The 57,671-nt window shown below is 39.7% G+C and carries 51 protein-coding genes (2 of these 51 cut by a window edge); 24 read left to right on the top strand and 27 right to left on the bottom strand.

Features of this window, described 5'->3' with window-relative positions:
- Together F952_RS09080 and surE are read right to left on the bottom strand one after the other, a co-directional pair.
- Positions 1 to 824, bottom strand: partial view of a peptidoglycan DD-metalloendopeptidase family protein gene (locus F952_RS09080; protein ID WP_004926038.1) — the 5' portion only. 10 nt of this gene lie to the left of the window's left edge; the window shows 824 of its 834 coding nt (coding positions 1–824); it begins with the start codon at positions 822 to 824; its stop codon lies beyond the left edge, outside the window.
- A 130-nt stretch (positions 825 to 954) separates the two neighbouring features.
- Positions 955 to 1,722: a 5'/3'-nucleotidase SurE gene (gene surE, locus F952_RS09085; protein WP_004926046.1), complete on the bottom strand. Its 768-nt coding sequence runs from the start codon at positions 1,720 to 1,722 to the stop codon at positions 955 to 957.
- Positions 1,723 to 1,975: 253 nt separating this feature from the next.
- Between surE and F952_RS09090 the strand changes: the two genes are divergently transcribed.
- The 9 genes from F952_RS09090 (at position 1,976) to F952_RS09130 (ending at position 9,351) form a co-directional block, all read left to right on the top strand.
- A complete protein-coding gene (locus F952_RS09090; protein WP_026056922.1) occupies positions 1,976 to 2,380 on the top strand; it encodes an MCR_0457 family protein in 405 nt (134 codons plus the stop codon).
- A gap of 117 nt (positions 2,381 to 2,497) precedes the next feature.
- Positions 2,498 to 3,646 carry a D-alanyl-D-alanine carboxypeptidase PBP5/6 gene (gene dacC / locus F952_RS09095; RefSeq protein WP_004926050.1) on the top strand — a complete coding sequence of 383 codons (1,149 nt, stop codon included), beginning with the start codon at positions 2,498 to 2,500 and terminating at the stop codon, positions 3,644 to 3,646.
- A gap of 91 nt (positions 3,647 to 3,737) precedes the next feature.
- Positions 3,738 to 4,277 (top strand): gamma carbonic anhydrase family protein, encoded by a 540-nt coding sequence (locus F952_RS09100; RefSeq protein WP_004926052.1) that lies wholly within the window; start codon positions 3,738 to 3,740, stop codon positions 4,275 to 4,277.
- Between the two features lie 119 nt (positions 4,278 to 4,396).
- Positions 4,397 to 4,747 carry a VOC family protein gene (locus F952_RS09105; protein ID WP_004926054.1) on the top strand — a complete coding sequence of 117 codons (351 nt, stop codon included), beginning with the start codon at positions 4,397 to 4,399 and terminating at the stop codon, positions 4,745 to 4,747.
- A gap of 73 nt (positions 4,748 to 4,820) precedes the next feature.
- Positions 4,821 to 5,309: an NUDIX hydrolase gene (locus F952_RS09110; RefSeq protein WP_004926076.1), complete on the top strand. Its 489-nt coding sequence runs from the start codon at positions 4,821 to 4,823 to the stop codon at positions 5,307 to 5,309.
- Positions 5,310 to 5,313: 4 nt separating this feature from the next.
- Positions 5,314 to 6,447 carry a tRNA 2-thiouridine(34) synthase MnmA gene (gene mnmA, locus F952_RS09115; RefSeq protein ID WP_004926078.1) on the top strand — a complete coding sequence of 378 codons (1,134 nt, stop codon included), beginning with the start codon at positions 5,314 to 5,316 and terminating at the stop codon, positions 6,445 to 6,447.
- A gap of 13 nt (positions 6,448 to 6,460) precedes the next feature.
- A complete protein-coding gene (gene hflD, locus F952_RS09120; RefSeq protein ID WP_004926080.1) occupies positions 6,461 to 7,192 on the top strand; it encodes a high frequency lysogenization protein HflD in 732 nt (243 codons plus the stop codon).
- Positions 7,193 to 7,247: 55 nt separating this feature from the next.
- Positions 7,248 to 8,636, top strand: coding sequence for an adenylosuccinate lyase (purB, locus tag F952_RS09125; protein WP_004926083.1), 1,389 nt, complete (start codon positions 7,248 to 7,250; stop codon positions 8,634 to 8,636).
- 82 nt (positions 8,637 to 8,718) lie between these two features.
- Entirely contained in the window at positions 8,719 to 9,351 is a 633-nt protein-coding gene (locus F952_RS09130) for a DUF2238 domain-containing protein (protein WP_004926085.1), read from the top strand.
- Positions 9,352 to 9,381: 30 nt separating this feature from the next.
- Here the strand turns inward: F952_RS09130 and sohB are convergent, their stop codons facing one another.
- From sohB to F952_RS09165, 7 genes are all read right to left on the bottom strand, one after another.
- Complete coding sequence (sohB, locus tag F952_RS09135) at positions 9,382 to 10,344, bottom strand: protease SohB (protein WP_004926086.1); 963 nt, start codon at positions 10,342 to 10,344, stop codon at positions 9,382 to 9,384.
- Positions 10,345 to 10,494: 150 nt separating this feature from the next.
- Complete coding sequence (gene pstB / locus F952_RS09140; RefSeq protein ID WP_011182238.1) at positions 10,495 to 11,406, bottom strand: phosphate ABC transporter ATP-binding protein PstB; 912 nt, start codon at positions 11,404 to 11,406, stop codon at positions 10,495 to 10,497.
- An 11-nt stretch (positions 11,407 to 11,417) separates the two neighbouring features.
- A complete protein-coding gene (gene pstA / locus F952_RS09145; RefSeq protein WP_004926091.1) occupies positions 11,418 to 12,815 on the bottom strand; it encodes a phosphate ABC transporter permease PstA in 1,398 nt (465 codons plus the stop codon).
- Positions 12,812 to 14,191 (bottom strand): phosphate ABC transporter permease subunit PstC, encoded by a 1,380-nt coding sequence (gene pstC, locus F952_RS09150; RefSeq protein WP_004926093.1) that lies wholly within the window; start codon positions 14,189 to 14,191, stop codon positions 12,812 to 12,814. Before pstC ends, pstA begins: the two co-directional genes overlap by 4 nt.
- A gap of 103 nt (positions 14,192 to 14,294) precedes the next feature.
- Entirely contained in the window at positions 14,295 to 15,326 is a 1,032-nt protein-coding gene (locus tag F952_RS09155) for a substrate-binding domain-containing protein (RefSeq protein ID WP_004926095.1), read from the bottom strand.
- 289 nt (positions 15,327 to 15,615) lie between these two features.
- Positions 15,616 to 17,148 carry a pyridoxal phosphate-dependent decarboxylase family protein gene (locus F952_RS09160; protein ID WP_004926098.1) on the bottom strand — a complete coding sequence of 511 codons (1,533 nt, stop codon included), beginning with the start codon at positions 17,146 to 17,148 and terminating at the stop codon, positions 15,616 to 15,618.
- Between the two features lie 6 nt (positions 17,149 to 17,154).
- Positions 17,155 to 18,525: a diaminobutyrate--2-oxoglutarate transaminase gene (locus F952_RS09165; RefSeq protein ID WP_004926101.1), complete on the bottom strand. Its 1,371-nt coding sequence runs from the start codon at positions 18,523 to 18,525 to the stop codon at positions 17,155 to 17,157.
- Positions 18,526 to 18,999: 474 nt separating this feature from the next.
- On the opposite strand from F952_RS09165, the gene F952_RS09170 reads away from it, so the two are divergent.
- Positions 19,000 to 19,704 (top strand): SIMPL domain-containing protein, encoded by a 705-nt coding sequence (locus F952_RS09170; RefSeq protein WP_004926104.1) that lies wholly within the window; start codon positions 19,000 to 19,002, stop codon positions 19,702 to 19,704.
- 79 nt (positions 19,705 to 19,783) lie between these two features.
- Here the strand turns inward: F952_RS09170 and F952_RS09175 are convergent, their stop codons facing one another.
- Positions 19,784 to 20,878: a fatty acid desaturase family protein gene (locus F952_RS09175; protein WP_004926108.1), complete on the bottom strand. Its 1,095-nt coding sequence runs from the start codon at positions 20,876 to 20,878 to the stop codon at positions 19,784 to 19,786.
- A gap of 14 nt (positions 20,879 to 20,892) precedes the next feature.
- Positions 20,893 to 21,954 carry a ferredoxin reductase gene (locus F952_RS09180; protein ID WP_004926110.1) on the bottom strand — a complete coding sequence of 354 codons (1,062 nt, stop codon included), beginning with the start codon at positions 21,952 to 21,954 and terminating at the stop codon, positions 20,893 to 20,895.
- Positions 21,955 to 22,094: 140 nt separating this feature from the next.
- Between F952_RS09180 and fabR the strand changes: the two genes are divergently transcribed.
- Both fabR and dps read left to right on the top strand, forming a co-directional pair.
- Positions 22,095 to 22,787 carry an HTH-type transcriptional repressor FabR gene (fabR, locus tag F952_RS09185; RefSeq protein WP_004926112.1) on the top strand — a complete coding sequence of 231 codons (693 nt, stop codon included), beginning with the start codon at positions 22,095 to 22,097 and terminating at the stop codon, positions 22,785 to 22,787.
- 147 nt (positions 22,788 to 22,934) lie between these two features.
- A complete protein-coding gene (dps, locus tag F952_RS09190; protein ID WP_004926115.1) occupies positions 22,935 to 23,444 on the top strand; it encodes a DNA starvation/stationary phase protection protein Dps in 510 nt (169 codons plus the stop codon).
- An 80-nt stretch (positions 23,445 to 23,524) separates the two neighbouring features.
- Here the strand turns inward: dps and rapA are convergent, their stop codons facing one another.
- From rapA to F952_RS09225, 7 genes are all read right to left on the bottom strand, one after another.
- The gene (gene rapA, locus F952_RS09195) at positions 23,525 to 26,362 is read right to left on the bottom strand and encodes an RNA polymerase-associated protein RapA (RefSeq protein WP_026056923.1); all 2,838 of its coding nucleotides are present in this window, start codon (positions 26,360 to 26,362) and stop codon (positions 23,525 to 23,527) included.
- Between the two features lie 141 nt (positions 26,363 to 26,503).
- Positions 26,504 to 27,148: an RluA family pseudouridine synthase gene (locus tag F952_RS09200; protein ID WP_004926121.1), complete on the bottom strand. Its 645-nt coding sequence runs from the start codon at positions 27,146 to 27,148 to the stop codon at positions 26,504 to 26,506.
- A gap of 154 nt (positions 27,149 to 27,302) precedes the next feature.
- Positions 27,303 to 27,719, bottom strand: a complete 417-nt coding sequence (locus F952_RS09205; RefSeq protein WP_004926125.1) for a GlcG/HbpS family heme-binding protein — start codon at positions 27,717 to 27,719, stop codon at positions 27,303 to 27,305.
- Positions 27,720 to 27,771: 52 nt separating this feature from the next.
- On the bottom strand, positions 27,772 to 29,070 hold the full coding sequence (gene hemL / locus F952_RS09210; protein ID WP_004926139.1) for a glutamate-1-semialdehyde 2,1-aminomutase: 1,299 nt from the start codon (positions 29,068 to 29,070) through the stop codon (positions 27,772 to 27,774).
- Between the two features lie 29 nt (positions 29,071 to 29,099).
- A complete protein-coding gene (gene thiE, locus F952_RS09215) occupies positions 29,100 to 29,735 on the bottom strand; it encodes a thiamine phosphate synthase (RefSeq protein WP_004926142.1) in 636 nt (211 codons plus the stop codon).
- 129 nt (positions 29,736 to 29,864) lie between these two features.
- The gene (locus tag F952_RS09220) at positions 29,865 to 30,614 is read right to left on the bottom strand and encodes an OmpW/AlkL family protein (protein ID WP_026056924.1); all 750 of its coding nucleotides are present in this window, start codon (positions 30,612 to 30,614) and stop codon (positions 29,865 to 29,867) included.
- 158 nt (positions 30,615 to 30,772) lie between these two features.
- Positions 30,773 to 31,159 carry an Mpo1-like protein gene (locus F952_RS09225; RefSeq protein ID WP_227499421.1) on the bottom strand — a complete coding sequence of 129 codons (387 nt, stop codon included), beginning with the start codon at positions 31,157 to 31,159 and terminating at the stop codon, positions 30,773 to 30,775.
- A gap of 218 nt (positions 31,160 to 31,377) precedes the next feature.
- On the opposite strand from F952_RS09225, the gene F952_RS09230 reads away from it, so the two are divergent.
- The gene (locus F952_RS09230) at positions 31,378 to 32,844 is read left to right on the top strand and encodes a CYTH and CHAD domain-containing protein (RefSeq protein ID WP_004926150.1); all 1,467 of its coding nucleotides are present in this window, start codon (positions 31,378 to 31,380) and stop codon (positions 32,842 to 32,844) included.
- Between the two features lie 48 nt (positions 32,845 to 32,892).
- Here the strand turns inward: F952_RS09230 and F952_RS09235 are convergent, their stop codons facing one another.
- Positions 32,893 to 33,525, bottom strand: a complete 633-nt coding sequence (locus F952_RS09235) for a hypothetical protein (RefSeq protein WP_004926151.1) — start codon at positions 33,523 to 33,525, stop codon at positions 32,893 to 32,895.
- 105 nt (positions 33,526 to 33,630) lie between these two features.
- Here F952_RS09235 and F952_RS09240 point away from each other — a divergent pair, with 105 nt between their 5' ends.
- Positions 33,631 to 34,014 carry a DUF3144 domain-containing protein gene (locus F952_RS09240; RefSeq protein ID WP_004926153.1) on the top strand — a complete coding sequence of 128 codons (384 nt, stop codon included), beginning with the start codon at positions 33,631 to 33,633 and terminating at the stop codon, positions 34,012 to 34,014.
- Between the two features lie 38 nt (positions 34,015 to 34,052).
- Here F952_RS09240 and F952_RS09245 read toward each other — a convergent pair whose 3' ends face one another.
- The 5 genes from F952_RS09245 to icd form a co-directional block, all read right to left on the bottom strand.
- A complete protein-coding gene (locus tag F952_RS09245; protein ID WP_004926155.1) occupies positions 34,053 to 36,833 on the bottom strand; it encodes a M16 family metallopeptidase in 2,781 nt (926 codons plus the stop codon).
- A gap of 110 nt (positions 36,834 to 36,943) precedes the next feature.
- Positions 36,944 to 38,173, bottom strand: a complete 1,230-nt coding sequence (locus F952_RS09250; RefSeq protein WP_004926157.1) for a voltage-gated chloride channel family protein — start codon at positions 38,171 to 38,173, stop codon at positions 36,944 to 36,946.
- A gap of 151 nt (positions 38,174 to 38,324) precedes the next feature.
- Entirely contained in the window at positions 38,325 to 39,155 is an 831-nt protein-coding gene (locus F952_RS09255) for a PhzF family phenazine biosynthesis protein (RefSeq protein ID WP_004926159.1), read from the bottom strand.
- 126 nt (positions 39,156 to 39,281) lie between these two features.
- Positions 39,282 to 40,670 (bottom strand): L-cystine transporter, encoded by a 1,389-nt coding sequence (locus F952_RS09260; protein ID WP_004926164.1) that lies wholly within the window; start codon positions 40,668 to 40,670, stop codon positions 39,282 to 39,284.
- 232 nt (positions 40,671 to 40,902) lie between these two features.
- Positions 40,903 to 42,159, bottom strand: coding sequence for an NADP-dependent isocitrate dehydrogenase (gene icd / locus F952_RS09265; protein WP_004926166.1), 1,257 nt, complete (start codon positions 42,157 to 42,159; stop codon positions 40,903 to 40,905).
- A gap of 195 nt (positions 42,160 to 42,354) precedes the next feature.
- Here icd and F952_RS09270 point away from each other — a divergent pair, with 195 nt between their 5' ends.
- Positions 42,355 to 43,149, top strand: a complete 795-nt coding sequence (locus F952_RS09270; RefSeq protein ID WP_004926168.1) for an rRNA large subunit pseudouridine synthase E — start codon at positions 42,355 to 42,357, stop codon at positions 43,147 to 43,149.
- An 84-nt stretch (positions 43,150 to 43,233) separates the two neighbouring features.
- A complete protein-coding gene (gene uraH, locus F952_RS09275) occupies positions 43,234 to 43,632 on the top strand; it encodes a hydroxyisourate hydrolase (RefSeq protein WP_004926169.1) in 399 nt (132 codons plus the stop codon).
- Positions 43,633 to 43,726: 94 nt separating this feature from the next.
- Here the strand turns inward: uraH and F952_RS09280 are convergent, their stop codons facing one another.
- Both F952_RS09280 and F952_RS09285 read right to left on the bottom strand, forming a co-directional pair.
- Positions 43,727 to 45,958, bottom strand: coding sequence for an NADP-dependent isocitrate dehydrogenase (locus F952_RS09280; protein ID WP_004926171.1), 2,232 nt, complete (start codon positions 45,956 to 45,958; stop codon positions 43,727 to 43,729).
- A gap of 242 nt (positions 45,959 to 46,200) precedes the next feature.
- The gene (locus F952_RS09285) at positions 46,201 to 47,904 is read right to left on the bottom strand and encodes a M61 family metallopeptidase (protein ID WP_004926174.1); all 1,704 of its coding nucleotides are present in this window, start codon (positions 47,902 to 47,904) and stop codon (positions 46,201 to 46,203) included.
- Positions 47,905 to 48,073: 169 nt separating this feature from the next.
- On the opposite strand from F952_RS09285, the gene F952_RS09290 reads away from it, so the two are divergent.
- From F952_RS09290 to F952_RS09325, 8 genes are all read left to right on the top strand, one after another.
- The gene (locus F952_RS09290) at positions 48,074 to 49,384 is read left to right on the top strand and encodes a D-alanyl-D-alanine carboxypeptidase PBP6B (RefSeq protein ID WP_011182234.1); all 1,311 of its coding nucleotides are present in this window, start codon (positions 48,074 to 48,076) and stop codon (positions 49,382 to 49,384) included.
- Positions 49,385 to 49,641: 257 nt separating this feature from the next.
- Positions 49,642 to 50,124: an FKBP-type peptidyl-prolyl cis-trans isomerase gene (locus tag F952_RS09295; protein WP_004926184.1), complete on the top strand. Its 483-nt coding sequence runs from the start codon at positions 49,642 to 49,644 to the stop codon at positions 50,122 to 50,124.
- Between the two features lie 247 nt (positions 50,125 to 50,371).
- A complete protein-coding gene (gene phrB / locus F952_RS09300) occupies positions 50,372 to 51,805 on the top strand; it encodes a deoxyribodipyrimidine photo-lyase (RefSeq protein WP_004926186.1) in 1,434 nt (477 codons plus the stop codon).
- 133 nt (positions 51,806 to 51,938) lie between these two features.
- Entirely contained in the window at positions 51,939 to 52,691 is a 753-nt protein-coding gene (locus F952_RS09305; RefSeq protein WP_370458623.1) for a hypothetical protein, read from the top strand.
- Positions 52,691 to 53,596 carry a hypothetical protein gene (locus F952_RS09310; RefSeq protein WP_004926192.1) on the top strand — a complete coding sequence of 302 codons (906 nt, stop codon included), beginning with the start codon at positions 52,691 to 52,693 and terminating at the stop codon, positions 53,594 to 53,596. Before F952_RS09305 ends, F952_RS09310 begins: the two co-directional genes overlap by 1 nt.
- Positions 53,583 to 54,836 (top strand): glycosyltransferase family 2 protein, encoded by a 1,254-nt coding sequence (locus F952_RS09315; RefSeq protein WP_004926194.1) that lies wholly within the window; start codon positions 53,583 to 53,585, stop codon positions 54,834 to 54,836. Before F952_RS09310 ends, F952_RS09315 begins: the two co-directional genes overlap by 14 nt.
- The gene (locus tag F952_RS09320; protein ID WP_004926196.1) at positions 54,833 to 56,686 is read left to right on the top strand and encodes a hypothetical protein; all 1,854 of its coding nucleotides are present in this window, start codon (positions 54,833 to 54,835) and stop codon (positions 56,684 to 56,686) included. Before F952_RS09315 ends, F952_RS09320 begins: the two co-directional genes overlap by 4 nt.
- Positions 56,673 to 57,557 (top strand): hypothetical protein, encoded by an 885-nt coding sequence (locus F952_RS09325; RefSeq protein ID WP_017385157.1) that lies wholly within the window; start codon positions 56,673 to 56,675, stop codon positions 57,555 to 57,557. Before F952_RS09320 ends, F952_RS09325 begins: the two co-directional genes overlap by 14 nt.
- A gap of 4 nt (positions 57,558 to 57,561) precedes the next feature.
- On the opposite strand, the gene wecB is transcribed toward F952_RS09325, so the two are convergent.
- Positions 57,562 to 57,671, bottom strand: the 3' portion of a protein-coding gene (gene wecB / locus F952_RS09330; RefSeq protein WP_004926202.1) for a non-hydrolyzing UDP-N-acetylglucosamine 2-epimerase. It continues 1,024 nt past the right edge of the window; the window shows 110 of its 1,134 coding nt (coding positions 1,025–1,134); its start codon lies off the right edge, out of view — the gene reads right to left on this strand; the stop codon is at positions 57,562 to 57,564.

Consider the following 57,671-nt stretch of genomic DNA (forward strand, 5'->3'; position numbering starts at 1 on the left):
GGGATAATATTGGCAGGATTAATCGGTTTACCATCTAAACGAACCTGGAATTCAAGCATGATACGGTCAGCACCTGATGAGCCCATTTCGGCAATTTTTTGGCCTGCAGTGACGTTATCTCCGCTCTTCACCAGCATTTTACTGTTGTGTGCATAAGCTGTGATATAGCCATCGACATGCTTAATTAAAACTAAATTGCCGTATTCTTTTAAACCATCTGCGGCATAAACCACCTGACCATTTGCAGCAGCTAAAACAGGATCACCCACATTGCCACCATAACGAATTCCTTTGACATTACTTGCCAAATTAAAATTCTGAATTACAGGGCCCGTTGATGGCTTCACCCAACGTAAGTTTGAAGCTGCTTTAGGTACAACAGGTACTGTCGTTGTAGCTGGCGGTAAATTTTGTACTGATCGTGATGGAGATGTCTGAGCAGTTGTTGTAGGTAAATTAATGGTTTGGCGTTGAATTGGTGCCGTTTGTGCCATAGGTTGAGTCGCTACAGTTCGACGATTACTGGAACCTTTTAAACGCAATGATTGGTTGACATAAATACGATACGGCGGCGCAATGTCATTGAGTTCTGCAACATTGAGATAATTTAGCCCATAACGTGCAGCAATCCCGCTTAAGGTATCTCCAGCCCGAACCGTATAATAATCAGGTGCATTTGTATAACGGACAGGTTGATTGATCTGGGGTTTTGAAGCACATCCTGTGATTGCAAGCGTACCAACAACCGCAGCAGACAACATTATTGTTTTGATGAATGTAAAGGGGAAAACAGTAAATTCCTGATGTTGTCGAAGCAATTGCATTTATCTCCCTCTCGGATCAAGAAAATCGAACAAATATTTGCACTAAGATTACCAAAAAAGAATGAATAAACGAGTTTCTCATTCTTTTTTTCACAAAGTTACAACACTTAAATGACGTACAGTTATAGCTCTAGCCTATATATGTTTGTAAGTCTTCCAAGATATCGTAATTGGTCGCGTCCATCTGAATAGGTGTAATACTCACGTAACCATTTGCAACTGCAAAAAAATCAGACTGAATATGAGATGACGTTTTTTTCGGGTCTGTCACTGCTTCACCAGCCAGACCAATCCAGTATACCTGGCGACCACGCGGATCGACATGACTGGTAATCGGCTTGGATTGAGCACGTAATCCCTGATAAGTCACTCTCTCGCCTTTTAATGCTGCAACATCTGGGATATTAATATTAAGAATATGACGTGGTGGTAAATTGGGCAGGCCTTTCTGAATAAAATCATGTACCCATTTTGCTGCTACTGCATAATCATGAGCATGCTCATAAGAACGCACATTACTTCCTGCTAGCGATACAGCAATAGCTGGCTGTTTCATCAAGCGACCTTCAAATGCGGCCCCAACCGTCCCCGAATAAAGCACATCATCTCCGAGATTAGCTCCACTATTAATCCCGCTGACCACCAGATCAAACTCAAAGTCAAACAATCCATTCATGGATAGATAGACGCAATCTGCTGGTGTTCCATTTACAGCCCAAACATCTTCCGAGATTTGGATTGGGCGCAAAGGGCGATCAAGTGTTAATGCGCTTGAATAACCACTTCTTTCACTTTCTGGTGCCACAATTACGACACGACCTAATGGTTTTAGTGCGTGTGCAAGTGCTTGTATCCCGGGTGCAAATACACCGTCATCATTCGCAATTAAAATATTCACAGCAGTTGACTCGATTCATCTAAGAGTAAAATGAGGGCCTGATTATATCTTTATCTTTGGTAGCACAATCAAGATTTATCATACATACAACAACCAATTAAAATAAAATCTCCAACCTCATTTAGAGTGACATTCGGTATTTTTCATCCATCCCTTATTGCGATAAACCAACATCAAATATACATTTTTTACTTTTATTCTATCTAGATCAGTTTAATCTATCTCAATAATTTATTGTGTATGTGATATTAGGTTGCTCATGAAAAATACCTTTTTAAAATCAATTTCTGCCGTTTTACTGGCAGCCTCTTGCTCATTTATTTCTGTTACTCATGCTGCTGAAGCTAAAGATCTTTCTGAAAATATTGAAGTCACTCCACAAGAAGGTATTACTCAAGAAGAATTAGCTGCTATTCGTGTATTACAAGAAATTTGCCCTAAATTCGTTGGTAAAGAGAAAAGTGAATTTGATGCTGGCTATGCACGCTTAGTTAAGGACTATATGCCAAATGAAAAAAATCCTGAGGATGCATTAAACAGGCTAAGCAAGCAGAAAGATTTTCAGAAATTTTTAAAACAAGCACGCGATGACGCCAAAAATGCGGGTGACGAACAAAATCGTGAAGTATGTGCTGATGTAAAGTCTTATAAGTCATAAATTAGACGTATTTACAATACTGTATGAAATAAGCCGACTTTCCCGTAGAAGTCGGCTTTGCTTTATCCTAAAATGCTAGGCTCTTCTGCTTTATTCAAGATATTGGAACCACCTAGAATGACTCTAAAAAGCGCCCTTGCTGCATTAGTTCTTTTACCAACATTTTCCTATGCAGCAACTGTCTTAACAACACCGCCAGAATTAAATAACAAATCCTATGTGTTGATGGATTATGAGACAGGGCAAATTCTCGCCTCAAAAAATGAAAATGAACATCTTGCTCCTGCCTCTATGACTAAAATGATGACCAGTTACATCATTGAGCAGAAATTGCTAAAGGGCGAGCTTACAGAAGGTGAACAGGTTCGTATGAATGAATCGGCTTGGTGCCGTGGTAGCAGTTCTGAATCATGTATGTACGTACCGTTAAATGGCACCGCGACAGTTCTTGAAATGCTACGCGGGATTATCGTGCAATCAGGTAATGATGCATCTAAAGCCATGGCAGAACATGTGGCTGGCAATGAGGGTACATTTGCGCACATGATGAACCAAGAAGCCAAACGTTTGGGTATGGTGAATACGCACTTTATGAACTCGACTGGCTTACCAGCAGAAGGTCATTACTCATCTGCCAAAGACATGGCGATTCTTGCACAGCATATTATCAAAGACAGTTCAAAATACTATCCAATTTATTCAGAAAAAGAATTTACCTTTAATGGTATTAAGCAAGGCAACCGTAACGCATTACTTTATACCGACCCAAGCGTAGATGGATTAAAAACAGGTCATACCTCTGAAGCAGGTTATTGCCTGACCACATCCAGTAAACGTGGTCCAATGCGTTTAATCTCGGTTATTTTTGGGACCACTAGTGTCAATGAACGCGCCAATCAAACCCGTACTTTACTGGCTTGGGGCTTTTCAAACTTTGAAACTGTAAATGTACAACCTGCAAATCAAGTACTTGCTAAAGCCAAAGTATGGTTTGGTAAGGAAAATGAAGTTCAGATTGGTTTAGCAGAGAACTTTAATGTCACCATGCCAAAAGGCCAAGCAGACAAAATCAAGACTCAGCTTGTAGTACAGCCAAAATTGAATGCGCCATTACAAAAGGGTCAGGTTGTTGGCAAATTGGTCGCGACGCTTGATGGTAAAGTAATTGCAGAAAAACCTTTGGTGGCTTTAAAACCAGTTGAAGAGGCAAGTTTCTTTGCGCGTATGATTGATCATATCAAACAATTCTTTAGCAACCTGTTCTAATTGATCGCTATAAAAATGAAGGCATTCCTGTTTCAAACATGAATGCCTTTTTTCTTTTATACTGCATAAAACTCAACGACATTGATAGCTCATGAAAAAAAATATACGCCCTTATCTCGAACATCAACCTAAAATTGACTCGACCTGTTACATCGATGACATGTCGGTTGTAATTGGCGATGTTCAACTGGCCGAACATGCATCGGTCTGGCCATTTGCGGTCATTCGTGGTGATGTGAATCAGATTCGTATTGGACGCAATAGCAATGTGCAAGATCACTGCATGCTACATGTCAGTCATAAAAATGATGCAAAACCTGACGGCTCACCACTCACGATTGGTGAAGATGTCACTATCGGTCATCATGTGACCTTACATGGCTGCACCATCGGAAATCGTGTTTTGGTCGGCATCAATACCGTGATTTTAGATGATGCTATCATTGAAGATGATGTCATGATTGGTGCGGGAAGCTTGGTTCCACCACGTAAACGACTTGAAAGCGGTTATTTGTATGTGGGCAGCCCAGTCCAGCAAGTTCGAGCTCTTACTGAAAAAGAAATGTCATTTTTACCATATTCGGCACGCCATTATGTCAAAGTAAAAAATCATTATTTGGCCGAAAAATGATAGCTCTTTCAATATTATGAGTGAGGATTTAACGATAAATATGAGTGAATGTTACTCAATATAAATAATGATTTTTAAAAATTTATATATTTAAATTTAATAATAGTCAGGAGTTTAATATGAATTATGATAACTTTTTTTATCCAGCAGAAGATTTAGACGAAAGTAAAAAATTTTATAATGAAGTTTTAGAACTTCCGATAAAATTTGATTTTAGCCAGAAAGGTATGATTGCATTTAACGTTGGGAATGAAGAAGCCGCAATCATAATCAAAGATAAGCAGAAATTTCCTGATATACAACCAAGCGTTTGGATTGAGGTAGAAAATGTGCAGACTACCTATGAAAAACTTCTCAAGAAAAACGTAAAATTTCGGTCTAAACCCTTTAAAATACCAACTGGATGGGTAGTTGAGCTTTATGACCCATCAGGCAATATTATTGGAATTACAGACTACAACACAGAATAAGCAATACCAGAATAACCTAGCCACCGCGCGTCAAATTTTGTAGAATACATCTTTTAAAATTATGGTGCTTTTTATGACCGCGTGGACACCTCATGTCACAGTCGCGACTGTAGTTCAACAAAATGGACGTTTTCTATTTGTAGAAGAACACAGTGAAGGCTTTGTACATACCGTGTTTAATCAACCTGCTGGTCATGTAGAAGCTGATGAAACCCTTGTGGCTGCTGCAATACGTGAAACACTCGAAGAAACTGGTCATCATGTTGAGATTGATCATTTGCTTGGAATTTACAGTTACACACCACCGATGTTTCCAGATCGCACTTACTATCGTTTCTGCTTTTTGGCTCAGGTCATATCAGTTGAAGAAAATGCCCAATTAGATTCAGGTATTGTAGATGCAGTCTGGATGACCATGGATGAGCTACAAGAATCAGCACGCGCCCGTAGCCCATTGGTTTTAAAAGCAGTTCAAGATGCCCTCTCTGGCAAAAAATATCCTTTATCGCTAATTTACGAGCACCCGTTCTCTCCCTCTATTACTTCTCAATTGGATGCCTAGTCCTATGCAACAACGTGTCATCGTCGGTATGTCTGGTGGTGTAGATTCTTCTGTTTCTGCTGCGCTCTTACTTCAACAAGGATATCAGGTTGAAGGTCTTTTCATGAAAAACTGGGAAGAAGATGATGGAACTGAATATTGTACAGCACTCGAAGACTTGGCAGATGCTCAAGCCGTTGCAGATAAGATTGGCATCAAACTACATACTGCAAATTTTGCAATGGAATATTGGGATCGGGTATTTGAGCACTTTCTTGCTGAATATGCGGCAGGTCGTACACCTAACCCAGATATTTTATGTAACAAAGAGATTAAATTTCGTGCCTTTATCGATCATGCAATGACTTTAGGTGCAGATTTTATTGCTACTGGCCACTACACACGCCGTGGTGAAAGTATGCAGAACTCTCGTGGTGAAAGTTATGCTCCCTTATTGCGTGGTGTAGATAATAATAAAGATCAAAGCTATTTTTTACACGCTGTTCATGGCCGTGAGATCAACAAGACCCTGTTTCCTGTTGGTGAAATCGAAAAACCAGAAGTACGAAAAATTGCCGAGAAGCTTGATCTGGCAACAGCGAAGAAGAAAGATTCAACCGGAATCTGTTTTATTGGTGAACGTCGCTTCAATGACTTTCTAAAACAATATTTACCAGCGCAACCAGGAAAAATTGTACTGGATAATGGTAAAGAAGTTGGTGAACATCATGGCTTGATGTACTATACATTGGGTCAGCGCGGTGGTATTGGCTTAGGCGGATTAAAAGGTGCGGCCGAAGGTGCATGGTTTGTGCTACACAAAGATCTAGAAAATAACCGTCTGGTTATTGGCCAAGGTCATGAACATCCATTGATGCAGAGCACTACTCTGTGGAGCCAGGATATCGACTGGGTTGCTGGTGAACAGGATATTCCTGCTTCAGGATTCCGATGCACAGCAAAAACACGCTATCGCCAACCAGATCAAGCGTGTACAATTTACCGTGATGAAGACCGCAATAATGGTGTACGTGTCGAATTTGATGAACCTCAACGCGCAGTAACACCAGGTCAAAGTGTTGTTTTTTATACAAATGAGATATGTTTGGGTGGTGGTGTGATTCTACATACCGATGCTCCAACACCTGATTTTATTTAAGGGATTTAAAGGCATGGTTGATACCCCTTTTCAACAGCCTCAATCGTTGAATGTTCGTCAGAACCGTGCGTTAGCGTTAGCGGGTGTGTTTCAAGCCACCCAGCTGACCCACATGACGGCAATGACAGGACAGCAAAGCATTGGGGAAACTGGGAATTTCTACTTTGAACAACTTATCAAAGCCAGCCTTAATATCAGACCTGCCTTAAATACCTCTACTCAAACCCTGGATTTCTTCAATCAGCTTGGTGATATTGCACTTGGATTAAAAACATTAGAAAGCAGTATTAACCAACCTTTTAGCACAACACCAAAGTCAAAGATTCCCAAATTGCCCAGTGCCAAACTTCCCATGTCTTATGCCATGGCACTTCTTCAACTAGAAAAAAAAGTCTATAGCAATCCAGAATATGTCGCAGTTATTGAAAAATCACAGCAAAAAATATTAAAGCAACTGTCGTTTTTTGATAACAACTATATGCACCCAAGTATTATTGCAAATCTTGCTCAAGCTTATGTAGATACTGCTGGACAGATTAATCCACGTATTCTAGTGCGTGGTAACGCGGAATCATTTAAAGATCCAAATCATACCAATCGTATCCGTGCATCGCTATTTACTGGACTACAGTTGGCGCATTTATGGCGTCAGTTGGGTGGCAGTTCATGGAATATGATTTTTAGCAAACGTAAGTTGCTACAAGATATTCAAACTCTCGCTCGCTTACAGTATCAGATGGTTTAAATCTGATGCTGCAGCGCTTTTCGTTTTACATCAATTCCCTGTTTAAGGAATCTCTATGAACGCTTTAACTGCCCTCTCTCCATTAGATGGACGTTATGCCAGCAAATGTGATGCTTTACGCCCTTTTCTTTCTGAGTTTGGTTTAATCCATGCTCGTGTGACTGTTGAAGTACGCTGGTTACAAGCGCTCTCTAACCATGCAGGGATCATTGAAGTCGCTCCTTTTTCTACAGAAACCAATGCTGCTTTAGATTCAATTGTGGCAAATTTTTCTGAAGATGATGCAAATCGTATTAAAGAAATCGAACGCACCACCAATCATGATGTAAAAGCCGTTGAGTATTTTCTTAAAGAGAAAATCGCAGGTCTGGATGAATTAAAAAATGCAGGTGAATTCATTCACTTTGCATGTACCTCTGAAGACATCAATAACTTGTCTCATGCTTTGATGCTTAAAAATGGTCGTGAAGTTCTGGTTTCAAGCATGAAACAGATTCTAAATGCAATTGCAGCCTTAGCCACTACACATGCTGAACAACCAATGTTGTCACGTACACATGGTCAAACTGCAAGCCCGACAACACTGGGCAAAGAAATGGCAAACGTCGCCTATCGTTTGGCACGTCAGATTAAACAATTTGAAAATGTCGAATTGCTTGGCAAAATCAATGGTGCTGTCGGTAACTACAATGCGCACCTTTCTGCTTATCCAGATATTGATTGGGCTGCGCATTCACAAGCATTTGTGGAATCTTTAGGTTTAACCTTTAACCCATATACCACTCAAATTGAACCACACGACTATATGGCGGAATTGTTCGATGCATTGCGTCGTTACAACACAATTCTGATCGATTTTAACCGCGATGTATGGGGTTATATTTCTTTAGGTTACTTCAAACAAAAACTGAAAGATGGTGAAGTGGGTTCTTCAACGATGCCACATAAAGTTAACCCGATTGATTTTGAAAACTCTGAAGGTAACTTAGGCATTGCAAATGCTGTATTAGGCCATTTGGGTGAAAAACTTCCAGTTTCTCGCTGGCAGCGCGATTTAACAGACTCGACTGTACTGCGTAATATGGGTGTTGGCTTTGCACAAAGCCTGATTGCTTTTGATGCTTGCCTAAAAGGAATTGGTAAACTAGAGCTCAATGCAGCTCGTCTTGCAGAAGATCTCAATCAAGCACAAGAAGTCTTGGCTGAACCAATTCAAACTGTTATGCGTCGTTACAATGTTGAAAAACCTTATGAAAAGTTAAAAGCATTAACACGTGGTCAAGCAATGACGCGCGACATGATGGTTAACTTTGTAAACGGTGATGAACTTAGTCAGGTACCTGCCGAAGAACGTGCACGCTTAGCAGAAATGACACCAGCCAGCTATACAGGTAACGCTGCAGATCAAGCAAAACAGATCAATGATTTGATCAATAAAATTTAATCTGAATCAGTTAAACTAGAGCGGAATCATTTTAAATGGTTCCGCTTTTTTATACTCATTTCATACATAACGAAGAATCTCAATGATTGAGAAAAAATTTACACTTAAACACTGGCTAGCTCTTTTGCTTATTTTTATCACAATCGTCATAGCCAGTATCCAGCCTTTAGAATACGAATCGTATCTACTGCACCAAGTGGGTACAGTGTTTATGCTGATCGTCCTGTTTATAACGTTCAAACGGATCGGTTTAGATTTTTCCAGTTTTAGCTTGTATTTGGGTTTTTTATTTATCCATATCATCGCCGCGCATTATTTATATTCCTATGTACCTTATAATGAATGGATAAAAACCTTAGGTCATTTTGATTTAAATCAATTCTTTGGCTGGCAACGCAATATGTATGATCGCTTAGTACATTTTGCATATGGTTTTTTACTCTATCCATTTTTTTATCGATGCTTTCAAGTCTGCTTTCCAGACTCTCGACCAAAAACCATTTTCTTATTGGTTCTACAGTTCGTTATGGCTTCCAGCATGGTTTATGAATTAATCGAATGGGTAATTGCCATTGGCATGTCACCAGACGCTGCTGAAAAATATAATGGTCAGCAAGGTGATCTATGGGATGCACATAAAGATATGCTTATGGCGACGATTGGCACTCTTATGTTCGGTTTGTTGCAATTACTAGGCAATAAAAAGCACTCTTAATCGAGTGCTTTAGTATTTAGATGAGAAAAATTAAATTTTAGGATCGCGCATCTGAACCAAATGACTATTTGCGTTCACCAGACTTTCAACCACTTTATTCATGACTGCTGGAATAAAGCTATCTGCAAGCTGAGCAGCTTGAAGCCCTAATCTTTCGCCAAGCGTTGGCTTTTTACGCGTTGTAATCACATACACGTCATGTTGAGGAAGCAGACTTAGCAAATATTCGTCCGACGTTTGCAACTTATCGACCAGATTCAGATCCAATGCATCCTGCCCGTACCAATGCTCACCCGTCGCAACTTTTTCTACATTTAACTGAGGGCGATACTTTTCAACAAAATGTTTAAACAATGCATGTGTTTGCTTTAACTCTTCTTCAAACTTGGCTTTACCTTCTGGTGTATTTTCACCAAACATGGTTACAGTACGTTTGTACTCTCCTGCCGTATACAATTCGAAATCAACATTATGCTCTTTAAGCAAACGATTGAAATTTGGAACTTGAGCAACCACACCAATTGAACCTAAAATTGCAAATGGGGCTGACACGATTTCATTAGCGATACAAGCCATCATGTAACCACCACTGGCAGCGACTTTATCGACTACAATGGTCAAATGAAAACCAGCATCACGTAATCGCACAAGCTGTGCAGCAGCTAGACCATAACCATGTACCATTCCGCCAGGGCTTTCAAGACGCAACACCACGCGATCTTTACCAGATTTTGCTGTGGCAAGGATTAATGTGATTTCTTCACGCAACTGGTCTACAGCAGAGGCTTGAATGTCCCCCTTAAAATCAAGCACAAAAATTTTCTGATTATTTTTTTTGCGAATCTTCGCTTCTTTTACAAGCTGTTGAGTTAATTGTAAAAATTCGAGCTTAGATGCTGTTGTTTGTGCGATCTTTTTTCGTTGTTCATTTACACGCGCATTTAAATGACTTACACGTAATTCGGCAGGAAGTTTGGGTAAATGAAATAACATAGTTTGGCTATTCTCTAATTTCGCTGTATTTAAACTAAGATGAGGTCATTTAATCCAGAATTCAATATCTATTTTGAAAATGATGTGATCATGATCTTGGTTTAATCATAAAAAAGAGCCCAAATGGGCTCTTTCTAAAAAACCGAAGTCTTAACCAAAACGTCCAGTAATATACGCTTCGGTAAGCTGATGATCAGGCTGAGTAAATACTTTTTCTGTCGAATTCACTTCAATCAAGTCACCTAAATGGAAATAGGCAGTACGATCAGAAACACGTGCAGCCTGTTGCATAGAGTGAGTCACAATTGCAATGGTATACTGTGTTGAAAGCTCAGAGATCAATTCTTCAACTTTCGCTGTCGCAATTGGATCAAGTGCCGAACATGGCTCATCCATCAAGATCACTTCTGGACTTACTGCAATAGTACGCGCAATACATAAACGTTGCTGCTGACCACCTGAAAGCCCTGTACCTGGCTGGTTTAAACGATCTTTAACTTCATCCCACAGACCTGCTTTGTGCAAACTGTTTTCTACAATTTCTTCAAGATCATATTTATCACGCGCCAAACCATGCAGTTTTGGACCATAAGCCACATTTTCAAAAATCGACTTTGGAAATGGGTTTGGCTTTTGGAATACCATACCAACTTGTGCGCGTAATAATACAACGTCCAGATTTGGATCGTAAATATCCTGATTATCCAGCAGTACTTTACCCGTAACACGGCAGCTATCAATTGTGTCATTCATACGGTTTAAAGTACGAAGGAACGTTGATTTACCGCATCCAGACGGACCAATAAAGGCAATGACTTCATTTTCATAAATCTCAAGATCAATGCCTTTAATTGCTTCACTTTCACCATAATAGACATGCACATCAGAAGTGCTCAGTTTAATGGTATTTTTCACATCTTTTTTCGGTGCAGTTTGTGTATCAAATGATACGAACGAACCTTGACGCTTGGATTGTGTTTCTGCACCAGTAAACTGCAATTGTTCTGAGGTCACTGTGTTATCCTTTTCTAAGGAGTTAGTTGTATTAATAGTATTCATCATCTGTTCCTCGATTACCAACGCACTTCAAACTTTTTACGTAACCAAATGGCAAGACTATTTAAACCGATCATCATGGCAAGTAGCACAATAATTGCAGCCGAGGTACGTGCCTCAAAAAAATTACGTAATTCATTGCCTTGCCACAAGAAAATCTGAACAGGCAATGCGGTAGATTGATCAAGCGGAGATGTAGGGATACTTGCTACGAAAGCACTCATACCAATTAGAAGCAATGGCGCAGTCTCTCCCAATGCTTGTGCAACCCCAATAATTGCACCTGTTAAAATACCTGGTAACGCTAGTGGAAGTACGTGATGAAAGACCGTTTGAACTTTAGATGCACCCAAGCCTAGAGCTGCCTGACGGATAGAAGGTGGAACAGCTTTTAATGACGCACGCGTGGTAATAATCACGGTAGGAAGCGTCATCAAACTTAAGACCAAACCACCCACCAAAGGTGCAGATAACGGCAATTGCATCCAGTTGATAAAGATTGCTGCACCTAGCAGACCAAATACAATCGATGGAACGGCTGCAAGGTTATTAATATTGACTTCAATGACATCGGTCAAAATATTTTGTTTGGCGAACTCTTCCAGATAAATTGCACTTGCCACACCAATCGGAATCGAGATAAAGATCACAATAAGCATCATAAATAACGATCCCATAAACGCGCCCGCTAAACCACTTGTGGCTGGCGAACTACGCGAATCGGGATTGGTAAATAAGTTGGTATTAAACGAATGTGTCAACATACCTTTTGCTTCAAGCTGGTCTGCTAGCTTACGTACTTCTGGGCTTAGCTGCTGTTGGTCATCAGGAAGACTACGATCAATTTTTCCAGTTAACCAGACATCTACATTAGCATCAGCCAAAAATTTGATATCTTCTCGTTTACCCACCAATGATGGATCTTTAAATACCATATCACGTAAACGATAAGCTTCAGAGCTAGTATATAAGCTACTAAGATCGTCACGCTTTGAGGCTAATGCGGGATCTTTTTTAATCATGCCATTTACGATTAATGAATCCCAGTCCACCATCCCCATTTTGGTTTGCCAGTCAACATAACGCTCTTGAAAATGTGCAGGGCTTTCACCAGCAGCTTGTGTTGGTTTTGGTCCAGCATTGATAATGGTCGGATCAAAATACACAGGAACAGTCAGGCTGGTTTGCCAGAATGCAGGTAGACCTTTAACCAAGATACTACCAAACAGTAAGGCAACAAAGAACAAGCCTAGAACAACTGCGGAAAATCCAAATATGCGGAAGGTTTTTTCTTTACGGTGACGTGATGCCAAAGATTTTTCGATCTTAATTTTACGTTTAGCACGTAATTCGGCAGCAACTTGTGGATCAAACTGATTCTGATCCATAGGTGTAGAAGTATTGGATAGACTCATTCGTATTGCTCACGATATTTACGCACGATGTAAAGTGCCACAATGTTTAGACCCAAAGTAATCACAAACAGGGTCAGACCTAAGGCAAAGGCCACCAATGCTTGTGGACTGGCAAAATCGGTATCACCTGTAAGCTGATTGACAATCGTCACCGTCACGGTAGAAACAGCTTCAAGCGGATTCACATGCAGTAATGGACTATTACCTGCAGCCAATACCACAATCATCGTTTCGCCAATCGCACGGGATGCTGCCAATAAGAAAGCTCCGATAATTCCTGGTAGTGCAGCAGGTATGACTACTTGTCGGATTGTCTCTGATTTAGTTGCACCCAAACCTAATGATCCGTCACGAAGTGCACGTGGTACTTGAGTAATGATGTCATCCGATAATGAAGAAACAAATGGAATAATCATGATACCCATAACAAAACCAGCAGTAAGTGCACTGGTCGCATTGATACTGATACCAACCATTTCACCCAACATTTTGAAAAATGGCCCAATAATCATCAGGGCAAATACACCGTAAACAATTGTTGGAATACCTGCCAAAATTTCGATGGCTGGTTTAACCCATGCACGTAAGGTAGATGAAGCATACTCAGCCAGATAAATCGCGATCATCAAGCCCACAGGAACCGAAACCAGTAAGGCAATCCCACTGACCATGAGCGTGCCCCAAAGCAATGGAAGTAAACCATAACTTCCTTCTGCACTTCCTGAGGTACTAAATCCTGGATTCCACTCTGTACCAAAAAAGAAATCAAATGGACTCACAAAGCTAAAAAATCTTAAAGCTTCACTAAACATCGACATCACAATGCCGAGCGTTGTCAAAATGGCAATACCTGAACAAAGTGCTAAAGCAATATTGATGGTCTTTTCAACTTTGTTACGTGCACGGTAATTTTGACCAATTCTTTTTTTGGCCCAAAGTAAGCCAAAAATAGCAGCACATAGCACCACAGCAAACTTGGCATAAGAACCAATCGTTTGTACTTTGGCAAGTTGTTGTGCTGCTGCAAGCTCATATGCCGCAGGCTGATCTGTTACCCCAAAACCAGAAGCAATCGCTTTAACACGATTGAGTAGCACTTCAATACTCGCCTGATCCATACTGGCCGCAACCGATGCAGGAACCTGATTGAGTACAATATGCTTTAAAATATTAGGTTCAACGATATTCCAAACAATCAAAATTAAAAAAGCAGGGATACCGCACCAAAGTGCAACCAAAGCACCATAATAACCTGGGCGTGAGTGTAATAATGCAGAATTATTTCCCTTACCTGCTAGGCTACGGCTTTTGGATAACCCGATTTGATAAGCTATTGCGATAAGAGCTAATAGCACGCCAATCAATAGCAGATTCATGTAATCTCCACCGTTTTTTCAATTCTCATTCTTTGAAAAAACTTTGTTAGACAAAAAGCTGATGGGGCACTTAAACCACCATCAGCTCTCATTTAAAAACTACTTATTTAACTGATTTACCTGCTTTAAAGTCTGCTAAGACTTTTGCACGTTCAGAATCAGACATTGAAATCAGACCTGCTTTTTCTAGCTTAGAGCCTTTACCCGATGTCTTCTTATTCAAGAAGAATTCTACGTATTGTGGCAACCCTTTGATTGACTTCACATGCTCGCCTTTTACGTAGAAGAACAAAGGACGAGATACAGGGTAACTACCATTTAGAATAGTTTTCTCAGATGGCGCAACGTTATTTACTGTAGCAACGCGAAGTTTGTCACGGTTTTGATCATAGAAACCTAAACCAAATACACCCACTGCGCTTGGTGAAGTTTTTAAACGTGCTAATGTTTCTGTGTAATCACCAGAAATTTCAATCACACGACCATCTTTACGGAAAGCAGAACATGCTTTTTTCTGTTCTTCTTTGTCCATTTTCTTGAAGTAATCGTACGCTTCACAGCCTGCTTCAACCATTTTTTCCTGAAACACTTCACGTGTACCATGGTTTGATGCAGGAATCACCAAAGTAATGGGTTCATTTGGAAGTGACTTGTCAATTTGGTTCCAACGTGTATATGGGTTTGCAACCAACTGACCGTTTGATGGTAATTTTTCAGCAAGCGCTGCAAAAACAAAAGCTGGTTTTAATTTATAAACTGGTTTTGATAAATTTGACGCAAAAACAATACCGTCATAACCAATTTTAATTTCTTGTACTTGGTTTACACCAGCCTTTTTACATGCAGCAAGCTCTGTATCTTTAACTTTACGAGAAGCATTTGCGATATCAATCGTGTTGTCGCCAACACCTTGACAGAACTGTTTTAAACCACCAGATGTACCACCAGAACCCACAACAGGTGTTTTAAACTGTGGAAATGTATTACCAAATTCTTCTGCAACAATACTTGCGTAAGGCAATACGGTTGAAGAACCAGCGATTTGGATAGTATCACGAGCTGCGTTTGCAGTCGTTGCGATTGCTGCCCCAGAAACTGCGAATGCGATAGCGAGATGACGTGGATTTAAGCGCATGCTTTTTTCTCTCAATTAGGTGCGGTGTTGTACACCACGTTTTATTCGTGTTTGTACTTTGGATATGTGCATTTTGATTTTAAAATATGACAATTCAGTGACAAATTAATGACGCTTTCATGATATTTCGTCAGTTCACTTTGATTTTTATAAAATTCTTTATTTTTCAAAATGTAACTGCAATTATCAACGTCTAGTATTCTTATTTTTTGTTCGAGAAAATGTTATTTTTCATTTTTTTGTCATAAAAAAAAGATCACCGAAGTGATCTTTTTTCAAAACATGCAATTTAATCAATCGCTGGCACGTAAGTTCCAGCAGCAATTGAATCTTTGATTCGATCACTTTCAGCCAGTACCATCGCCAATAGACCTTTGACATTTTCCAATGTCGCAACAGGGCTTAAAGTCGTCATTTTCAATGACTGTACTGCACCTACCTTAGTTACACCAATATTGGCATCACCACGTGCAAAAAGTTCATCTGCAACGTTTTGATTCAAGGTATCAATCAATTCAACGGGATAACCGTCTGGTACTACACGGAACAATACCGATGCAAATTGTGGTTCAACCAACAATTCGAGTCCTTCGGTTGCCTTAATGTAGTCAGCCACTTCACGTGTCAACTTCACACCATGATCAATCATTGAACCGTATAGCTCTTCACCCAGTGCTTCTACAGTCATCCACAACTTAAGCGCATCAAAGCGACGTGTTGTTTGTAATGATTTAGAGACCAGGTTTGGTACACCGTGTTCTTCATCATAAGCCGAGTTCAGATATTCTGCTTCATAATGCATGAAACGATAATTCGCTTCATCTTTGAGCAAGAATGCACCACAGCTAATGCTTTGGAAATAATGCTTGTGGAAATCAAGCGTGATTGAGTCAGATAGCTCAATACCATCTAGCATATCACGATAATCATTTGACAGAATCAGTGCACCACCCCACGCTGCGTCGATATGCATCCACGCGCCGTATTTTGTGGTGATTTCACGAATTTTCTTCAATGGATCAATCGCGCCTGCATCGGTTGTGCCTGCAGTCGCCACTACACACGCTACAATCTTACCTTCAGATTGCAGATGTGACATGGTTTTTTCAAGCGCATCAACATCCATCTGTGCATTTTCATTTACAGGAACAGTCACAACGGACTGGAAGCCCATGCCCATCATTGCCATGTTCTTTTGCACAGAAAAATGTGCATTTTCAGAACAAATGACTTTGATGTTACGCATCGCTTCGGCAGGAATACCATCACGCTGTACAGACCACGGCTGACCATTTTCATCTGTAAAATTTTTGGCAATTGCCCAGTCACGTGCAAGTAACACGCCCATCAGGTTTGATTGCGTTCCACCTGAGGTGAATACACCAGCCTGACCTACGCCGTACCCTACTTTTTGACGAAGCCAGTCGATCAACTGAACTTCCATCAATGAACCTGCAGGGCTCTGATCCCAAGAATCCATTGACTGATTGGTTGCGTTAATCAACACCTCAGCAATTTGGCTGGTGACCATCGTTGGACAATGTAAGTGAGCAAGCGAGTACGGATGATGAACTTTCAGGCTTTTATTCAGAAACAATTCAACCATACGGCCGAGCGACTGATGTAAACCCAAGCCTTCTTTAGATGGGTTAAAAGCAATTGCTGAACGCAACTCTTTAATGCTACCACCCGTATACATTTTGTCATTTTGCAACCATGCTGCGACAGCTTTCACTGCCTCATCCATTGCTGACTGATATTCAGCAATGGATGCAGCATCATTACAGAGCAAAGCTTTACGATGTTCTGCAAAATCAACCATATGTTTTTAGCCTCGAACCGCTTTGAGTGCTTCTGCAACTGATTTCTTGAAACGTTCAATCACTTGAACACATTCATCTTGAGTAATAATCAATGGGCAAAGTAAACGGATAACACTACCGTTACGACCACCTTTCTCAAGTAAAAGCTTGTTATTGAAACATGCTGTTTGAATTGCGGCAGCCAATTGTGCATCTGCAGGTAACGAGCCAATACGATCAGCAGATTGACGTTCATCGACAATCTCAACACCAATCATCAAGCCACGACCACGTACGTTTCCAATGCATGGAAATTCATTGGCCAGCTTCTTCAATTCAGCTTGTAAGAATTCACCGCGCTCTTGGGCATTTTGAGCAAGATTTTCATTTTTGATCGTGTCAAGAACAACTAAACCTGTGCCCATAGCCAACTGGTTGCCACGGAATGTACCTGTATGACCTGCTGGTTGCCATGCATCAAACTTACGCTTGATACCCAATACTGCAAGCGGTAAACCCCCACCCACAGCTTTAGACATCACCACAACGTCAGGCTCGATATCGGCGTGTTCAAATGCAAACATTTTGCCTGAACGACCAAAACCAGCCTGTACTTCATCCAAAATCAAAACGATGTTATGACGCTCAGTCACTTCACGGATTTTTTGCAACCATTTTACAGGTGCAGTCACTACACCACCTTCACCTTGAATTGCTTCAAGAATGACTGCTGCTGGTTTGGTTACACCGCTTTCAACATCTTCGATAAAGTTTTCAAAGTAGTAAGTGAGTGCATCGACACCCGCTTCACCACCCAAGCCAAGCGGACAACGGTATTCATGCGGATACGGCATGAACTGAACACCTGGCATTAAATTATTGACAGAATTTTTCGCGCTCAAGTTGCCTGTCATCGCCAGTGAACCATGGGTCATACCATGGTAACCACCAGAAAAACTGATGACTGAGCTGCGACCTGTATAGGTTTTCGCAAGTTTGATTGCTGCTTCAGTCGCATCTGCACCAGATGGACCACAGAACTGTAAGCAATATTCTTCTTTCCCGCCTGGCAGGAAAGACAGTAATGCTTCAGTAAATGCATCTTTCAAAGGAGTTGTAAGATCCAAAGTATGCAACGGCAAACCACTTGCAAGGGTGTCTTGAATACTTTGAATAACAGCAGGATGATTATGGCCTAGAGCCAAGGTCCCTGCCCCCGCTAAACAATCGAGGTATTGTGTACCTTCAACATCTGTAACCCAGCAACCTTGTGCACGAGCTATGGCAAGAGGTAACTTGCGCGGATAGCTACGAACATTTGATTCCATCTGACTTTGGCGAGTCAGGTAATATTCGTTGGTGGAATTGGTGGCAGGATTTACGGAATTAACGCTCATATCGGATTACCATCTCTGATAAGGGTTGAAAGAAATAAGTCTGGTGACTTGCGGTCCTTTGACTCGGTGCTTGTAGGATTCTAGTAAAATAGCAATTGCTTTCTTATCACTAGGAGGGCGATGATACCCTTTTTTATATAAAAATAAAGACCTTTTGGCCTTTAATTTCATCTAACTACGTTAAAAAAAACAATCAACTAGTTCCTTGTTTAAATTATCATCATACTATGTGACATCCTAAAGAAAACCTGCTTTTTTTATGATCATTTGTTTTTTATGGTATTTTTTTGCATCTTGTCTGAACTTAAAAAGCTAAAGCCATGATTTTAAATATTTTACATTAAATTTAAATTATCAAAACAATGCAAAGCATTACAAACAAACCACAAAAGCTTCTCAAAAAATATCAAAGTAATCACTAAGATAATTTTGAGTAAAACACAATTTTTACAAACAAATATTTAAGGAAAATTTATGCGATCTTTAGCACTTTCTGTTTTGGTTTTGACTGGCGCTTTAACCTCCTATGCATCTGCTGCTGAAAATGAGACACTCAACTATAATTTGATCAATATTCAGGCAGATGCGTCACGCCAAGTTTCAAATGATGAAATGCACGCTGTACTTTATATTGAAAAGAGTAATAAGCAACCTGCTGCTCTTTCAAGTCAGATTACACAACTTATGAATCAAGGTATGGCAATCGCAAAAAAATATCCGCAGGTTAAAGTTGAAACTGGCGCTCAGAGCACTTATCCAGTTTATGACAATGACACAACTAAATTTAAGGAATGGCGTGGTCGTGCTGAAATTCGTTTAGAAAGTAAAGACTTTAAAGCAACCAGTCAGCTCATTTCTGAACTCCAACAAAACTTCCAAACCGAATCGATCAATTTTACCGTCTCTGATGAACAACGTAAAAAAGTCGAAAATGAACTGATGATAGAAGCATCTAAAGGTTTTCAACAACGTGCACAAATGGTGAGTCAGGCATGGAATAAATCAGGATATAATCTGGTGAATCTCAATCTGAACACCAGCAATTACGTACCACAACCGATAATGATGCGCGCAAGTTTAGCCAAATTTTCAAATGCTGAAGCAGCGCCTGCACAGGATGTAGCTGCAGGTGAATCAAAAATTACCGTGAATGCCAACGGCTCGATTCAATTGAAATAACATTTACAAAAACCCTGAATCAACACATAAAAACACATGCCAGATAAATCTGGCATGTGTTTTTTGTACGATCAAGTACTTACTTTTTAAATGGAAAAGCGTATTTCACAATACGTCCTAATACTTGACCATACTGCTTGAACAAGCTGGCATTATTGTAGTTGAGACCGTATTTTTTACAAACTGCCTCTACCTTTGGTGCCATTTGACGGTAGCGGCGTGCGGGTACATCAGGAAATAAATGATGTTCAATCTGATGACTCAAGTGACCTGTCAGAATGTGAAATGCTTCTGAACCCGTCAAGTTAGACGAGCCACGAATCTGACGCATATACCAGTGACCACGCGTTTCATTTTGCAGTACTGTTTTCGGAAATACTTCGACATCTTTGGTGAAGTGACCACAGAAAATAATACTAAATGTCCACGCATTACGGATACCATTAGCAACCAAGTTACCCGTAAACACAGGTAAAGCAGCTGGGCCTGCAATTAACGGGAAGAAAACATAATCTTTAAACAATTGTTTTCCAATTTTTTTCTGAGTCGGTTTACACTCTTGTTTAAACTGCTTCCATGTTTTGCGTTTATAAATCAGTTTACCAATCTCAAGGTTCTGAATCGCAACGCCCCACTGAAATAGCATACAAAATGGAATACTATAGATCGGCTGTAACAAAAATCCAGGCTTCCAACGTTGCTCTGGGAATAAACGCAGTAATCCATAACCGATATCATCATCTATGCCCTTAATATTGGTATAGGTATGATGCTTGTAGTTATGCGTTTGGCGCCAGTTATCCGCTGTACCTACAGTATCCCATTCGTAGGTTTGACCATTAAACTTAGGATCATTCATCCAGTCATATTGACCATGCATGACATTGTGTCCAAGCTCCATATTTTCCATAATTTTAGAAAATCCGAGCAATCCAGTGCCTAAAATCCACGCTGGTGGAAACCAGCCAGCAAACAGGCAGGCACGTCCCAACATACTGCTGTAGCGAACAGCCGAGTAAACACGGCGGATATATTTTGCATCTTTCTCACCGATATCATCCAAGACTTCTTGCTTGATTTGATCCAGCTCTTTTGCAAATGCTTCAAGTTCAACCGCAGTTAATTCTCTATTTTTGGGATTTTTAAAATATTCAAATTTTACAGGTGCGTTCATGGGAGTTCTCACAATTAAAGATCAATAACAAGATCAGATTTAGCCGAGTTCACACAGATTTTTAAAAGATTGTTGGGTTCTGAGTTTTCACTTGCATTCAGCAGATTCCTGGTAGAACCTTGTGCTTTCTGACACGCACATTTATTACAGATCCCCATACGACAACCGTACGTTAGTTTTACATTGGCTTGCTCTAAACCTGCCAATATAGATTGACCTTTAGGAATTGCCACCGTTTTATTAGATTTACTCAAGGTGACATTAACAAAACCAGTCTCGTCTTCACTTACGGTACTTAAACTAAAGGCTTCGCTCATGAATACTTGTGCCTGAGCAAAAAGTTCTTCAGCTTTTGCCACAAAACCAGAAGGCCCACAGGCATATACTGTGCTTTGATCCAGATCATCAATAGCGGCAAGATGGGTCACGTTAAGACGTCCATCATGCTCCTGATCTTGAGTATAAAAAATTTGAAACTGGAATAAAGGAAATTGCTTTGCCAGAGCTTCGAACCATTGGGCATAGGCTGCATCTTCATGATGCTTCACCCAGTATAAAAGCTGAACTTGCGTTGTATTTAAAGCCTGTTGATGCTTAAGTGCTTCAACCAAACTGAGCATTGGCGTGATACCACTACCTGCTGCAAGCAAAACCAAACGTTGCTGATCTTGTAATTGCATTTCCCCAAAAGGTTGTCCAAGTTCAATAATATCGCCAATTTGGCTGTGATCGACCAACCAAGCACTCACCTTACCTTCAGCGACTTTTTTAACAGTTAAAATGAGTTGACCATGACGTTCTGTCAAGCTGTAACTACGCTCATAAATACGACCAGCAATTTTAACTTTAACAGGATGATGCTGACCAGCTCGACCTAAATTGACATGGCGATTGGGTTGCAGTGTTAAAGATACAGTGTCATTTGCAACTTGTTTTTTGTCTACAATTTTAGCAAGAGCTAAATGAGTCGACCAAATAGGATTAATTTTTTGTAACCAGAAATCAGTTGCATGCGGTTCGAACACTGACTTGGTCAATGAACGTAAGCGTGTTGTTCTCTTTTGAATTGCTTGCATGATGCTACTACTCTGTGCTGCTTTTTTAATTATTATACACATGTATATAAATTTGTATATACACCTGTACTTTTATTTACGTTTCAAATCGTAAGCAGCTATGGTTATAATGAGACATATCTAACAATCATTTGAAAAATATGGCGCCATCTTCTCTTTCTCAATCATTCGATCACGCTGCCCAGACTCCTGAGATTTTTGAGAAAGTGCCTAGCCGTACTGTGGGTAGAAAAGCAACCATTACCAAAGAAGAACTGTTTCAGGCAGCACTTAATCTGATTGGCCCAGAAAAAAGCATTTCTTCATTAAGTTTAAGAGAAGTTGCTCGTGAAGCTGGAATTGCTCCAAATAGTTTTTATCGCCACTTTAGAGATATCGATGAGCTTGCAATTGATTTGATTAATCGTGCAGGTTTAGTGTTACGCCATATTATTCGTGAATCTCGTCTGCAAGCTTCAAAACAAAACAGTATTATTCGAAGCTCGGTTGAAGTATTTATTCAACAACTTGATGCAGATGAAGGTAACTTAAGTTTGTTACTTAGAGAAGCTTATACAGGCTCTAAATCATATAAAGAAGCTGTAGAGCGCCAACTTAACTTTTTTCAACAAGAGCTTCAAGAAGATTTAATCCGTTTAGAACGTTTGAACCATAGTCGCTTGTCACATCCAGATTTAGTCGCGCGCGCCATTACCCAATTGGTGTTTACCATGGGTGCCAAAGTTCTGGATTTACCAATCAATCAACGTACTGCTGTTGCCGAACAAACCATGATTATGATTCGTATGATACTTGAGGGCGCTCGCCATCTGGATGAATCTAAAATTCGTTAGTCCTTCTATCACATGTTGTGACGTTGTGTATATCGAACCTATACAAAAACTTTAACAACCTAAACAGGCAACGTGTGCTTCTTAATTTACTCTATTGTTTTAGTTTAAGACCAATTCCGGTTTTCTTTATAACAACTAGAGGTTCTTATGTCGAAATCTTCATCTAAACTATTAAAAGTCTATACCCGAAATAACCTTGATCCAGCGGTAAAAGAATCTACAGTTAAAATTTTAAATCAGATTTTGGCCAATTTGATTGACCTCTCCCTTCTCACTAAGCAGGCCCACTGGAATATGCGAGGCAGTAACTTCATCGCAGTTCATGAAATGCTAGATACATTTAGAACATCATTGATTACCCATTTGGATAATGTTGCTGAGCGCGCTGTGCAGATTGGTGGAACTGCATTGGGTACAACTCAAACTGTATCGACCACCTCTCAATTAAGTGCATATCCTGTCGAGATTCACAATGTGCAGGATCATCTTAAAGAGTTAGCAGATCGTTATGGTATCGTTGCCAATCATTTGCGTGACACGATTGAAGAAATTCAAGACCCAATCTCTGAAGATATTATTCATGCCGCATTGGAAGATCTTGATCAATATTTATGGTTCCTGGAAGCCAATATTGAACAAGACAAAACCACAGCTTAAATTATTGGCTTCATTCATACATAAGAAACAAGGGAGGCATTTAGCCTCCCTTGTTTTTATATTATTTCTGTTACTTCAAATTAAGGCTTAACCACCACCATCACTTGAATAGCCGAAGGTGTTAAAGAAATATCTTCGAGTAAATCGACACCTTCTTTTTGAAGTTTAGTCAAACGATCAATTTCATCCTGACGAATACTTGGATTAAATTGTTTTAGGTAACTTAAGCGATCAATCTCATATTGCCATTTTTGACTATAGTACTTTTTCGCCTGCTCTTTTAATACAGGTAAACCTTCTTTAGCCGATTCCAATGCTTGAGAATAACGCTGCTCAATCACGTCACGACGTGCCTTAACGACCTGACGACAACTATTTCCATCCAAATGATGTAAATAAGGACGAAGAATTACTGGATCAATTTTCTCAGATAAATCTTGCCCTGTTTCGCTTAACAATACTCGGACGAGCTGTCTTGGCAAACTTGATGGTAGATTCAAAGATCTTGGGCCAACCACATCCACTTTAAACCAAACTTCAATCAAAATTGAACCTTGCTTGAGTGCATTAGATTTTAATAGCGCAACATTGGTACTTCCGAATGACTGGGTATTAATCATCTCCATGACACTTTCAATGAACGGATGTTCAAGCGTCAAATATTGTGCATCTTCACGAATTTGAGCCTGATCACGATAGAACGTTGCCGTCATGCCATCTTCATCCAAGGTTAAACCCTGAACCTGCATTTGATCGGTTGGTTTAATGATCACCGTACCATTGCTTTGCTCATCAAAATCAATATTGGTCGATGACATAAAGCGCTTCATGAACATAGGCAGCATGGTGTTATCATCGTAATCTTCAAGCGCTTGCACAATTTTTTGAGCGACAACAGGACGACATGAATTATATTCAAGCAAGCGATCACGACCTGCTTGTAATTCTGCTTCAAGTGCCTGACGCTGAACATTTACTTCTTCGAGTAAATCTTCAAATTTTTGCCCAAGATCTGCCAGTAAACAGTCTTTTAAATCGACGATGAAATTTTCTTGTAATGTTTGTGCCGTTGGTGAAATACTACTAAAAATATTAAGTGCTTCATTGTACCAGCGGAACATACGCTCCTGAGCTGTTCCTATCAAGTAAGGTACATGAATCTGAATACGATTTTCTTGACCAATACGATCCAAACGACCAATACGCTGTTCGAGTACATCAGGATTCGCTGGCAAATCAAATAGAATTAAATCACTGGCAAACTGGAAGTTTCGACCTTCGGAACCAATTTCAGAACATAACAAAATCTGTGCGCCATAGCTTTCCTCTGCAAAGTAAGCTGCTGCCTGATCTCGCTCCAGTAAACTCATGCCTTCATGGAACATGGCCGTACGAATACCTGCATGCAGACGCAGTACATTTTCCAAAGCTTCAACCACTGGACCACTACGTGCAATCAGTAATACTTTGTTATGTTTTAACTCTTTTCTCAAGATTTCCATGAGCCAAGGCACACGCGGATCGTTTTCCATCCATGATCCATCAAGCTGACCTTCTTCTGGCCACATTTGCTCACGAAGCTTGCCATCCATTGACCAGTTTTCTGGCGCAATCAGCGCTGCAGGTTGGCAATCACGGCCTGGAAAGCCCTGAATTGCTTCACGGGTATTACGGAATAAAATACGACCTGTACCATGACGGTCCAGCAACTCATGAATAGCACGATAACGTTGCTCAGGCACATCTTCAATCGAATGCCCAAGTAAAGTCTGTAATGCAGTTAAATGTTCTGCCGCCAAAGGTTCATCAGACATCAACACTTCTGCAATCTTGGCGGTTTGTAGATACTGTTCTTCTTCATCCAAGAAGCGTTCTAGACTGCTAAAACGCTGTGGATCGAGCAAACGCAGACGTGCAAAGTGACTTTCCACCCCTAACTGTTCTGGTGTCGCAGTCAAAAGCAAGACACCTGGCGTTTGCTGTGCCAGTTCCTCAACTAGATCATAGCGGTCATTACCACCTTCTTCTTCGTTCCACATCAAGTGATGGGCTTCATCAACCACCAATAAATCAAAGCCAGCTTCAAGTGCCTGCTCACGTAAATCATCGTGGTCAACCATCAAATCGACACTGGCAATGATACATTGTTCTGTCAGGAACGGATTTAAATCAGGATCATGCTCTTTGATTGAGGCGGTACGGGTCAAATCAAACAGAGAAAATTGCAGATTGAAACGGCGGCGCATTTCAATCATCCACTGATACTGTAATGAGTCTGGTACCAAAATCAGGATACGCTCAGCACGTCCTGTTTTAAGCTGTTGATGGATGATTAGACCAGCTTCAATGGTTTTACCCAAACCAACTTCATCGGCCAGTAATACACGCGGTGCAAAGCGCTGACCAACTTCATGTGCAATATAGAGCTGATGCGGGATCAACCCCACACGTGCTCCAATCAGACCACGTAAAGGACTGCGATGCATCTGAGCCTGCATTTGCAATGCTTCAATACGCAAATCGTACCACTCTTTATAATCTACTTGGCTGGCAAGTAACCGATCGAGTGGTTTTGAAAGCTGGATGTGTGCCCCAATACGAGTTTCATTGAGTGCTTTACGTTCTGTTTCACCATCTGATGAAGTACGCAATACGTTATAACGCAAAACGCCGTGACGGTCTTCAATAGACTCGACCAGCCACTTATGGCCTTCTTGGTCTTGAACTTCATCATTTACATTGAAAACAATTCGAGATAAAGGTGCATTATTCCGTGCATAAACACGCGTTTCATCACTTTTAGGAAAAAGTATGCTGATAGACCGTTCATCAACATCAATTAAAACGCCTAAACCGAGTTCAGTTTCCGTGTCTGATAACCAACGTTGACCAATAGCAAACTGCTGCAATTTTTCCACCTTTATCTCAAATGATGACCACATTTTACGCTGCTCACTAGATTCAGTGTCAGTCGTTTTGTGTAGTCTTTACGCTATATATTTTGACATAAAGCTCATTAAAAAAAATGAGCTTTTAAAAATTGTTACTCGGTTTTAACATTAAAATGGGACAGGACAATGAAAGGTTACCAACTCACCTGTTTTGGGATGATAAAAACTAAGCTGTTCTGCGTGTAAACACAAACGAGAAACCAATTGTTGATCTGCTAACGAAGCATACAATGTATCGCCAACAATAGGATGTCCGATGTATTGCATATGTACTCTGAGTTGATGCGAACGTCCAGTAATGGGCGTTAAACGCATTCGTGTAACCATTTTTCCATTGAGCTCGAACTGCTCTAGCGCCTGCCATTCCGTTTGTGCAGGTTTATGATGTGCTGGATCTGCGATATGCAATGGAGGTCGTGCTGCATCGTATACGACAGGCACATCAATTAGTCCTTCGCCATACACCTCACCCACCACCAATGCCTGATAAATTTTGTCGGTTTGACGTTCCTGAAACTGCCGCGAAATTGCACTTTGAGCCATTTTATTTAGACCAAATACCAAAATACCCGAGGTATCGCGATCTAGACGATGAATTAATAACGTTTTAGGTTCAATCTCGACAAGGCGTACAAGCAGGCTATCAAATAATGCATCACCCTTGCCTGGAACACTGAGTATACCTGCTGGTTTATGAATAACCATAAAGTCATTATCACGATGAATCAGATAATCGGTGAGAAAATTACTCAATGTTTTCTTCCAAAGGCGATATAAAAATCAGCCGGCAATGATAAAAAGCTTCGATCAGAAATACAATGCAAAAACAGCATTTTTCATCAAGTTTTAGTCGTATCTTTTAATAAAGATCAGATTCAACCATAATTCATCGTGTTCTATTTAGCATTTATGATATTTGCTGAAAAAAATCATGAATGGCTTTTTGCGCAATCTCCGCATCTTCAAATGCTTTGGCACCTGAAACGCCCATCGCTCCAATTAACTGACCTTCATACATGATTGGCTCTCCACCTTCAAGCATTCCTGTAACACTTTCAAGGGTAAGAAAACCCATTTGACCATTACGAATAATATCTTCATAAAATTTAGAGGGTCGGCGGCTCATTGCAGAACATTTGGCTTTTTCAAGACTGAGGTGTGCTGTTAATGGCGTTGCACCATCCATACGCTTCATTAACAACAAAGCGCCTGCTTCATCTACAATCGAAATACTCATATTGAAACTACGCTGCGCAGAAAGCTCAACAGCACGATTCATAAGAATTTCAGCATCTGCTAGTGTTAAATAATGTTTGGTTTTCATAAGCCTAACTCCAATAAAAAAAGCCCGAAATCGGGCTTCTTCAGATGATCTGCTATTTCATTTCTGCAAATGTTTCTTTTGCAGCTTGAATGGTCAACTCAATATCTTCATCGCTATGAGCGGATGAGATGAAACCTGCCTCAAATGCAGAAGGTGCAAGATTGACTCCACGCTCTAACATACCATGGAAAAATTTCTTAAATGCGTCTGTATCACAAGCCAGCATGGAATCAAAACTGGTGATATCTTCCTGATCTGTAAAGTAAAGACCAAACATACCACCTACTTGCTGAGTTTTAAATGCAATCCCTGCTTCATTCGCAGCAGCCTGTAAACCTGTAAGCAATTTTTGGAGTTTGGCCTCAAGCTTGCTATAGAAATCGGGTTCGCGTAAATGCTTGAACATGGTAATACCTGCACGCATCGCCAGTGGATTACCAGATAAAGTACCCGCCTGATAAACACCGCCTAAAGGTGCAATACATTCCATAATCTCGCGCTTACCACCAAATGCACCCACTGGAAGTCCTGCACCAATAATTTTACCTAAGGTGGTCAAATCTGGTTTTACTTGGTAAACAGACTGCGCTCCGCCCAATGCCACACGAAAACCTGTCATCACTTCATCAATGATAAAGACTGAACCATATTCGTCACATACATCGCGGATTGCTTGCAAGAATCCATCAATTGGTGTGACCAAATTCATGTTGCCTGCAACAGGTTCTACAATCACACCTGCAATTTCATGACCAAACTTTGCGAAACATTCTTTAAGTGCTTCAATATTATTGTAAGGCAGTGTCAATGTATGTTTGGCAAAGTCGACAGGTACACCTTTCGAAGTTGGTTCACCTTCACCCAAAGTTAAAAGCCCCGAACCTGCTTTGACTAATAGCGAATCTGAATGTCCGTGATAACACCCTTCAAACTTAACAATCTTGTCTCGTCCCGTATAACCACGTGCCAGACGAATTGCAGTCATCGTGGCTTCTGTACCAGAATTGGTCATACGCACCATCTCGATAGATGGCATGATGTCGCAAATGATGTCGGCTAGCGTGGTTTCGTGCACAGTGGGCGCACCAAAGCTCAAACCATCTACAGCAGCAGTTTGCACGGCTTGAATAATATCTGGATGAGCATGCCCCAAGATCATTGGCCCCCAGGAACCAACATAATCGACATAGCGTTTATCGTCTTCGTCCCAAAGATAAGCGCCTTGCGCCTTTTTGATAAATACCGGAGTTCCGCCTACACCATTAAATGCACGTACAGGTGAGTTCACACCCCCTGGAATATGTTTGCTGGCTTGCTCAAATAATTGCACTTGTTTTGGAGATAAACTCATGAATACTCTCGATATCTATATAACTTTAACTATACATTTACAGCAGATGAAGTCTCTGCAAATAAAGCAGCCCACGCATTGATTCGCGTAGGAATATCCTGAACTGAACGACCTAATATATCACTAATTACTGCGCAAAGGTCAGCACCACTTTCAATGACGACCTTCGAGTTTTCAACGGTTAAACCACCAATCGCACAGATGGGTGTATTAAATTTTTGTCGAGCCTGCTTAATCACTTCAATTCCTACATTCCCCGCCTCTGGTTTAGTCGCTGTTGCATAGACTGCTCCGAAAGCAATATAGGTTGCACCATCAGCAATGGCTTTCTCTGCCAACACGAGCGAATTTAAACAGGTACGACCAATGACAGCACCAGAAGTTAATCTGTTTACAGCATCACTGATTTCTCCATCAGACTGCCCAAGATGGACACCTAAATCAAATTGAGCAGCCAATACCAGATCATCGTTAATGACAAAAGGAACCTGATAGGCTTCACATAGCACCTTGATTTGTTCGACTTCAAAAGCTTGATCGGTCTTAGGCACTTTTTTACGCCGATACTGCAAAATCGCGATATGTCCAGTGGATAATGCGATTTCTAATTTGTCTAATAACAGCTCAAGTGGATCATCATTGGTAATGAGATATAGACCGCGCATTCACTCAATTCTCGACATTTCTGATAAGTACAGTATAACAAATTCGACACAACTGATTTTTATAGCAATTGTATTTTAATCATAAAAAAAACCCGAATAAATCGGGGTTTTTTTGAATCTGAGCCGAACTTAGAAGCGGTAGCCCACACCTAAATAAGTCACGATTGGATTAATTTCAATTTTGCTTGAACCTTGTACAAATGTGACATTAGCAGGATTCACAACATTGAGATTTGCATGGGTACTTAGGTGTACATAGCTCACTGAAGCCGTTGCAAACCAGTTAGGCGTAATATTGTAGTCTGCACCAATAAACGCAACTGGCGCTACCGCATCATCAATATCGACATTACTGATGGTTCCACCAAGAGGAGCAATTTTAGCATTTACTTCTGGATTAAGTTTAAAATCACGGAAACTTGCATACATAAAACCGGCACCTACATATGGACGGAACTTATTGTTTACACTTCCAAATGTATATTTACCAGTCAGCACTGGGCTATAAACTTTTACATCCCCAACTTTGCTAAAGCTATCAAGATTTAATGCGCCAGCTAACAATTGTCCCTTACCTTGAATGTCGACCTTAGGTGGAACACCCAAGATCAAACCAACTGTCACATTATCATTGACCAAATAATCTAACTTAAATTCTGCAGTATCAGCATTGTCCAATTCAAAGCCTGCAGCTGAATTGAAGGTATTAAAATAAGGAATTGATGATGTAGAATTTACACCCTGCTTGGTGCCTTGTGGCATGATATGAGCCCAACCCGCAGAAACAGCAAAGTTATTGCCATCCGAAGTCGCTGCCTGTGCGCCAAAGCTGGTTACGAGTAATGCAAGTGGTAAAAGTGCTGTTGTTAATTTTTTCATCAGAATACGTCCCATATTATTTCATCCAAAGGCCAAGGCATCCTAGCCTTTATAGATACACAGATATTAGAATAATTAAATGAAAGATCAACTGGAAAACTCAATATTTCGTAACTGAGTAGTCGCTTTATGATCCAATTTAACTTTCTTATCCTCTTTTAACTTGAAATTTTATCTAAATCACGATTTTTAAGACTGATATTACCTCTCAATACATCTGAAAACATCTTCCAATCAGAGATAAAACTATATAGTGGTTGCTTAAAGCTGGCTGGTTTATTTTTTTCAAAGATAAAATGTCCGACCCAGGCACAGGCATAACCAGAAATAAGTCCATAAACTACATATTTTGCTTTACGACGACGAATCGCTTGAGTAAAAAAATAAAGTCCGATACTGCTTCCTGCAACATGTAAGCGTCGGCTCATGATATTTCGATGTTCTGTCAAATAGAAACGATAAAACTCATGGTAGTTTTTAATAGGTGAATTAACGTTATTCTGGCTGCTATCTTGAGCTAACTTCGCTGGCGCGTTCATTCTCATCGTCCTATGATCATTTTTTATCACCTTACTCCAAAAAAATTGAGAAAAAAAGTTTTTTAATTGACGCGCTGTCCATGTTTTAGATGGTCTATTTAAAAACAAAACAATACACTACCTGCATTTTCATGCAGCAAATATCAAGACATAATTATAGGCATGGTGATATTCTTATTTACATTGACAAACTATTAGAAATAAAGAAGTTTAGGAGTATCAAGATGGTCGAAATCGAGCTTAAGTTTCAGCTTCCAGAAAGCAAAAAAAAGAGTCTATTACAGGCATTGAAGCCTAAAACAGCAGAAAAAATTCGACTTCAAGCCAAGTATTACGATACGCCAGACCGACTTCTCGCAAAGAATCATGTGGCATTAAGATTACGTCTTGAAGGCGATCATTGGGTTCAAACATTTAAAGCAGCGGGAAAGAATCACCTAGAACGTATTGAAAGTGAGATTCATCTGGGTAAATGCGAGCTTGAACCTGAACTAGATTTAAGCCTGTTTGAAAATAATAAAACTGTTAAGGATCGTTTGGAAGAAGTTCTAGGTGATCATCAAGATGAACTTAAATTTCAATTTAAAACAGATGTGGAGCGCACTTTCCGAATTTTTCAGATAGAAGATACAGCCATTGAAGTTTGTCTTGATGACGGTATCGTTTCTACCTCCGATCAATCTGAGAAAATTTGTGAAGTCGAGTTTGAACTTAAATCTGGTTCTGCCGAACAGCTCATATTATTTACTCAGGAATGGGTTAAAAAATATCAACTCTGGTTGGATGTGCGTAGTAAAGCCCAGCGTGGAAACTTACTGGCGACCCAACAAAAAACCTCACCTGCAACCAAAGCCAGCACCTTATTCCTCCATAAAAAGTCCAGTGCTGATTCTGCTTTACGCCAAATGATTGCCAATGCTTTACAACATTTACTTCCGAATGCGGCTTTTATTGCTGAAGGTGTTGCTGAGCCTGAGCATATTCATCAAGCACGCGTTGCAATTCGACGTTTAAGAAGTGCGCTGAAAATTTTTGGTTCATGGTCTTTAGAAACAGATGATCGCTGGGAAGCACAGTTGGCTGAAATTTTCCAAATACTTGGAGATTCGAGAGATATTGATGCGATTCGGGACGATGTTTTACCGCAACTTGTCGCTGATGGCGCTCCTTTTTCAGAGTTAGTGTCTAAACAAACGTCAACAGCGAAAAAACAGAGCTTATTTGTTCAACCAGAGCAAACTTGCCTGCTACTGCAACTCCTTGCGTTTACCTATCATGACCGTGAAAATATAGATCACAAGAAAACGAAACTTAAAAAGACCATATCAAGAACATTAAATCAAATGCATAAAAAACTGATCAAAAACGCAAATGATTTTGAAAAACTCAGTATTGAAGAACGTCATCGTACGCGGAAAAAAGCTAAACGTCTGCGTTATAGCGTCGAATTTATTTCGAGCTTATATGATACAGACCTGATTACTTCTTATTTAAATGAGTTACAGCATGTGCAAGAAATGCTTGGGCAATATAACGATCTGCATATTGCCGAGCAATTTTTTGAAAAAAATAGTGCCCAACATCCAGAATACTGGTTTGCAGTGGGATGGAGTAAAGCCAAACAAAGCCATCTTATTGAACAATCTGCACAGGCTTTACAGCAATTTGCGCAAGTAAAACCCTTCTGGTGATCACGATATTGGAGCTAAAAAAATAAATTGAGTATCTCGAATCATCTACTAGCAATATTTTCCAAATACTTTCCAGACTCCATTGTTCGCAATGGGGTCACTATAACTGTCATTACGCTGTTTCCTCGGTTTATCTCTAGCATCTACCAGTTTAAAATCTGGTTCGACACTCAGTATGATGCCATTCATATAAAATCGGGTGCGCGTATATTCACTTTGTCGGTGTTGAAATACGTAAGTTCTCAAATCGATGAATTCTCGATGTGCCACCAATGCAGCAGTGTCATCACTGTTTAGCCACGCTTGCATAGCAAGCACCTGATCCATCTCAAAATGCCCACATTTTTCTTGCAAGCTGGCGACTCCACGAAACGTTTTGGATTCTTTGGCTCGGGTTTTATTGATCCGAATTCGATCTACATGAAAAAAGAATAATGGCAAGTTCAGATGGCTGGGTAAATGAATGGCATCTAATATCTCATCTTCCATAAAAGGTTGGAATAAAATTTGAGCACGCTCTATAAGCGGCTGCCATTGTTGATAATAACGCTCTACCTCTGACACTAAACCATAATAGATGGGCAGCCCCTCTACCGATTCAAGCATTTGGGGTGGCCATATATGCTGGCGAAGCAAGGCAATGTCATTTTTTAGATTTTGTATTGCGATGGCATCTTGCATGCTATTCTCGATCATTTGCTTAGGCTATTTAAAGACTATGACAAAGGTTTAGTTTCTACAAGGCTTTCACGTATAATATTGCTCTCATTTGTGTTGGAAAGAACCATGTCTCAAAAGATTGATGCCACAGATATCACCGAAGAAGAAGCTTTAAATGCTGTTTTTTTTGAGCGTGCGGATGATTTTATCAAACTGGCTAATGATTTTTGTCGCCCAAAACAGGGAGAAAAACCAGATCCAGCAGAATTACGTGGTCAAGTCAGTGCAGCAATGCTGTTTGCAACTGCACGTTTTAATACGTGGGTTGCTGCCAATAATTTTAAAGATGGCAATGAAATGCGTGATGCCAAAGATCAGGTCATGTCTTATTTGATGCAACAATTCCAGATGATGCTCGAAGATAATTTTGAAGAATATTGTGAGCAATTTGAAAACTATTTACGCTTTCGTAAAAATGAAGATTTTCATACACATAAACATGATCATTAAAAAAAGCCCTACAGGGCTTTTTTTAATGATTCAAATATTTATTTGAAATCTGGATTCTTTTGGGCCTGACCGAATTGATCAGCCATGACTTCAACGAAATGATTCAAATTGATATATTTTTTGATGACCTGATCAACATCATTTTTATGGAGTACCATAAATTGTTGGTCCCGTCTAATACGATCCAGCAAAGTTTTATTGTGCTCTAACTGATGGTTCAACATATAATGAATATTGCGTTCATCTTCAAGTGAAGTCACTCTTTTCTTCATGATATCTGCTTTCGCCGCTTCCACCTCTTGCTCAGTGACTCCATTTTTCAGAAGATCTTTCAAAACTTGGTGAATCGACGCTGAAACCTGTTCGCCACGGCCTGCAGTATAATTCGCCTCAATAGTTAAAGCCCCAATGTTATCGTCTGCATCCAGATTAATATCACTGCCAAACCCATAAACCAGCGCATTTTTCTCACGTAATGCTACAGCTAGACGAGACGAGATTTGCGAACTTCCCAAGATATGCTCAAGCACCAGTAAAGCTGGAGCATCAGGATGTTCAATGCCTACAGGCAAGGTCAATAAACTTTGATAATTTCCAAAATCACGCTGTTCAGACAATGCATGAACTTTTTGTGCAGGATAAGCTGTAAAAGTAGACGATAGTCTCTGATACGGCTGCTGTGTATTCCAGCCAGCAAAATTTTGATCTAAGTACTGTTTCATCTTGGTAGGATCAAAATCACCTGTTATGGCAATACGTGCATGATTCATTGCAAAAAATTGATCATATAAGGCTTTCACCTGTTCCTGAGTCACCGTATTTAATTCATCTTTTGCAAGTACAGGTTCGAAATGATAACGCAAATCACCAGGTTGATAAGTTTCGACTAATCTGGCCATCGTGAGTGCAGCAACGGTTTCAGGTTCGGTATAAGGACGGTCCAGACTTGCCAGACTCTGTGACTTGATCAAATCAAATTGTGACTGTTCAAAAGATGGATGCTTCATCACATCAACCATATAGCTAAAAAACTCAGGAAATTTTTCTTTCTTTGCCTGAATATTAATGACAAAACCATTATCTGAAACAGTTGCTGTCGCAGCGCCTCCTGCTTCAATCGCCTTATCTGTCACTTGTTGCAAGCTGGCAGATTTTGAACCACGAAGCAATAGATAAGAGGTAATATCTAAAACTGTTCCCTTTTTGAATAGTGATTTTTCATTACCAAAATCAGTTGTTAATGTCGCATAGATCCGATCATCACGGGTTTCTGTTGGAAACAATGCATATTGCATTCCATTTTTCAGTTGACCGCGTTGTATTTTCTTTTCATTCATTTGTGCTTCTTGTTTGGCACGTTGGCTGAATTGTTGAATCTCCTGTTTATAGGTTTTGATATCTTTGACTGGTTCGACAGGGGTGACTTGCTGATCGAGTGTTTTTAATGTGCTGGATGCCGCCTGTTGTTGTAGTGCTTTTTTCTGACTTTCAGGGGTAGGTTTGATATCACCTGAAATCCGATGTTCTGCATTAAACAAGTTATGATAAAGCTGATTAATGTCTTCAGGCTTTAATTGCTTAAGCTGATCAATATCATAAAAATATTGATCCCAATTTCCATGAGTAGATACGATGTAATCGGTTAATCTTGAACCCAATGCAACAGGATCTTTCATGATCAGTTCAGCTTGTGTTTGCATCAGCTGTTTCACTCGATTCACTTCTGCCTCACTAAATGGCTGATGTGACTCAACTTTAGAAGTTAATATTGTCTCGACTTTTTGCGTATCTTGGCTAGGTGAATACATTGCACCTAAAAATACCAGATTAAAGTCCTGATCTAACCAAGTTGCTCCTTGAACACTTGTGGCAATCCCTGTCTCAACGATATCCTTATACAAACTTCCACTGGGTTGCATCGTATATAAAAGCGGTGCCAATGCTAGTGCTGGTTGAACTTTCCGATCCGCATGATTTATATACATATGAAATTTTGCCAGATCGCTGCCCTTTTCCACGGTAAAGTTACGTGGTTGAATTTTACTTGAGTCTAGCGCTGGTACTTTTACACTTGCAGGAATTTGTCTAGCCGAGATTGGACTAAAATATTCATCAACTGCTTTTAAAACCTGTTGTTTATCAAATTTTCCAGTGATCACCATCACAGCATTATTAGGCGCATACCAAGTTCGATAGAACTGCTCAAGCTCATTCATTTTAATCGACTTGAGCTCTGCCAAATCGCCTATAGGTAAACGTCCAAGATACTGATTCCCATAAGCCGCTTTAAACATCTGATCCATCAATACAGCAAATGGCTGATCTAAACGGATTTCACGCTCTCGTTTAACAATTTCAATTTCGGAAGGAACAAACTTTTCCTGAAGTACCAATTTGTCCATACGTTGTGATTCCAGATAGAGCACTTCATTTAAGGCTTGCTGCTCTGGACGTACAATATTGGTATAACGTGTCGAGTAATATTCGGTGCTGGCATTGGTCATCAGCGTATATTGATCCAGACGGCGCTGAAATGCCTCGCCTTTTACATCTTGTGTTCCTTTAAAGGCAAGATGTTCCAAAAGATGCGCCAAACCGCCCTTACCTTTAGGATCGTTGAGTGATCCAGTGAAATAAATGGTATTTACAAAGACCTTACTTTCTTTCTGATTAGGTGCAAGTACCACCCGAAAACCATTATCTAATTTATATTCTTCTATATCCTGCTGTGTTTTTATTAAGACCGCCTGTGACCAAGAAAGTGTTGTTAAACCGATTAGACACAAAGATAAGCTGAGCTGTTTAAAGCGCGTAATCATAAATTTCCCAAAAACATAAAATAATAACAATCATTTCAAATGATTCTGCATACTAGAAAATCTTATCCATTTTTTATAGTGATTTTTTGAAACGATATGATTTATAACAGCTAATCATCATGCAATTTTAAGTTTTGATTCCGATAAAGGCCGCAGTTACCCGAAAAAAGATAAGCCAGCAAACACGTAATTACTGCATATTCAGCAATTGAAACACCAAAAAGCTCAATAGCCAAAATAATTGAAGTTAGAGGGGCTTTACTAGCACCTGCAAATAGGCTGACCAAGCCTAACCCTGCCAGCAATGAAATAGGTAATGGCAACCATTGTCCCAATGCATTGCCTAGTGTAGTTCCTACAAAAAATAACGGCGTAATCTCCCCACCTTTAAAGCCAGAACCCAATGTGGTCGCAGTAAAAATCATTTTTCCGATGAAATCGGTAATGGGTAAATCATGATAAAAAGATGCGATCATGCTGTGCACCCCCAAACCATTAAATGTTTGCGCACCAACGATCAAGGTCATTAACATAATCAAAATACCACCCACCATAGGGCGAAATGGCATGAAGCGAATGTAACGATTCAGTTGTTTGCTCACGAAATGAATCGAGGCAATAAAAATCCTGGCAACAATCCCAAAAATCAAACCTGCAACCATCAGGCTAATAATGACAACACTGGTCAGCTCTGGAAAGCTTGAAACCACATAATAATGATGTGGATGTACAATATGAAAAAATTCAGGAACTTGTGAGGCAATTACTGCAGATACAAAACATGGGAAAACCGCCGAATAACGTAGTTTACCTAACGAGGTAATTTCCAGCCCATATATGGCACCTGCCAGCGGTAAACCAAATATGGCAGCAAAGCCAGAGCCAATACTCGCAATCAGAAATATCTTGCGATTATCGTGAGGAACTTTAAATACTTGAGTCAGATGATCTGTTAATGCACCCGATAACTGTACCGCAGGGGCTTCTCGCCCTGCCGATCCACCAAAAATCTGAGTCAAAATTGCACTAATAAAAATCAGTGGGCTCATACGCTTGGGAATAAATGCCTTGGGCTGATGAATCTCATCAATCAGTAAATGAGTGCCTTTCTCGATCGGCGTACCATAATAATAAAAAAGATAACCCATCATTAAGCCAATGAATGGCAAGAAATAGATCAGCCATGGATAAGCCATACGTAATTTATTGGCGAGATCAAAACAGGCAAATATAAGACTGGACGAAACACCTGAGATCAATCCGATCAGTATCGACACAACAATCCAATAGCCAGTATATTGAATAATTTCACGGTATTCTGACGATGGGAATATTTTCATATCTCTCAGTTACACAATCGGCCTGTACAGGCAAGATCTCAAGTTATTTTGTCTTATTAATTTTAACACTGAACCGCATAGTAACACTTAAGTAGAACTTAAATACATGGCCAAACTGTATGTTTAAGTTCACTTATATTTTATCTGATTTTTAAATATTCAAATAAACCTCACTCTGCATGTATAAAACAGCATAGCCTGAAATTTCAATCCGCTCATTATCGAGCATACGGCAATACAACTCTCCACCACGGCTTGATGCCTGATAAGCAATTAATTCGGTTTTATTCAGCTTTTCTGCCCACAAAGGGACAATCGCGGTGTGAATAGAACCTGTCACAGGATCTTCATTGATTCCAATTGCTGGGGCGAAATACCGTGATACACAATCATAAGACCCCAGATTAGTTGCGGTAATCGCAACGTCCAGCATCGCATCTGAGGCTGTAACGGCGGTACGCAATTGCCCTAAAGATTTTAATTTAACCAAATCTGGTTGCTCATCAAGTACATCCTGAACAGATTCGTATTCAACAATATAAGCCTGAGGGTTTAAATATACCGCTTTAATTGGTTTATGCAGTGCTTCATCTAGAATTGTAGGATATTCATCTAAACGCTGGGCACGACGCACAGGAAAATTCATCAGGATTTTTCCGTCTTGTGCCTGAGTCACAATAAATACACCCAGATTTTTTACATGAAACTGAATGGTTTTGGCAGATGTAAAATCCTTAAACAATACGAATGCACTAGCCAAGGTCGCATGTCCACAAAACGCGACTTCATTCGTTGGTGAAAACCAGCGGATTTCATAATTTTCATGATCTCGAACTTTAACAAAAGCAGTTTCTGATAGATTATTTTCGAGTGCAATCGACTGCATCAATGCATTATCCAGCCAATCCTGCACAATAATTACTGCTGCTGGATTGCCTTTAAATAAGTGCTGAGTGAAGGCATCAACCTGATACATTTTCATGAATATGATCTCTTGTTTGTTTTAGTTTATTTTCGCAATTATGAAGTAAAATAACAGATACAATATTTTTAAAAAAACCAGCACAGAAAAAAGCTCTAGAACGATCTAGAGCTTTTTGAATTAAATCTAAGAGTGATCCAGTGTGACATCATCACGGTCAAAAACTGATTTATCCGTCTGTTTTAAAATTTGACTGGTCACCATCCCGGCAGTCATTGAACCATTGACATTTAACGCGGTACGTCCCATATCAATGAGTGGCTCAATCGAAACCAGAAGCGCTACCAGTGTGACAGGTAAACCCATCGCAGGCAAAACAATCAAAGCTGCAAATGTTGCACCGCCCCCTACGCCAGCCACCCCTATGGAGCTGAGCGTAACAATACCCACCAAAGTCGCAATCCAGATAGGATCCAGGGTATTAATTCCTACAGTAGGTGCAACCATTACTGCCAACATGGCTGGATATAATCCTGCACAGCCATTTTGACCAATTGTGGCACCAAAAGAGGCTGAAAACGTAGCAATAGACTCAGGTACACCCAAACGGCGGGTTTGCGCTTCGATATTTAAAGGAATACTGGCAGCACTCGAACGACTGGTAAATGCAAAGGTGAGTACAGGCGCTACTTTTTTAAAGAACTTGATGGGTGAAACCCCAACAAAGATCAAAATAAGTGCATGTACAACAAACATAATGCCAAGCCCCAGATATGAAGCGACTAAAAAACTACCTAGATTTAGGATATCAGCGACATTTGAGCTTGCGACCACTTTAGTGATCAGTGCAAATACACCATATGGCGTCAATGTCATCACTAAACGTACCAGCTTCATCACCCACGACTGCAAAGTCTGAATCGCGGTTAAGATTCGTTGTCCTTTGGCTTGGTCATCTCGAATAAGATGAATTGCTGAAATACCCAAAAATATCGCAAAAATCACCACACTAATAATGGAGGTAGGATTTGCGCCTGTGAGTTCAGCAAAAGGATTACTCGGAATAAAAGATAAAACCATTTGTGGGACAGTAAGGTCAGTCAATTTACCGACATAATCTGACTGAATTGCATTCAGTCTGGCTGTTTCAGCAGCACCTTGTATGAGACCTTGGGCAGTCAAACCAAATAAATTGGTCATGAATACACCAACAAGTGCAGCAATTAAGGTGGTCAATAATAGTGTGCCGATACTATAAAAACTGATTTTCCCTAACGCCGATGCTTCATGCAATCTGGTCACAGCCCCTAAAATAGAGACAAACACTAAAGGCATCACCACCATCTGGAGCAGTTTTACATAACCATTACCTACGATATTAAACCAACTGATCGACTCGTTGAGAATTGGGCTGTCGCCCCCATAAACAAGATGAAGACCCAAACCAAATACCACACCCAGTATTAAACCAGCTAATACTTTTTTCGCCAGACTCCATTGTGTTTTTCTGGTTTGGGCTAGCAAAAATAGCATGGCAATAAACAGAACAATGTTTATGATTAGAGGCCAATTCATCCCTCCACTCCTAATTTTAAATTTACGATTTTTTTGAAACTTCAACTATTTGATCACAGCTAGAATAGTTCAAGCTAGTTTTTTATGAAGTTGCACGATTTAATATGATGTAGCAGCTTGGCGTCATTTAACTATAAGTGACTATTTTATTTATATAATTTTAATTCAATTACTTATATTTAAAAAATGATAAAAACCTCCCGATATGAGAGGTTTGATCATATTATGTCAGTTAATCATCCATATGCTTAATGATGGCTTGCCCAAACTCTGAACAGGTTAATAGAGTTGCGCCTGGCATTAAACGCTCAAAATCGTAAGTCACTGTTTTGGCTTCAATCGCACCAGATATACCTTTGATGATCAGATCAGCTGCTTCTGTCCATCCCATATCGCGTAGCATCATTTCTGCCGATAAAATAATAGAGCCTGGATTTACTTTATCTTGCCCAGCATATTTCGGTGCTGTTCCATGGGTTGCTTCATAAACAGCAATTGCACCACCAATATTGGCACCTGGTGCAATCCCAATTCCACCCACCTCAGCAGCAAGTGCATCTGAAATATAATCACCATTTAGATTGAGGGTTGCAATGACTGAATAATCGGCTGGACGCATTAAAATTTGCTGCAAGAAAGCGTCTGCAATGACATCTTTAATCACAATATCCTTGCCTGTTTTGGGGTTTTTAATTTGAACCCATGGCCCACCATCGATCAACTCTCCTCCAAAACGCTCGATTGCAAGCTCATAACCCCATTCTTTGAAAGCACCTTCGGTATATTTCATAATATTGCCTTTGTGTACCAAAGTAACACTTGGCTTATCATTATCGATGGCGAACTGAATCGCTTTTCGTACCAGACGCTGGGTTCCTTCTTTAGAGACCGGTTTAATTCCAATCCCACAGTGTTCGAGAAAACGGATTTTTTGAACACCCATTTCTTCTTGTAAAAACTGAATGACTTTTTTTGCCTCTGGAGAATCTGCTTTCCACTCAATGCCAGCATAAATATCTTCTGAATTTTCACGAAAAATCACCATATCGGTGAGTTCAGGGTGTTGTACAGGACTTGGTACACCTTCAAACCAGCGTACAGGTCTGACACAAACATATAAATCTAGTTCTTGACGTAAAGCCACGTTGAGTGAACGAATACCTCCACCCACTGGCGTGGTAAGCGGCCCTTTAATTGAAATGACAAATTCACGTAATGCTTCAAAAGTTTCTTCAGGCATATAGCTGCCATAGATAGTATTTGCTTTTTCACCGCAGTATACTTCCATCCATTCGATCGAACGTTTGCCGCCATAAGCTTTGACAATCGCAGCATCTACCACTGCCTTCATAGCTGGTGTAATATCCACACCAATACCGTCACCCTCAATGAAAGGAATGATCGGATGGTTTGGAACGTTAAGTGACAGGTCTGCATTGACTTTTATTCTGTCACCATCGACAGGCACCACGATCTTCTGATAACCCATTGTACAGGTACTCCCTTTTGTAACTGGCGAATAAATGTATGCCACAAAGGACATACCTTCTACTTTATTAACGCCAAACCAGTGTAATTGAAAAATCGTTGTTGGTGAGATTTTGAGCTAAAATAGCAACATTTCTCATTTAAATAAAAACATCTCTGTTTTCAAATACACTGAAAACCAAAGCAGAATTTTTTTATGAAAATCGTTGTATTCAACAAACCTTATGATGTCCTATCTCAATTTCGTGAAGATAGCGCGCATTTGACTGTTTCTAGTTTTATTGCAGATCCTGAACTTCGTATTGCAGGACGTTTAGACTTGGATTCTGAAGGCTTAATGTTTTTGACAGACCATGGTGGTCTGAATCAATACATTACCCACCCAAGTAATAAAAAATATAAGACCTATCTGGTTCAGGTCGATGGTGACATCACCGAAGATGCCTTGGAAAAATTGCGTAAAGGTGTTGAGCTTGCTGATGGCCTTACCCTACCCGCCCAGGCAACAAAAGTTGAAGAACCAGAATGGCTATGGGAGCGAAATCCACCAGTCCGCTTTCGTGCCAGCATTCCCACCTCATGGGTTGAAATTTCAATCTGTGAAGGCCGCAATCGTCAGGTTCGCCGCATGACTGCCACGGTAGGATTTCCAACATTGCGTTTAATCCGTACACAAATCGGTTCAATTAATTTGGTAAAATTAGGCTTACAACCTGGAGAGCAAAAAGAAATTGAACCTTTACTATATCCAGATTTTAAAGATGTGCCTGAAGACAAACCTTATCGCTCACGTTCATATGTAAAAAAACCAGGTGGAACTGGCGGTAAGCCAATCCATCATAAAAATAAAGATGGTGACAAGAAAGCGTCAGATAAGAAAAAATCTGGTACCAAACGTATCTGGCAAATGGATGAAGATGAAAAGCCACGTCGTAAGACCAATGGTACAACTCGTCCAAACACCAAAAGCCGTGGACGCAGAGCCCGCTAATCAATTGATAGATTACATTTTTTAAACCTATGATTTTTAATCAATTGGTTAACATAATGGTTTCTAAATTCTGGAGACCATTTAATGCTTAAAATATTACTTCCACTGGTTGGACTAGGTTTCTCCACATTTTGCCTTGCTCAGAATCCATTAAGTGTGCATGTACTTAGCCTCGAAACGGGCTTACCCTCTGCCAATGTAAACGTTACCCTAGAAGCTCAGCAAAAAGATAAATGGGTCGAGATTAATCACGGTACAACAGATGATAATGGCCGTATTGCAGCATTGTATCCCGAAGATAAACCCCTAGATAAAGGCATTTATCGGGTGACGTTTAAAACGGGTGAGTGGTTTCGGCAGAAAAACCAACGTTCATTTTTTCCAGAAGTTCCTGTGGTTTTCGTGATTGATGGATCGCTCGAACACTACCATATTCCACTATTAATTAGTCCTTATGGCTATTCAACTTATCGTGGTAATTAAATTTGAGCGCTTTTTACGTTCCCAATTACGATGCAAAATCAAATAAAAAACGATGCCTAGGCATCGTTTTTTATTCAAAATCAATCAGCTTTACTTATACAGTTTCAAGTGTTGAATTAAATGTTGCACTTGGACGCATCACTGCATTTGCTTTTGCAGGATCAATTGCATAGTAACCACCGATATCTGCCGCACTACCCTGTACTTGAGATAGCTCTGCAATAATTTTTTCTTCATTATCCGCTAAAGCTTGTGCAAGTGGTGCAAATTTGGCTTTCAACTCTGCATCTTCATCTTGCGCTGCAAGTGCTTCAGCCCAATACAATGATAGATAGAAATGGCTACCACGGTTATCCAGCTCGCCAGTACGACGTGAAGGAGACTTATCATTGTCAAGTAGCTTGCCTGTTGCCTGATCTAAGGTTTTTGCAAGTAACTTGGCACGTGCATTGTCTTCTTTGATGCCTAACTCTTCCAAAGATACAGCAAGCGCAAGGAACTCACCCAAAGAATCCCAACGCAAGTGGTTTTCTTCTACCAGTTGTTGTACGTGTTTTGGTGCTGAACCGCCTGCACCAGTTTCGTACATTCCACCACCTGCCATGAGTGGCACAATAGATAGCATCTTGGCTGAAGTACCCAATTCCATAATTGGGAACAAATCTGTGAGGTAATCACGCAAGATGTTACCTGTGACAGAAATCGTATCTAAGCCACGTACCACACGTTCAAGTGTGTAACGCATTGCACGAACCTGTGACATGATTTCAATATCAAGACCTGTTGTGTCATGCTCTTTCAAGTAAGTTTGTACTTTCTTGATCAATTCATTTTCATGTGGACGGTACGGGTCAAGCCAGAAAATGGCTGGCATACCAGAGTTACGTGCACGAGTTACAGCAAGTTTTACCCAGTCACGAATCGGTGCGTCTTTCACCTGACACATACGCCAGATATCACCTTCCTCAACATTTTGAGAAAGCAACACTTCACCTGTTTCAAGGTCAGTAATATTGGCAACACCTGCTTGTGGAATTTCAAACGTCTTATCGTGAGAACCGTATTCTTCAGCTTTTTGTGCCATCAAACCTACGTTTGGTACAGTACCCATGGTTTTCGGGTCGAAATTACCATGCCATTTACAGAAATTAATCATTTCTTGGTAAATACGAGCGAAAGTTGATTCTGGCATCACGGCTTTAGCATCATATTGCTTGCCATCAGCACCCCACATTTTACCGCCTGCACGGATCATCGCTGGCATGGATGCATCAACAATAATGTCATTTGGAGAATGGAAGTTGGTGATTCCTTTTGCAGAATCGACCATGGCAAGTGCAGGACGATGCTCTTGACAAGCATGCAAGTCTTCAATGATTTCTTCACGTAATGAAGTTGGCAAAGTTTCGATTTTCTCGTAAAGACCCGCCATACCATTGTTTACATTGATGCCTAGCTCATCAAATAATTTGGCATGTTTCTCAAAAGCTTCTTTATAGTAAATTTTGACACAGTGACCAAATACAATTGGATGTGACACTTTCATCATAGTTGCTTTCACGTGCAACGAAAATAAAATGCCTGCTTCACGGCAATCATCGAGCTGCTTTTCATAAAAATCGCAAAGCGCTTTTTTGCTCATAAACATTGAGTCAATGATTTCACCATCAAGCAAAGCTACTTTTGGTTTAAGCACGATGGTTTCACCGCTTTTTGTAACCAACTCCATTTTGACGTTACGTGCACGATCAAGTGTCATTGATTTTTCACCATGATAGAAGTCACCTTCTTCCATATGTGATACATGCGTTTGTGACCATTGCTTCCACTCGCTCATTGAATGCGGGTGTTTTTTTGCATAGTTTTTCACTGCCGCTGGGGCACGGCGATCAGAGTTACCTTCACGTAATACAGGATTTACTGCTGAGCCCAAGCATTTACCATAACGTGCTTTCAGCTCTTTTTCTTCTTCTGTTGAAGGATTTTCTGGATAATCTGGAATCGCAAAACCTTTCGATTGAAGCTCTTTGATACAAGCAGTAAGCTGTGCAACTGAAGCACTGATATTTGGTAGCTTGATAATGTTTGTATCTGGATCTTGTGTGAGACGACCAAGTTCAGCCAAATTATTCGGTACTTTCTGCTCATCGCTCAAGTACTCAGGAAATTCTGCAAGCACACGTGTCGCAACAGAAATATCACTTTTCTCAATTTCTATGCCAGCAGGCTTAGTAAAAGTCTCAATGATCGGCAGCAGTGAGTAAGTCGCTAATAGCGGCGCCTCATCGGTCAGTGTGTAAATGATTGTTGACTTTCCACCAGCCATATATTTCTCCTGCTTTGGATTGAGTTTTTTTAGGAGCGAGAATCAAGATTCACTCCTTGGAACCGATTAGCTTATTTAAAACCCAGAGAGTATCCGCCCTCATCGCATTTCAGTCAACGTAATATCCAGTGATACCAACATTTCGAAAATAAATAATGTTCGATAATCAGATTTTCAAAAAAGATACCTCACAAAAAAAAGACGCTTTACAGCGTCGTTTTCTCTTTCGGTTTAAATCAGCTTTAGACTTTTAACCAATGATCGGCTTTGGATTGATCCTGCACGACCAGTTCAACTTCTGCCAAATTTATTGTTGAACGCTCTACCTCAAATGACATCAGCTCATCTCGACGGAACGCAAGTATTGTGATTATCCCTTGCTGTTTTGCATAAGTCGCCAGTAATTTTTCTGATGCTTTTAAACCATCAATCGCAATAATAACATCTTGTGCAGACAAACCTGCTGTTGCAGCAGCACCATAACGATTCACTTGCTGAACCATTACACCTTCAGGCTTATCCTGCAATTTCATGCCAAACGGCATTTTTTTATCATGCTTTAAAGCATAGCTCAGGCCGAATTCAGGAAATAATTGATCCAGTGGTAGCTCATCTGTCGTATTAATTAAATGATTAATTTGCTCAATCCAGCTATCGCCAGTAAGCTGTTGACATAACTCAAAGATGGTTCGCTCATTGACCTGCACACCTTTCTCAGTATTTTGATACAGTAAGCGTAATAAAGCATCAAGGCTTGATCCACGTAATCTCAGGCCTAAGTCAAGGCAGAGTGCAACTAGACAGCCTTTATTATAGTAACTTGTTCCTGCATTATTTGAGTTTTCATCCTGACGATAAAACTTGATCCATGCATCAAAACTTGACTCTGCAACTGATTGAATTTGGCGTCCAGGATTTTGCAAATAACGATCAATCTGTGCTTTAAGCAATTTCAAATAAGACTCTTGCGAGATGACACCACTACGAAGCAAAATCAAGTCGTCATAATATGAGGTAAAGCCTTCAAAAATCCACAACAGCGAGGTATAGCTCTCCTGATTCAAATTATATCGCGCAAAATTTTCTGGACGAATAAACTTGACCAACCATGAATGAAAATATTCATGACTACACAATCCTAAAAAGCGTTGATAATCTTCAGATGGCTCTTCAGGTTCATTTAACTTTGGCAAATCTGTTCGTGGAATAATCAAACTTGTGCTATTGCAGTGCTCAAGCCCACCATAACTATTCCCTGTCGCCATGGTCATAAAAGTATAATTTTGGAAAGGTGCTGAACCAAATAATGCTACTTCTGTCGCACAAATTTTTTCTAAATCATTTTTTAAACGTTCGGTATTGGTTGCATGTATTCCAGAAATCACCATCTCGTGCGCGATGTTACCCGCTTCAAATGAAAAACGAGTTTGCTCAGCAAGCTCAAATGGACTGTCAATCAGTTGATCATAATTTTCAGCCTTCAGTGTAAAACGACCTTTCACCAAACTTTTTGATGGCAAACCAGTCGCAAGCTGAAAATGCTTTAACTCTTGTGGTAAAAATAATTCAACTTCACACGCTTTTTCTTCCTGACCACCTAAAGCAAGACAAACACAGGCAGGATTAATATATAGACGAGTCTGATCGACATATGCACCACGAACAGAAAGATCATAGGCATAGGCATCATATTCAACGGTAATCAGCTCATGATCGGTATTGAATAATCTCCAACGATTTTTTTGTTGTTTTTTAATTTCTAATATCCGGCCTGCTTCATCATACGCCTGAACCGACTCGATATGTTTGGAAAATTCACGAATCAGGTAGCTTCCTGGAATCCAAGTGGGTAACCAAAGTTCCTGATTCGGATCAGCAAGAAAGCGTAAAGTGACATGAACAAGGTGCTGACGATAATCGTCGAATTCGATTTGATAATGCAACATGATTCTGTATCGGAATAAGCAAGATAATTCCTAGCTTAGCATTTTTTTACAAAGTCTTGCGTAGTTGTCGTATTTGTCTGCAAAAGTCACTAGCTATAGCCGTAAAAAAGGCATAGCATGCGTGTGTTTTTGCATTTCTCGCTAGAGCATGGCGACCCAAGGTGACCACGTGAGACTCTTTTTTTCTATCTTATCTTTATTCAGTCTGCTATGTGCTTCTGTTGCGCATGCCAATCTGCTTAATATCGCGCCAGAAAGCGTCGAAGCAGAGGCATGGAGTATTGTTGATGCGCAGTCTGGACAAATTATTTCAGAACATAATAGTCACATTCAACGTGCACCCGCATCACTCACCAAAATGATGGTCGCCTACATTACATTAAAAGAATTAAAGGCCGGAAAACTGCATAAAACCGATATCCTGACCGCGACACCTGTGGTGAATATGGTGATGTGGGATGAATCGCAAATGTATTTAAAACCAGGCGAACAAATTTCAATAGACCAACTCTTGGCAGGCCTTATTGTTATGTCAGCCAATGATGCGGCGGTGACCTTAGCAGAACGTATTTCTGGTAATGTTCCAGACTTTTTGAAGCGTATGAATCAGGAAGCTCAGGCATTGGGAATGAAAGATACTTATTTTTCAAATCCTGCTGGTGTGACCATGCCCGATCATTATTCAACATCACATGATTTGGCACTGCTTGCGCAAGCTATTGTGAAACAAACTCCTGATTACCTGAGCTACTCCAAACTACCAAGCTTTTCTTATCAACAACGCTTTCATCGTGCGACCAATCTCGCACTGAAAATTGACCCGACTGCCGATGGCTTAAAAACAGGCTATACCAAAGCGGCGGGTTATAATCTGGCACTAACAGCAAAGCGCCCGACCATGAATGTCGATATACCAGACCGCCGTATGATTGTTGTAGTATTAGGTACCAAAAATGCACATAAGCGTGCAGAAGTGGCCAATAAACTCATGAACCTTGCTTATGCATACACGCGCGATGAAGAAGTCATTAAAAATAATCAAACGATTGCAGAACTCCCTGTGATTAAATCGACTTTAAAAATGTTTAAGGTCGAAACACACCAACCGACTGTTGTGACCACGTCACTTTACAATCAGCCACAAGCCATTGACCTAAACAATTTTGATAATGTTACCCAACGTTTATATTTGCCACTTGGAAATGGTCAAAAGCAGCTTCTTGAACCACTTGAAACGACAAATACACGTATTAATGTAGAATTAAACGAACAGCAATTAACTGCACCTCTAATGAAAGCGATTAATCTGGCGACAATACAAATCTACCAAAATAATCAGCTCATTCACAGTGTACAAATTGCAGATAATGTACATATTGAAGAAGCTAATTTCTTTCAACGCTTTTTTATGTGGGTCAAAGGAATCTTTAGCTTTTTTGGTCACGACCAGCAGACAGCAAAGCTTTACCCTTTACATTAATGGTATCTAAACAGACTTTTAAAGGTAGCTCATGAGCTACCTTTTTTATCATCAAAAAATTTTGTCTTTGATAGATCAATTTCATCAAATGATCATTAAAAAATTAGAAAATCGCATTGAAAACATAAAAAATGCCCTTATTTAAGAAAAAATGAGCGCTTAAATGTGAAATTTGTGAGTTTTTACGATTTTTAATCTACAAAATTCTTTTTTCACTTTATGATGTGACCTTAAATTGATTGAATGGATCAACAAACATGACTGCTATTGCAAATAACCACGTGGTTTCATTCCACTACAAATTGACAAATGCTGAAGGTGAAACTCTTGACCAGTCTCAAGGCGAACCACTTGCATATTTGCACGGTGCAGGCAACATTATTCCTGGTTTGGAAAATGCATTAACAGGTAAAGCTGTTGGTGACAAATTTACTGTCAACGTTCCTGCTGCTGAAGGTTATGGCGAATACAACCCAGACCTAGTACAGGAAGTTCCAGCACAAATGTTTCAGGGTGTTGAAAACATCCAGCCTGGCATGCAATTCCAAGCTCAAACTGATGACGGCGTTCAGATCGTTACTGTGAAAGCTGTAGAAGGTGACAACATCGTTGTTGACGCTAACTTCCCACTTGCTGGCCAAGATTTAACGTTTGAAGTTGAAATCGTTGAAATCCGTGATGCATCTCAAGAAGAGCTAGATCACGGTCATGTACACGGTGTAGGTGGTCATCACCACTAATCTGGAAGGTTTTTCCAGTCAAGGCAAAGTTTTTACTTTGCCTTGCTTGTTTTTGAAGATTTTTTCTGACCTAAAAATAAAAATCGTCCCAATTACCAACAGGCTCTATTTTTTATTTAAAAACTCAACATAATAAAAAGTACTCATCCCTTCACAAAACCCTCACTTTATACCTTCTAAAATTATTTTATTGTGATATCGCTTATTTAAAACTTTATAAATCTAAGAGTATTTAAAGGTCTTACCAATGAATCAATTGATCTGGTTTCGAAATGATCTACGTTTAAATGACCATGCTGCTTTATGGCATGCAACTCAAGCAGGCAGCACGATTGCCTTTGTTGCTTTATCGCCTTTACAATGGCAACAGCATGATGATGCAATCATTAAAATTGACTTTTATATGCGCCAGCTTACACAGCTCAAACAAGAGTTAAATACAATCAATATTCCTTTAATTGTACAGATCATTCCCTTATGGAAAGATATAGCGACTGAAATTATCTCTATCTCAGATCGTTATCATATACAAGATGTCTATGCCAATATTGAAACTGGCATCAATGAAATTGAACGTGATCATGCTGTTCAGGAAGCACTGAGTAAAATTGGAAAAAATCTGATTTTATTTCATGACAAAACATTATTTCCATTGGGCAGTATTAGAAACAAAAGTCAGGCACCTTATCAGGTGTTTACACCATTTAAAAAAACATGCTATGAACGATTGAATATAGACATCCCCAAGTGTTTCCCTTATCCACACAAACAAAAGCAACAACCAGAAATTGCAAAAAAAGAAGCGGCTATTCCTTCTCTCAAACAACTTGGATATTCCCAAATAGATCAACACATTCAGAATGAATGGCCAATTGGTGAAACTTTTGCTTTAAATTTGCTTGAAGACTTTACGCAAGACAAGATCAATCGTTATCACGAATCACGTGATTATCCTGCACAGGATGGAACTAGCCATATCTCTGCGTACTTAACCATTGGGATATTATCGATTCGTCAATGTATTCAAGCTATTTTTCAGAAGCAGCATGGTCAGTTCTTTCTTAACAATAAGGGTCAAGAGATTTGGTTAAATGAATTACTCTGGCGCGAATTTTATCAACAGCTTCTATTCGACTTCCCTAAATTGTCACGTCATCAGCCTTTTCAGGATCATACCAAGAATATTCCATGGAATGAAAACGATGAGCATTTTGAAGCATGGATACAAGGCAAAACAGGTATTCCTATCGTTGATGCAGGCATGCGTCAATTAAAAGCAACGGGTTGGATGCATAATCGGGTTCGAATGATTTGTGCAATGTTCCTCAGCAAAAATTTGCTTATCGATTGGAGAAAAGGCGAAAAATGGTTTATGCAACATTTAATCGATGGCGATCTCGCTGCAAATAACGGTGGATGGCAATGGAGCGCTTCAACAGGCACTGATGCTTCGCCTTATTTTAGAATTTTTAATCCAGTCACTCAATCACAAAAGTTTGATCCAGAAGGCGTATTTTTAAAGAAATGGATTCCTGAACTCAAACATTTAGATAGTAAACATATTCATGATCCATATGCATATCAGCATAAAACTGAATTGAATTACCCTAAGCCGATTATTGACCTAAAAGCCACTCGAAAAAATGCGATTGAAGTGTTTAAAAAAAGTAGCTCATTATAATCAACTTACTTGAGAATATTAATTGTATAAAATTTATGATTATTGAATAGAAATGTTAATTTTACATGTTTATTTAAGTATTCATTATTTTTTATGTCAGAATCAAAAATATTAATCTATAACAACAATACCGATCAAGATGACAAAAACCAATCAAAGCATCCTACTTTGGGTGATCATTGCCCATATTTTCATGGCTATTATTGCTTATGAATGGCTTCCTGCATCTTTTCGGGGGAGTTGGATTCTTCTTCTGATTTTATTAATTGCAGGCAGCTTCTTAAGTGTAGGCTGGTCACTCATTTTAGGTTTATTTGCATTCATCTGTATTTCTATTTATTTTTTACTTGATCTTGCAAATCAGACCTATATCGAACGCCAGTTATTATTATTGTTTCTTATTCCTTTGACCCCTATTTTTTTAAGTGCTATTAGATACAACCTGCTTTCACATTCTGATCATCTTCAAGAATTGGAGTCTTACCAAAGAAATACACATAATGATATTTTTCCTTTATCCAGTCTTTCTACATTTGAAAGAGAACTGTGGAAAATACAAGATAATATCGATACGCAAAATTCTTATGAAATATTTCATATCAAAATTCAGAATAAAACGCTCATTCAGGAAATGTTAGGTAAAGATATCTGGAAAAATACTCAGAATAAAATTCTTGAAGCTCTTGCTTTTGAAAATAATGAATCAACCTTCCACTTCGCAGATCAAGAACTTGAGTCTATTCAAAGTATTGTGATTCGTAATGATCAAACCAATTCACCAGAATTTATTCAAAAGTTAAAAGATATTACTACGCTACGATTAGAAATTACCCATTCCACACAGTTTTTTAAAGAGACGACACTCCCAGATCAGGAGAATGTCTAATGGCTATACTTTTAAATGTATGCGGTTTGATTCTTATGACGCAAACGGCACCTGATGTGACGTTACAGCAGTTTTATCAAAAATATTATCAGTGCCATATTGATACTAATGTACAACCCAATCAGAAACCCTGGCCGTCCTCTCAGGACATATCCATGTTCTTTCCAGAACCGAGAGAATGGTGGCCAATTTTTACTGTAGACCAACTAAACTCACCAGGCTATAAACGCATCATCAAACAAGGGATTAAGCCTGGCATTCTTTTACCTAATGAATATTTCAGATTCAAAACATACTGGAAAATCAAAAATGCTGTCTATGAAGGTGCTATCCCTGTCGCCTTATTTGAATCGGATCATCCCTATTACTTTGGCGCAAAAGCAACATTCTCTACAGCAATCGGCTTACGCCCGTTAGCAGCATTACTCAAAACTGGATGGGATCCAAATTTAAATACACTTCCTGCTGGTACTTATATTATTCAAAGCCAGAATAATGATACGCTTCCTTTACCCACCCGAGAGATACAATCTAATCAGCATTATTTTTATCATGCTCAAGAAAAATCTGAACAAGGTAACGGTTATCAGGTCATTATTAATCCATCAGCCGACATCGATTTAAATAATATTCGCTATCCTCATCTGGGTGTTTCATGGAATTTTAACCATATTTTATATACCAGCACTCCCATTGAAATTCAAACCAGCCTTTTAGGTTACCTTTTTATATTTGGCAGTATTGTCGTCATTCCTTTAGATATTATTTTAGGCAGCCATTATCCTGACTTATTGAGTACCTTCGGTAGCTCAATCTCCTGGATTTCATTACTACTCGGCGGTGTCCTGCTTCTGATACTGGTTATTTCAATTATTCGCAGGATAAGAAAAAATGGAACCAATTGATATTCTCTTTCTGTTTGGCTTTTTAGGTATCTGGATTCCGCAAACCTTCTGGGCGTGGCTCAGTTTTCAGGCATGGAAATATTCTAAAACAGCAGAAAAAGAACTCCAAAACCTTCCTGTTCCCGAGAGATGGCCATTTCTAAGTGTTCTGATTCCTGCCTACAATGAGGGTGTGGTCATTGAAGATACGCTTCATGCAATTGCTGGACAAGACTATCCTGATCATGCCTACGAAGTGCTATTAATTAATGATGGTTCTAAAGACAATACGCTTGAAATTGCTGAGCGAATGGCAAAGATCTACCCATGTATCAAAATTGTCAATGTGCCAAAAGGCATGGGAGGCAAAGGTAAATCCCGAACACTCAATAATGGATTGCCCCATGCAAAAGGTGAACTGATAGTCGTATATGATGCAGATAGTACACCAGAACCTAATTGTGTGCGGCTACTGGCACAAACGCTTCTTGCCGACGCTAAACTTGTTGCAGTGAATGGCAAAGTACGTACACGCAATTGGCAAGACAGCATACTGACCCATTTTATTGCCATTGAATTCATTTTCTTTCAGTGGATATTTCAGGGAGGACGCTGGCAACGTTTTGAATTATCCACCCTGATGGGAACCAATTATGTTATTTGGCGTGAAGCATTAGAAACACTTGGAGGTTTTGATGAAAAATCATTAGTTGATGATACAGAAATGAGTTTTCGGATTTTTCTTGGCACAAAGCGAATTAAATGGGTTCCTTATGCTATTGGCTGGCAACAAGATCCCCCCTCTTTGCAAGTCTTTGTTAAACAACGTTCACGTTGGACTCAAGGCAATTTCTATGTCACTCACAAATATCTTCCTGTCGCATTAAAAAACCCTTATCCCATCGGGATTGAAATTTTTAATAACATCATGTGCTATATCCTGTTTGTCCCTGCATTATTGTGGAGTCATATTACCTTAACGCTTGGTCTACTAGATATCGCAGGTGTAAGTGTCCCTGGCCCATTCACACTCCTGTGGCTCTTATCATTTTGCTTATATGTTGCACAAATGTGGTTTACGCTCTCTTTAGAGAAAGCCCCCAGACCGCTCTATTTCTATTCTGTGATTTCATATATCAGCTATTCACAAATATTTCTTTTTATTGTTTTTAAAGCTGCCTATGAAATGATCAAAAATAAGATACAAGGCAACTCACTGCAATGGTATAAAACAGAACGGAGTAAAGAGAAGAAAAAATGAAAATACTTAATCCCTTAAATCATTCCTTAAAAATATTAGTCATGGCAGGATGCATGTATTTGTCTCATGCATCGCATGCCGAAATCTGGCAACTTCCAGATATTAGTACTTCTTCTCAATACACAACTGAACCGCACTTCTTTTACGTAGGCAAAGGAGCACAATGGCGTAGCGCAAAGTTTACCGCAAATTATTCGACCGAATACTACACCACTCTTGTCGTCAAATATGACGATAAATTAATTTATAACACCACTTTAAACGGCTCTGGCATATTGTCATTTGATATCCCCGCAAGTCAGAGTGGTTTTCATCGTTTAGACTTCATCCTGCAACAGTATTCTCCTCCCATTAAACGCGATACCAATACCAATAACTTTTGTAATGAAGAAATAGATCAGGTTACCTACGTAACCAATTCACAAATTGAATATAGCTCTGAACGCTCAATATTTCGCATACAGGATTTACCTGACGCTTTAGTCAATCCACAACTTGTTCGTGCTCAGCCATTTATAGGACTATTAGAATACGATCAAAATAATAAATTTGAGGCTGCTATGCTTGCCCGTCTTGCAACATCAGCAAGCTCAGTGACGCCAATAGCCTGGTATGAAATGAATGTTCCTGAGCAAAAAAATCAATTACCTAACTTTATATTAAAAATTATTCACTCGGCTACTCCATTACCGAATGGTGCGACCGCACATCTGGGCACAGATAATGCGCAAGAAATTCGTACATTAACCATTCGTTACCATAGAAATGAGGAATTACTGGCGGCCATTAATGGATTGACGAATCCAGTCTATTTACGTCAGATCGCAACCTCTGATGCTTCATTTCCAGTGAATTTATCTCCTCCTCAATGGGCTCAATTAAAGCAAATCAATACGCTTGCAGACCTTGGTTTTTCTGATTTTAGGCTTGGTCAAGGAAGTAAATCATTATTTCTAGATTTTCCATCAGTATGGCAACCTACAGATATTCTTCAAGGTCAACTCGCTTTACGCGTTCAAAGCGGATTAATTGAAGGCTCAAATATTACGACGTGGATTGATGATGGTCTTGCAGGTAGTATGAAGCTTGCAGATTTGGCTTCTGACCCCGTTAATCGTCAGTTTAACTTTTTCGCCAAATCAATCTCAAACTCAAATACATTCGATTTCAGAATCGAAAGCTCAATTATTGCCAATTCTCAATGTCTTCCAACAGCGAATGGTTCAATCTGGATTGATACCCAACGATCTACCGTCAATCTTCCTCATAAACTTAAAAATGGTGTCGCTGCACTGTCTATGGCGCTTGCGACTGCGCCTAATATTGCAATTGATCATCAAGATGGCTCACTTGGTATGGCAATTATTGCTACCCAAGTGGCGAAAAAGATGCTGCTGAGCAATGGAGCAGTTCCTCTCAATATCGTTGACTACTCATCCAATAAAGATCGAGTCCTTGATATCCAAGTCAATAAGAAAATGTATGACCAGCAGCTTAGCTTACATCAGGATATTATTTATCAGCCTACGGCAGGTTATGGTTACATTGTCAGTTATGATAAGAAACGTTTTAGTATTCTTACAGATTCAACTGAAGGCGCTCAAAACTTCATAAATAGTTGGGGCAAGATCCAACACAATATTCCAAATAATGTGACAAAGCTTCTTGTCTCTGAAAATGGTAATTTATACACGCTACAAAAACTGATCGTTGGAACTCAAAAAACACCTTTAGTGCAACAATCATCATTTATTATTGTCATCTTGGCAATTTCATTATTGATGCTTATTGCCATAATATTCTGGTTCTGGCGAAACCGTAAACATGCGAAATCCAATGAAAATGATTAAAACACGTTATATTAAATATATTTTAATCGTTTTAGCACTACTCAATATTGCAGCGTGCGGGATCAAAATGAAAGTCCATGATCCCGCGCAGATAAAGGGTATTTTCTGGCAACCCGATCTTGATACGACTCCACCCAAGGGAAATTGGCATCTTTTAGGTGTCAATACCTTTGTTCCCCAGTGGTCTATTGTCGATTCAAAAAGCTGGATTTCTGAAATAGATCACACTGAACGATGGAACAAGTCGATTAGTCTTTCTCAACTCAGAAAAAAACTTTGGGCAAAAAATATTATTTTGGGAACGGCTGGTGAATACAATGAACCCAAAGCACGTCAAAATGTGATTGCTTTAGGTGCTCAAGCCGAAAAATTAATCCATCAACACTTAGATGTACAAGGCTATTACTTTCCTGTAGAAGCAGATCCAAGTTGGCAACAGGTTCATTTACTTGGCAAAGTTCTCGAGAAACTTCCAATCCCTTTCTGGGTCAGTATTTATAGCGGTGAAGCCAATCCATCCCATTATTCTTTATGGGTTAAAAGCTGGCTTCCAGAAAAAGATAAAGTTTTTTTTCAAGACGGCGTTGGAACTGGTGTTAGAACCCCCCAACAAGCACTCAATATCTATAATGATTTGGAAAAAGATTTAGGTAAAAATCGTACTGCAATCGTTCTTGAAGCATTTCGTCCAGATCACAAAGGCGGATTTCGATCCGCCTATCCATGGGAAATTATTCAACAATTAAAAGCATATGAAGGTAAAACTGTCTATATTTTTGATGGTCCTCATTATTTAAATCGCACCTCTGTTTTAATTATTTCACTCTGGTATAAAGTCTATTATGCAAATTCGCATCCAAATAAAGCCTAATTTTTCAATATGATGTGGCAATTTTATCTAAAATTCGTTGAGATGCATGCCCATCTCCAAATGGATTTTCTACATTCGACATTTTATGATAATGACTTACATCATTGAGTAAAT

This window comes from Acinetobacter baylyi DSM 14961 = CIP 107474 (genome assembly GCF_000368685.1).
In the GTDB taxonomy this organism is placed as follows: Bacteria; Pseudomonadota; Gammaproteobacteria; order Pseudomonadales; family Moraxellaceae; genus Acinetobacter; species Acinetobacter baylyi.

Bases quoted from the DNA above. Each gene is read 5' to 3' on its own strand.
- dacC (WP_004926050.1), top strand. From the start codon at position 2,498: ATGACTCTAAAAAGCGCCCTTGCTGCATTAGTTCTTTTACCAACATTT.
- F952_RS09100 (WP_004926052.1), top strand. From the start codon at position 3,738: ATGAAAAAAAATATACGCCCTTATCTCGAACATCAACCTAAAATTGAC.
- F952_RS09105 (WP_004926054.1), top strand. From the start codon at position 4,397: ATGAATTATGATAACTTTTTTTATCCAGCAGAAGATTTAGACGAAAGT.
- F952_RS09110 (WP_004926076.1), top strand. From the start codon at position 4,821: ATGACCGCGTGGACACCTCATGTCACAGTCGCGACTGTAGTTCAACAA.
- mnmA (WP_004926078.1), top strand. From the start codon at position 5,314: ATGCAACAACGTGTCATCGTCGGTATGTCTGGTGGTGTAGATTCTTCT.
- hflD (WP_004926080.1), top strand. From the start codon at position 6,461: ATGGTTGATACCCCTTTTCAACAGCCTCAATCGTTGAATGTTCGTCAG.
- purB (WP_004926083.1), top strand. From the start codon at position 7,248: ATGAACGCTTTAACTGCCCTCTCTCCATTAGATGGACGTTATGCCAGC.
- F952_RS09130 (WP_004926085.1), top strand. From the start codon at position 8,719: ATGATTGAGAAAAAATTTACACTTAAACACTGGCTAGCTCTTTTGCTT.
- sohB (WP_004926086.1), bottom strand. From the start codon at position 10,344: ATGTTATTTCATTTACCCAAACTTCCTGCCGAATTACGTGTAAGTCAT.
- pstB (WP_011182238.1), bottom strand. From the start codon at position 11,406: ATGATGAATACTATTAATACAACTAACTCCTTAGAAAAGGATAACACA.
- pstA (WP_004926091.1), bottom strand. From the start codon at position 12,815: ATGAGTCTATCCAATACTTCTACACCTATGGATCAGAATCAGTTTGAT.
- pstC (WP_004926093.1), bottom strand. From the start codon at position 14,191: ATGAATCTGCTATTGATTGGCGTGCTATTAGCTCTTATCGCAATAGCT.
- F952_RS09155 (WP_004926095.1), bottom strand. From the start codon at position 15,326: ATGCGCTTAAATCCACGTCATCTCGCTATCGCATTCGCAGTTTCTGGG.
- F952_RS09160 (WP_004926098.1), bottom strand. From the start codon at position 17,148: ATGGTTGATTTTGCAGAACATCGTAAAGCTTTGCTCTGTAATGATGCT.
- F952_RS09165 (WP_004926101.1), bottom strand. From the start codon at position 18,525: ATGAGCGTTAATTCCGTAAATCCTGCCACCAATTCCACCAACGAATAT.
- F952_RS09170 (WP_004926104.1), top strand. From the start codon at position 19,000: ATGCGATCTTTAGCACTTTCTGTTTTGGTTTTGACTGGCGCTTTAACC.
- F952_RS09175 (WP_004926108.1), bottom strand. From the start codon at position 20,878: ATGAACGCACCTGTAAAATTTGAATATTTTAAAAATCCCAAAAATAGA.
- F952_RS09180 (WP_004926110.1), bottom strand. From the start codon at position 21,954: ATGCAAGCAATTCAAAAGAGAACAACACGCTTACGTTCATTGACCAAG.
- fabR (WP_004926112.1), top strand. From the start codon at position 22,095: ATGGCGCCATCTTCTCTTTCTCAATCATTCGATCACGCTGCCCAGACT.
- dps (WP_004926115.1), top strand. From the start codon at position 22,935: ATGTCGAAATCTTCATCTAAACTATTAAAAGTCTATACCCGAAATAAC.
- F952_RS09205 (WP_004926125.1), bottom strand. From the start codon at position 27,719: ATGAAAACCAAACATTATTTAACACTAGCAGATGCTGAAATTCTTATG.
- hemL (WP_004926139.1), bottom strand. From the start codon at position 29,070: ATGAGTTTATCTCCAAAACAAGTGCAATTATTTGAGCAAGCCAGCAAA.
- thiE (WP_004926142.1), bottom strand. From the start codon at position 29,735: ATGCGCGGTCTATATCTCATTACCAATGATGATCCACTTGAGCTGTTA.
- F952_RS09220 (WP_026056924.1), bottom strand. From the start codon at position 30,614: ATGAAAAAATTAACAACAGCACTTTTACCACTTGCATTACTCGTAACC.
- F952_RS09225 (WP_227499421.1), bottom strand. From the start codon at position 31,159: ATGAGAATGAACGCGCCAGCGAAGTTAGCTCAAGATAGCAGCCAGAAT.
- F952_RS09230 (WP_004926150.1), top strand. From the start codon at position 31,378: ATGGTCGAAATCGAGCTTAAGTTTCAGCTTCCAGAAAGCAAAAAAAAG.
- F952_RS09235 (WP_004926151.1), bottom strand. From the start codon at position 33,525: ATGCAAGATGCCATCGCAATACAAAATCTAAAAAATGACATTGCCTTG.
- F952_RS09240 (WP_004926153.1), top strand. From the start codon at position 33,631: ATGTCTCAAAAGATTGATGCCACAGATATCACCGAAGAAGAAGCTTTA.
- F952_RS09245 (WP_004926155.1), bottom strand. From the start codon at position 36,833: ATGATTACGCGCTTTAAACAGCTCAGCTTATCTTTGTGTCTAATCGGT.
- F952_RS09250 (WP_004926157.1), bottom strand. From the start codon at position 38,173: ATGAAAATATTCCCATCGTCAGAATACCGTGAAATTATTCAATATACT.
- F952_RS09255 (WP_004926159.1), bottom strand. From the start codon at position 39,155: ATGAAAATGTATCAGGTTGATGCCTTCACTCAGCACTTATTTAAAGGC.
- F952_RS09260 (WP_004926164.1), bottom strand. From the start codon at position 40,670: ATGAATTGGCCTCTAATCATAAACATTGTTCTGTTTATTGCCATGCTA.
- icd (WP_004926166.1), bottom strand. From the start codon at position 42,159: ATGGGTTATCAGAAGATCGTGGTGCCTGTCGATGGTGACAGAATAAAA.
- F952_RS09270 (WP_004926168.1), top strand. From the start codon at position 42,355: ATGAAAATCGTTGTATTCAACAAACCTTATGATGTCCTATCTCAATTT.
- uraH (WP_004926169.1), top strand. From the start codon at position 43,234: ATGCTTAAAATATTACTTCCACTGGTTGGACTAGGTTTCTCCACATTT.
- F952_RS09280 (WP_004926171.1), bottom strand. From the start codon at position 45,958: ATGGCTGGTGGAAAGTCAACAATCATTTACACACTGACCGATGAGGCG.
- F952_RS09285 (WP_004926174.1), bottom strand. From the start codon at position 47,904: ATGTTGCATTATCAAATCGAATTCGACGATTATCGTCAGCACCTTGTT.
- F952_RS09295 (WP_004926184.1), top strand. From the start codon at position 49,642: ATGACTGCTATTGCAAATAACCACGTGGTTTCATTCCACTACAAATTG.
- phrB (WP_004926186.1), top strand. From the start codon at position 50,372: ATGAATCAATTGATCTGGTTTCGAAATGATCTACGTTTAAATGACCAT.
- F952_RS09310 (WP_004926192.1), top strand. From the start codon at position 52,691: ATGGCTATACTTTTAAATGTATGCGGTTTGATTCTTATGACGCAAACG.
- F952_RS09315 (WP_004926194.1), top strand. From the start codon at position 53,583: ATGGAACCAATTGATATTCTCTTTCTGTTTGGCTTTTTAGGTATCTGG.
- F952_RS09320 (WP_004926196.1), top strand. From the start codon at position 54,833: ATGAAAATACTTAATCCCTTAAATCATTCCTTAAAAATATTAGTCATG.
- F952_RS09325 (WP_017385157.1), top strand. From the start codon at position 56,673: ATGAAAATGATTAAAACACGTTATATTAAATATATTTTAATCGTTTTA.